Consider the following 57,671-nt stretch of genomic DNA (forward strand, 5'->3'; position numbering starts at 1 on the left):
ATCGCTGGTCAAACCGCGCTTCACACCGCCCAACTGGGTGTTTCCCGTTGCCTGGACAACGATCTACCTCTTGCTCGCGTGGGTCGGCTATCGCCTGACCCTGACACCCGGCAGCGAAACGGTCCTCGCCTTATGGGCAGCGCAAATTGCACTGAACACCTTGTGGACACCGGTGTTTTTCGGCGCCCATCGTCTCTTCGCCGGCATGCTGATCATCACGCTGCTGTGGCTGGTGGTCGCCGCGATGGTGGTGTTGGCATTGCGCCTGGATGTGATTACCGGATTGATCCTGTTCCCTTACCTGGCATGGCTGTGTGTCGCGGCGGCGTTGAACTTCTCCATACTGCGCAACAACCGCGAATAAAAAGGACGCAATGAAGACATCAATTGACTGGCCCGCCGACGAATACGAGTTGGCGCAATTACGCGCCTTCAACAAGAAACTCGCCCGGCTGCCGCGCTTTCGCATCCGCAATCGCATCACGCCGCGAGTGATTCAGTTGCTACTGCGCCTCAGCCAACTGGGCGGCGCGAGAAAGTTGCTCAAGCACGGGCTCGAGGCCGAACGCAAAGTAGTGAGCGTCGACGGCTCATCGGTGCCGGTGCGGATCATTCGGCCAAAGACAAAAGCCAAAGGCGTGGTGCTGGATTTTCATGGCGGCGGCTGGGTCATCGGCAATGCGCAAATGAACGATCATCTCAACATCGGCATGGTGAAAGCCTGCGACGTGGCGGTTGTCTCGGTCGATTATCGGCTGGTGGTCTCCACACCGATTGAAGGCGTCATGCAGGACTGCCTCACGGCGGCTCGTTGGCTGCTGAGCGATGACTGCCACGAGTTTGCGAACCTGCCCGTCATCGTCGTGGGCGAATCCGCCGGCGGCCACCTCGCCGCCGCAACCCTGCTGCAACTCAAACAGTGGCCGAAGCTGCTCGAACGGGTGAGCGGGGCGCTGCTGTACTACGGCGTCTACGACCTGACCGGAACCCCCAGCGTACGCAACGCCGGGCCCGATACCTTGCTGCTGGATGGGCCGGGGATGGTCGAGGCGCTGCAGATGCTCACGCCGGGATTGAGCGATGAAGAACGCCGGCAGGCGCCGTTGTCTCCGTTGTACGGCGACTTCACCGGGTTCCCGCCAGCGTTGATGTTTGCGGCGGAGCTGGATCCGCTCAGGGATGACACGCTTGAACTGGCCGAGCGTTGGGGCAGGGCGGCTGAGGTTGAAGTGCATTTGTTGCCGGAAACGGCGCATGGGGTGATTCATTTTCCGCTGGGGTTGGCGGGGAGGGTGGTTGGGTATGGTCGGGCGTGGGTTGCGGGGCGGGTTGCTTAGGGGGGAATGTTGGAGGGCCGTTTTCGGCCATCTGCCCGTCACGAAACGGAAGAAAGCGACCCCATACAGCCGCTCGGCACTGCCAGAAGTGGGCCAAAAGCGGGGTTTATCTGCTATGACATCAATGACGAGTTGCTCTGTGAGAGAGACTGTAAAAATATGATTACTACAGTGAGCCAAGACGATTACTTAAGCTATTTCGTCGTCGTGCATGGGGTTGACATTGAGACCTACGAACGGCTGGCCGTTCACTTCGAATGTCGTCGTGGCGGCATACGAGTGACGGACGAAAGTCGATATATCTCTATTCCCGTCACGATGGCCACCTTAGGGGACGCCCTTGCTTGGGTCACAACCGAACTGGGCGGGCGTTATCATGAGCTGTATTTAATAGCGTGCGTCGCAACCAAATTGTCTTGGAACGAAGTTGTCATTGACCCTGAGATAGCTTTGCTCGCTGGTAAAGCTGGTGCGGCGATTAAGGTTGCTTTTAAGCGAGCGTGATTTTATCTCTGCAATATTCGCAATGGATCGATTGCGGCCCATCGTGACACGCGACAATCGGCCAGAAGAGGTAGTCTTAGGTCGAATGGCTGCTCCAGATCCCAAGAGCAACTCCATCGCAATTAACAGTCGAAGGGAAATGATGAGCAACGAATTCAGCTATGTTTGGTTATTTCCACTGCTTGAAAAGCCTTTCGAAGCCGCGGCAATCGAATTGCCTGACGCGGTGAGAATCTTGCAGAAAAAGTACACGCTGCCTGCCGAGATATCCCTGCAACCATTAGTGCTCACGGCATTGGTTTCACATTCCGAGTACTGGGCAGGATTAGCGCTTCAATGGCTAGAAGATGGCTTTCCTTTGGATTTCGAACTTACTGAAACGTTGGCTTTTTGCGCCGAAAATAAAGCCATCCCTCAATCTCTTCGCCACAAAGCACGCAGACTTGCCCACCGAAAGTAAATGACAGCTATAGTCGGGTGGCGACGGTCTAGAATCAACCGTCGCGGCGGTGGTCAAACCTCGGTCTGTTCTGCCATTTCCAAAGCGTCATCGACTTCGATTCCCAAGTATCTGACGGTGCTTTCAAGCTTCGTATGACCAAGCAAGAGCTGAATAGCTCTAAGATTCTTTGTCCTGCGATAAATCAGAGTGACCTTGGTTCGCCTTAGCGTGTGAGTACCGTACATGGTTGGGTCAAGGCCAATAGTCGTCACCCAAGCTTTGACTATCCGAGCATATTGCCTGGTAGATAGATGCTCTGATCCGCGCAGTCGAATGGTAAACAGGACGTCCTCGCTGCAAAGGCACGCCCGATGCATCCAAGCCTCCAGAACCGTTCGAGTTTGTTCAGTAATTTCAAATTGCACGGGATGACGGGTTTTCTGCTGCATCACGATAGCGCGTGATGACACGTGCTCCCCAGGAGCTATGTCTCGTACTCGCAGCTTGTTAATTCACAGGCACGCAGCTTGCTGTCGATAACCAAATTGAACAGCGCCAAATCCCTCGTCTTCTCTGCAAGCTGAAGCCTCACTCGGATCGCCCAGATATCCCTGACTCGGAGCGGAGTTTTCTGCCCGACAAGCTTTCCCTTATTCCATGGTTGATGCCGATATTTAGCAATGGTGGCCATGGCGGTGTCCTCCACGATGGTGGAGGACTAGGGTGGATCAGTCGATCGGTACTATTGTCGCTATTCGGCCAGAAACGGGCGTTCAACGCTAAAGCCCAGCCGTCCATTTGGATGAATGATTAGGGCGCATTCCAGTCAATGGTTATATCACCTGTGTTAACGAAGAGGGCGATCTCCGCGAACAATAACAAGCTGCCACCCCATGAGGCCACTGCATGCCAGTAGCTGTATTGCCAAGTTTCTGGCGATACTTGGACACAGCTTCCATGAGCACAAACAAAATATTTTCCCGCTTGGATATATCCGTTGAGCGCATCGCCACCAATGTATTTGCTGATCGCTACGAAGATAAAAAAATTGAGCATGCCAAGCACTAGCGTTGGGTACAAAACCCACCGTGCTCGATTCGACAAACTCTTGAAAGTGAGACGTGATTTCATGACCCCTCACTAATGAATATACAAAGCCCTGGGGCCGGTTATACATCCTTGGTCGCGTCCAAAAATCTAAACGCGCCCCCTGTACTGATTGGAGCTTATCTTCGCGGAGGCCGGCTAACAACCAGATGCATAATCGGACGGAGGAAGCGGGTTAGGAAGTGGCTGTTTTGGATCGAGAAACGCCAGTTGCGAGAGTCGACTTTCCCCCCAAACCTGCGATTCGTAACAGGTAAAAGACGACCAAAGGCGGACGTTCACAAGCGACCGCTATCGGCCAGAAGCGGACGTTCGACCCTTGGCCACTTCTGGCCAAAAGCATACGTTTATCTAGCACAGGGCCGGCATAGGCGCTGTCTTTGAGCCCATATCATCAACTGGTGTGAAGGAATCCCCAAAGAGTGTTTCGGTATCTGCCTAGCCTGGACTGGTACATTATGTAATCTTCTGCTATAGACAAATGACCGCTTTTTCAGTGAAGCGATTTTGGAGCTGTAAAAATAATTACTAAAAATTGAAGGGAAATCAGATTATGAAAATTGGAGTAAGGGCCTCACCGACTGAAGTGATTTATTGCGTATTCGACCCTAGTAATGACGCGATAGTGAATATAGGAAAAATAAACATCCCTAAATCACTTGGAGTTCCTGAGCAGCTTAAGCATATCAGACTAAATTTACTCGACGTGCTTCGGGAATATGATGTTCTGGAAGCTGGTATAAGGATTTTAGAGCCTACAGCGCAGAGTATTTCCATTGAGCGAGTCCAAATCGAAGGCGTTATACAAGAAGCGTTCGCCAGTAGCAATGTGAAAAGTTACTATGTCGGCCAAATTTCAAGTATCTCTTCCAGAGTCGGAATCGATCGAACTCAATTCAAACCATTAGTTGAAGGTGAGACTAGTCTAGACGGCTTTGAAAACTGGCGTGACCTGTCTAAAACAGAGCGCGAAGCGGCGCTTTGTGCTATAGGAGCCTGATATGTACGGCGTATACAGTCGCGCAGAAGTCGAATTTGAGTATAAAAAAGAGATCGGTCAAGACGGGAGAAACTCTAGAGCCTACCTTGCACACGATAAATATCTTGATGCCGAACTAGTTATTAAAGAAATGGCTCAAAGCAGCTTTGAAAACAGCGATGCCTTTTTTGCGGAGTCCAGATTGCTATACAAGGCTGCCCATGCGCACGTTGTTCAAATTCAATATGCTTGCGCGTGTGAGAGCAACATTTACCTGGCATTGCCGTTTTACAGGAATGGCTCTTTAAAAGATTTTTCAAAGAACAACAACCTCACCGTGCGAGAAATAGTCAGGTTTTCGATTCAGATATGCTCCGGCCTTCATAATATACATTCAAAAGGTCTTATACATTTTGATGTCAAGCCCGATAATATCTTACTTTCAGACAGGCTAGAGGCATTAGTTTCAGATTTTGGGCTAGCAAAAGCAATGGGACTAAATTACATGGCCACGCCTGCTCAGATGTATACGAAGCACATGGCACCTGAGTATTTTACCGAAACTGAATTTACCAGCCAGTATGATATTTACCAATTGGGATTGACCATTTATAGACTCATTGTCGGAGAAGCAGAATTTAATGCCCAAATAGCAGCCTTTGGCTCCTTTGATGAGTTAAAAGATGGGATTCTCACTGAAGCATTCCCCCGCCGTTTGTCGCTTGAACACATACCCTCACGCCTGAAATCGATAGTGGAAAACTGTCTGAAGGTCGAACGCAATGAAAGGTATAAATCGGCACTTGAAGTTGCGAATGAGTTGGCTCAGATAGACGACAAAACACTCGATTGGGTATATGAGAACGACGATGGCATACGTCGATGGCACAAAGTGACGCCTACCCACGAATACTTGCTGGAGATCGACCGAACTGGCACGTCCGTCGCCCAAAAGAAGACTACAGCAGGGAAATGGTCTAGGATAAAGGAGTCATGTGGTGGATTGACCACCGCTGCAATCAAGAGATTTCTAAGGAAATTCTGATGCGTATTATACGCAATGACAGGAAAACATATAAAACTCGAGAGTCACTCTCGTCGCCGCCTAAAATTAAAGATTTCGAATCGAAACCAAAAAATATGGAGTTTGAATTTGAGATCTGCGGTCACTTTGTAAAACGCCGAGTAAAGTCCGATCAATAGAAAAAGCCCGGTTAATGCCGGGTTTTTAGCCTCTTCACTTCCAGCCTATACACTTAGCCGGATGGATAACATACTGGAGTCACGATAACCTGTGTATCCGCTAAGCTCCTTCATTGCGTGAGTTGGCCGCCACTATTCTAATCAAAGTCCTCGATCGAGACCTTAATCATATGTTAGTAGACATTCCCGATTCGAACGATTTTTATATATCCGCCGAGAACTTAATAAACGGCGCTTGGAACTGCCTGGTAAAACTTCTTGAAAACCATGAGGTCTTTGAGAATTTAGGATCTGAGCAGAAAACCATAGATCAGTATTGGACATTTGCAAAACCTGATCTAACATCAGCCTTAGCCATGGTGCAAAATGCTGTAGAATTTTACCTAAAGGCTAAAATATTGTCGATATCTCCATATTTGCTAATATCCTTAGATGCTCGACTCCTACCCAAAAAAAGCGAAATAAATGATATAAGCTTTAGTGATTTTAGAACGCTGGATGCCCAAGATTTATTAAAGGTGCATAACACTTTCTCAGCTGAAAGGCTAACGGATGAGTTCAAGCAATGGTTTGACGGCATGCGTTCAATGAGAAACAAAATTATGCATACGGTTGACAAGACGCTTTCAGTAGAACCTTCAGAGCTTGCTCGCTCAATATTGATGTGTCACGAATACCTCGTGGGTGGTAATTGCTGGATAAAATCCAGAGTAAGTTACTTGAATCGCTCGCCTGAACATGGCGTTAAGCTTTCCGAAGATCAGAGCAATGACTCATATATCCGCCTGGCAATTCATCGAGAATTTTCGTGGATTATCAATAAGCTGAAACCGTCAGATACAAAAAGATTTTTCAAGTACGACAAAAGACTAAGCGCCGAGCCGTGCTCTGCATGCTACAAAGTATTCTCTAAGTGCGAGTTTTTTGATGGGAAGTGGACGGACTCGTTTGTTGATACTCTGCAAGAAAAAATTAATACTAATAACGAGATGGAGTGCGTGGTATGTGGTCATCTGGCAAAATTCTCCGAAATCCAGTGTAAAGAATGCGAAGGTTATGTGGTAGATGAATCAACAGGAAAGTGCTCGCACTGTGCAACTTACGGGAATTAGGATTTCGGATTGAAGATTTCGGCTGAGTCCAGTTTATGGTTTTTTTCGCGTGCAATGCCAACCACTGGCTCGGTATTGTACTGAAAACCCTAAGCAGCTCGAATGTGCCAAATGCCACACAACCTTCGCAGGAATTTTGCCGAGGGCGGACTTGGTTTGAGCGTCCGCTTTTGGCCGAAAGCAGCCGGTCAAAAAAAAGGATGAGGGCCGCTCCAGATCCACCCGTTTAACTCTCCAAAAAAAACCGTTTAAAAGACACCTACCGTTACTTCCTTAAGGCTACACAACCTTGCGTCATTGCCTACGACTACGCCAGAATCCGCCGGCTTGTGCGTCTAGGGCGCGGGTTTTATCGTTTCCGGGTCACTGAAAAACAGTGATCGGGTTTGGTAGCCCGGTTTACCTGTCGCATCGCAACACCAGTTTGCAGGGACTCTTTCGTCCTCTGTTTTATGGTGGCCATGCGTAGGGCGTCTTCGGGCGCGCCGGGTATCCAGGTGACCGGTCTACCAACCTCCGTATGGCCACCACCCTCGTTTGGTAGCGAGGTTGATGGCTCCACTTTCTCACCCTGGAGTTACATCAATGATCAAACCAACACCCAACCCACCCGAAACCGACCCGGTTTCCCCCTACCAATTCCCCGATTCCCGAACCCTCAACGAAGCCGCCGAGCGCGCACTCGACCATTACCTCACCCCGCAACAACGCATCATGGGCAGTCACTCAAAGCACGATCCCATGTTCCTGGCCAACCCCGCCTACAACAGCGAATCCCTCCTGGCCAACGCCAGCGAATCCCTCGATTCCGCCAGCGAAATGCTCAGCAACTTCGCCGCGATCCTGGAACCCGGCCACCGCAAAACGGCGCTGGGCATTGCGCAAGTGGTGATGGTCGCGGGGCTGGCGGTGAATCAGGCGCTGGATCATGTCGAGGTGAAGACGTGATCGGTTGATGGCTGTCGCTCAATAGCCGGAAAGAAAATGGCCGAGGTTGTCAGGTGTAACTGACGACCTCGGCCATATTTTTTTCTGCACCTCTCAACGTTCGAACAAAGGGGAGGCCTCGTCAGTCTGCGATGTCTACGCTTTCCGTCCGCTTGACCACCACTTGGCGCGCATCCCGCCGCACTGCCTGCGGAGGCACGCCGAATCCTCGAATGAACGCTTCACGCATATGGCGCCGATCACGAAAACCGGATTCGCTGGCCACCACATCGAGAGAGTGTCGGCTCTGTTCGATCATCAATCGAGCGGCCTCCAGACGCAGGCCTTCGATGGCTTTTGCGGGAGATTGTCCGGTTTCCGCACTGAATATGCGGGTGAACTGGCGAGGGCTCAGGTGCGCCACGCCGGCCAGTTCTTCGACGCTGAGCGGTCGGCTCAAATGCTGCCGTGCATAGTTCAGCGCGCTTTGGATGCGGTCGGACTTGGGTGCGAGGTCGAGCATTTCCGAATGCTGCGACTGGCCGCCGGAGCGGTGCTGGTGCATCACCAGTTTGTGCGCCACCGAGCGGGCGATATCGACGCCCAGATCCTTCTCCACCATGCCGACCGCGAGGTCGAGGCCGGCGGTCATGCCTGCCGAAGTCCAGAAGGGGCCGTCGACGATATAGATGCGGTCGACGTCGACGCTGATTTCAGGATGGCGCTTCTGCAAGGCCTGCGCGTAGGCCCAGTGGGTCGTGGCGCGGCGTCCGGTCAGCAGGCCGGCTTCGGCGAGGATGAAACCGCCGGTGCAGATGCCGACGGTGCGCCGCGCCTGGTTGCCGGCCTGGCGCACGAAGTCGAGCACAGCAGAGGCAGTGTCGGTTTTTTCCGGATCATTGACCCCGACAACGATCCAGGTGTCGGCCAGTCCGGGCGCCTCGAGCGGGCGGGTTTCCATGGCCAGCCCCAGCGAGGAGCGCACCATGCCGCCGTCCGGCGAGAAGTTTTCGATGCTGTAGAAGGGCGCTTCGGCGATCTGATTGGCGAACTCGAAAACGGCTTGAGTCGCCAGGGAGAGCACCTGAAAACCGTCGGTGAGCAAGTAGCCGATACGATGCATGATGATTTCTCGGATGTCCTGAATCCATACCATATACGTCATTTGAGATATGGCCAAGCCGTCGCATTCTGTTCTCCAGTACTTCCCACAACCCTGGAGATTCGACATGACTCAATCCCGCCTCGGCACCGTCCTGATCACCGGCGCTTCGTCCGGCATCGGTGCCATCTACGCTGAACGCCTGGCCCGCCGTGGCCATGACCTGATTCTGGTCGCGCGCAATCGCGATCGTCTGAATGTCCTGGCCAAGCGCCTGAGTGAAGAAACCGGCCGCCACATTGAAGTCCTGGCTGCCGACCTGTCCGACCGGGCCGATCTGGCAAAGGTCGAAGATCGCCTCAAAACGGACGCCAACATTTCTCTGCTGGTGAACAATGCCGGAGTCGGTGCGACTCAGCCCTTGCTGGAGTCGGACGTCGACAAGCTCGACGACTTGCTCACGCTCAACGTGAACGTGCTGATGCGCCTGACTTACGCGGCGGTCCCGGGCTTCGTCGCCCGTGGCGGCGGCACGCTGATCAACATCGCCTCGATCGTGGCCATTGCCCCGGAGGTGTTGAACGGCGTTTACGGCGGCTCCAAGGCTTTCGTCCTGGCGTTCAGCCAATCCTTGCGTCACGAACTGGCGGACAAAAATGTCCGGATCCAGGTGGTGCTGCCCGGCGCGACGGCCACCGAATTCTGGAGCGTGGCCGGCACACCGCTGGAGCACCTGCCGGAGGCCATTGTGATGCGGGCGGACGACATGGTGGACGCTGCGCTGTCCGGCCTTGACCAAGGCGAGTTCGTCACCATTCCGGCACTTCCCGAGATCGCCGACTGGGATGCCTACGAGGCGGCGCGCCAGAAGCTGATGCCTGATCTGTCGCGCAGTGAGTCGGCTGCTCGCTATCGCGACTGAAGTTCGACGCAGGCATCGATTTGCGAACGAAGGGGGCTACGAACATAGGGGCCGAAATTACCGGCAGAAGTTCTCACTCCGCACGCGTCAGGCTTGAACGACCGTGCAAAACTCCTATGATGCAAAGGGCCTGCGCCTGTGGCTTGCAACCGGCGACGCCCCCTTCGTTTCCCAGTGAGATCGCCCCTCGTGGAGTCTATTCCAGACGCTTTGCATGAATCACTCATGACCCGGTTCGTGTTCGGGCCGTTTTGCGTCGTTCCAGGTAAAAGGCTGCTGACCAGAAACGGGGTGCCGGTGGAAATCGGCGGTCGGGCGCTGGATCTGCTGATTGCCTTGCTCGAGCAGCCGGGGCGGGTGCTGTCCAAGTACGATCTGATCGAAAAGGTGTGGCCCGACAGCGTGGTCGCCGAAGGCAGTCTGCGCTTTCACATGACGGGCCTGCGGCGGATTCTCGGGGATGGCGAGGAGCACGCGCGTTATATCGCGACCCAGGTGGGCGTGGGTTATGCCTTCGTGGCGCCGCTGGAAAGGCAACTGTCCGGGGTTCAGCCGACGCCTACGGAGACCGGGCATCTCAGGGCCGCCTGCAGCCTGCCGCCGCGGGCGAAGCTGATCGGTCGCGAAACCGACCTGCAACTGGTCGTCGATCATCTGCAGCAACCCAGGTTGTTCACCCTCGTCGGTCCCGGCGGTGTCGGCAAGACCAGCCTCGCCATCGAAGTGGCGCATCGCATCGCGGCCCAGGGTTACGAACGCGTCTGCTTCGTCGACCTGGCCCAGGTGGAAGACAGCACGCTGGTGCCTTCAGCACTGGCCAGGTCGCTGGACATCGCCGTGCAGGCCGAAGATCCGATGTTCGTGTTGCTGGCGCATTTGCGCGAGCAGCGGCTGATGCTGGTCATCGACAATTGCGAACACCTGATCGACGCCGTTTCGACCCTTCTGGAACAGATCAGCGACAGCGCGCCCGACGTGGGCATTCTGGCAACCAGTCGCGAGCCGTTGCGGGTGCGTGGCGAGTACGTGCATTGGCTCAATCCGCTGGAGTTTCCTCGCGAGTCCCGGCACCTGTCCACTCAGGAGCTGCTGGCATTCGCCGCGATCAAACTGTTTGTCGAACGCGCGTCGTCGAGCAATGCGGCGTTGCTGCTGGAGGCGGATGGCGGGCAAATGATCGCGGACATCTGCCAGCGCCTGGAGGGCATGGCACTGCCGATCGAGCTGGCGGCGATGCGGGTTGCCAGCCACGGGCTGAAGGCCACGCACGCCTTGCTCGGCGAGCGGTTTTCACTGGGCTGGTCGGGGCGCCGGACGGCAGTACCGCGGCATCAGACGCTGCGTTCCATGCTCGACTGGAGTTACGACTTGTTGTCGGCGCCGGAGCGTCTGGCGCTGGAGCGGTTGTCGGTGTTTGTCGGGCCGTTCTCTCAAGAGGCGGCGTCCCAGGTGGTTGCCGAGTCCCAGTCCGAAGGCCCTGCGGTGGCGGCGATCCTCGATGATCTGGTGTGCAAGGGGCTGGTCACGGTCGATCACAGTGATTCGACGGATTCCTATCGGCTGCTCGAGATGACACGCGCCTACGCCCGGGAAAAACTGGCGGCCCGGGGCGACACAGAAGTGAACTCGCTGGCCTTCAGGCATGCGGCGTATTACATGGATCTGCTGGGCCATCCCGGCAACTCGCCCGATGAGTTTTTCCGCAACTTTGCACGCCTTGCCAGTCAGTTGGGCAACGTACGCAGTGCGCTGGAATGGAGCTTCGGGCCCCATGGCGACCCGGGCCTGGCGTTGCCCCTGGCAGCGGCGAGTGCACCTCTGTTCCTGCATTTTTCCTTGCTGGTCGAGTGCCGGACCTGGTGTGCCCGGGCCGTGGAGCTGCTCGAATTGGGGTACTACGGCACGTCGACCGAAATGGAGCTGCAGGCGGCGCTCGGGCTGGTGCTGATGTTCACTCAGGGCAACAGCGAAGCTGCCGAGAAAGCCTTGCTCCGGGCGCTGGACATCGCTGTTGCGCTGGCTGACCACGGCTCGCAGTTGAGGCTGCTTGGCCGCTTGCAGATTTTCTACGAACGCATTGGTGATTTCCCTTCTTCGCTGGCGTGGGCGGAGCAGGCAGCCGTTGTCGGCAACCTCCTGAATCAGCCGGCAGCCATTGCGATTGCTTCATCGCTGACCGGCATTTCCCATCATCTGCTGGGCGATCAGCGTCTGGCGCGGCAGGAGCTGGAACGCTCGCTGCGCAACAGTTTGCCGTCCCATCCCAGCCACACCATCTACTACGGCTTCGATCACCGCAATCGCACCGGGCTGGCACTGGCCCGTTCGCTGTGGTTGCAGGGCTTTCCCGATCAGGCCCGGCACTGGGCCGAGCTGATAGAAGCCGAAGCGTCGGCGCTGCAGCATCCGGTCACCTACTGCATCGCCATGGTCTGGATTCTGTGCATCTACATCTGGACCGGCGATCTGGAGAAAGCGGCCGCCAGCCTTGAACGGTTCAGTGCCGTGGCCGAGACCAATGCCCTGGGCCCCTACATCGCCGCCGCCCATGGCTTGCGGGCGGCGATTGCGATCCGCGCCGAACAGCCTGGGGATGCGGTGCCGCTGCTGGAGGAAAGCCTGGCGCGGCTGCATGGCATGCGCTACGAACTGCTCACGACATCGTTTGAAATCGCGCTGGCCGAGGGCCTGATTCTGGGTGGGCAATACTCGAAGGCGCTGGTGCTGGTCGACGGCACCATCGATCACTGTCGTCAGAGCGGCGACGCCTTTGCGTTACCGGAACTGCTGCGGATCAAGGCCGGAATTCTCAAGGAAACCGATGGCGAAAATGTCCAGGCCATCAAGACCCTGCTTGAGGCGTCCATCGCGCTGAGCCGCGATCAGGGGGCCTGGGCGTGGGAGCTGAGGACTTCGATGGATCTGGCCAGGCTCTGGCTGGAACAGGGCAGGGCGGAGCAGGCCAAGGCGTTGCTCGGCGCGTGTCGCGAGCAGGTTTCGGAGGGCTTCGACACCCTTGATCTGCGCCGGCTGGAAACCCTCTGGCAAAGCCTTCGCGTCACGCGGGGGTGATCAGCGCCGCCATTTTTACCAGATCTGCCAGCGAGCGGGCTTTCATTTTGCGCATGACCTTGCCCCGGTGGGCCTTCACCGTGATCTCGCTGATCTCGAGGTCTGCGGCGATCAGCTTGTTCAGACGACCGCTGACCACTGCGGCCATGATTTCCTGTTCGCGGGGCGTCAGGGTCTTGTAGGCCTCCAGCACGGAACGCAGGGCTTTTTCCCCCTCCAGAGCCGCACGGCTGCCTTCGAGCGCATCGCCCATGGCGGTCAGGAGCTCATCTTCGTTGAACGGTTTGGTCAGGAACTCCACCGCACCGGCTTTCAAGGCCCGCACCGTGCGCGGAATGTCTCCGTACCCGGTGATGAAGATGATCGGCATGTTGTAGCGCTCGTCAGCCAGTGACGTCTGCAGATCCAGACCGTTCAAGTCAGGCAGGTTGATATCCAGTACCAGGCAGCTGGGTACCCGCGCGCGGGGCTCGGCGAGAAAGTCCTGCGCGGATTCGAAGAGTCGTGGCTGCCAGCCGGCGCATCGGATCATCAGCTCCAGCGACTCGCGCACGGAGATGTCGTCATCCACAACGAACACCACAGGCGTGACATCACTCATCGGCAATGCTCCGTGGCCGGAGGACACTGTGTGATTCGAGTTCAACATGTCGATTCCTTTTCTTTACCGCTTCGCGTTCAGTCGAGGGGCAGGGCAGCGCTCAGGGCCTTGATCAGTTGCGCTTCACTGAAGGGCTTGAACAGGCACTCCACCGCACCGGTGTTCAACAGCTTTGCCTGTTGGCTGGCGTCGGCGTGAGCGGTGATGAAAATCACCGGGATGCGATAGCCGCGCCGCAGCAGTTCCTTGTGCAGATCCGGCCCGGACATGCCCGGCATGGCCACATCGAGAATCAGGCAATCGGTCAGGCCGAGATAAGGCGAGGCCAGAAACCCCTGCGCCGAGGCGAATGCCTGGACAGCGAATCCGAACTCCCTGATCAGGTCAGGCAGCGACTCACGAACCGACTCGTCATCATCGACAACCGATACGAGCAAGTACTTACCCATCAGTGATTCTCCATGACGCGATCACAGGCCTCGCGGTTGTCGGCATTCGGGATTGAAAAGGCAAACGTCGCACCCGGGCCGTCGTGGGCAGAGGCCCGGAGTTGCCCGTCGTGGTGTTCGATGATGGAGCGACTGATCGACAGACCGACCCCCATGCCCGAGCTTTTGGTGGTGTAGAAGGCATTGAAAATCCGTTCCATGTCCTGTGGATCGACCCCGGTGCCGCTGTCTTTCACCGCCAGATAAACGCTCCGGTCTTGCTCCTGGCCGGTGCTGACGATCAATTCTCTGGAGCGACCGGTGATGCTGCTCATGGCCTCGACGGCGTTCATGATCAGGTTGAGGATCACCTGTTGAAGCTGGACCCGGTCGCCCCTGACCGGCGGCAGGGCCTCGGCGAATCGAGGATGAAGCACCACGCCGTTGCGTTGCAGTTCGCCCAGCAGCATGGCGATGACTTCCCGTGCGGCGTCATTGAGGTCGACGTTTTCAATGGTGATGCTTTTTTTCGAGAACAACGCTCGCAAGCGGTTGATCACATCGGCGGCCCGATTACCGTCGCGAATGGTGCGGCGTGCGGTTTCCAGGGCTCCGTCGACATTCGGCGGATCGGCTCCGAGCATGCGCAGGCAGGTGCTGGCGTTGGTGATGATGCCGGCCAGCGGCTGATTGACTTCATGGGCAATGGACGCGGTGACCGCCCCGAGGCTGGCGACTCTGGCCAGATGCGTCAGTTCGGAACGGGCCTTGGCCAGAAAGGCTTCCGCCTGTTTGCGGTCTTCGATGTCGGTGTTTTCGCCATACCAGCGCACGATCCGGCCCGCCTCATCGCGCTGGGGCACGGCGCGGATCAGAAACCAGCGATAAATGCCGTCGAAGCGTTTCAGGCGAGCCTCGTACTCACCGGCATTGCCCGAGTGCAGAAGCGCCTGCCAGTAACCGCCCAGTCCGGGAGCGTCGTCGGGATGGATCGATGCCACCCAGCCATCGCCGCACGCCTCTTCAAGCGACATGCCGGTGTAATCGCACCACCGCCGGTTGACGAATCCGACGCTGCCTTCGGGCGAAGCGCTCCAGACGAATCCGGGAACAGCATCGATGATGCCGCGCAGGCGTTCCTCCGAGCTGCTGACCTCCGCGAGGGCTTTGGCGATCAAGACCTTGTCCCGTCGGCGCTCGTCGATATCGACCTGCAACACGCACCAGCGAGTGATGTTGCCTTCGCTGTTCCTGACCGGCAGGCCGCGCACATGAAACCAGCGATAGACACCGTCGGCGCGCCGAATCCGATGCTCGATATCGTAGGGTGTGCCGGTGCCGACCGAATGCATCCACGCCGCGCTGACCGATGGCAGATCGTCCGGGTGCAGGGTGTCGCTGGCCTGCCAGTTTTTCAGCTCATCGAGCGGGATGCCGATGTAGTCCAGGATTTGCCGGTTGACCTGCTCCAGCTCACCGGACGGTGTCATGAAGGCGACCATGGCCGGAATGCTGTCGATGATCGAGTCGGCCTCAGGCATTGGCAGGCCCCTGTCATTGACGTGGCCTGGACCGTCTTCGATGACGCGCTCCCGCTCGTTCGCCATGTCGATTCTCATTGTGCAGTCACCGTTGAACAAAGATGCGCCTTCTGATGGCACTCGCCCATCATACTTTGGTGTCGCTTTACGCGAATATCGGCCGCCCTCACGCATTGCGATGCGCGTCACAGACCGCCCGGGGCTTTTGTAAGCCACTGTATCTACGGCCCCTCAAGCCACACAAGCATGCAAATGAGCCTGTTCGCGAAACTGCGCGGATACACCACCCGGCCACCCTTGGCGCTGGTTTCAACGTCTTCCGACGATTGAATGAAGACAACGTGACGTCCGCGCTCCTGCCACCCGAACGGCAGCAGGACAGGTCGTCCCTGTAGCAGGGCAAAACACAATGAAAGCAGTCGTGATCCAGGCCTTTGGCGGGCCCGAAGTCTTGACGGTGCAAGACATTCAACTGGCTGAACCGGGACCCGGACAAGTCCTGGTCAGCGTCATGGCGGCGGGCATCAATTTCATGGACACCGGTGTCCGTCGCGGCCTCGGCGCTGCCTGGGAGCTGCCGCTGACGCCGGGTGCCGAAGGCGCCGGTGTCGTTCTGGCCACCGGTCCGCAGGTGACGGAGTTCGGTGTCGGTGACCGCGTGGCCTGGCATTACGTGCCGGGCAGCTACGCCGAACAGGTGATCGCCCCGGTCAGTCAGTTGGTGCCGTTGCCGGACGAGATCGACTTCAGCACCGCCGCCAGCCTGATGATGCAGGGCCTGACCGCCAGCAATCTGGTGGACAAGGTGCATGCGATCCAGCCGGGTGACGTGGCCTTCGTGCATGCGGCGGCCGGTGGTGTGGGGCTGATGCTGACCCAGTTGATCAAACTGCGGGGCGGCAAGGTCATTGGCCGGGTGTCCCAGGCCGACAAGGTGGAGGCGGTGCTCGCGGCCGGGGCTGACTACGCAGTGATCGGGCGTTCGCACAACATTGCCGGACAGGTCATGCGCCTGACGGAGGGGCAGCGAGTGAATGTGGTGTACGACGGCACGGGCGCGGAGGGCTTCGCCGAATCGTTGAGCCTGCTGGACCATTTCGGCACCCTGGCCTTGTACGGGCCGTTCATGGACCCGGTCCCGCCGATCGATATCTTCAGCGTGCCGCGCAGTATCAAGCTGACGTATCCCTCGGTCATGCACTACGTGCGCAGCCGCGAGCTCCTGCTGGACAAGTCCCGGCAACTGTTCGCGTGGGTCAGCACCGGCAAACTGAAAACCTTCATCGGCCAGCGTTATTCTCTGGACGGCGCGCAGCAGGCCCATCGCGATATCGAGTCGCGCAATACGACGGGCAAGCTGATCATTGTTCCTTAGTGCCACGCCAGATCAGCAGCGCTGCCAACAGCTGGCTGCCGGCGAAGAACGTGAACAGCTCTTGCGCGGTCCATCGGGCATCCAGCAGAAAACCGGCGACTATCGGCGAAATGATCGCCCCCAGGCGCCCCATGGCCAGCACCACGCCGACGCCGGTCGTACGGACTGACGTGCAGAACGCTTGAGGGGCCAGGACATACAGGGCGGCGACCGCACCGTTGAGCATCAGGCCAAGCGTGACGGCCACGAGCGCGGCCAGACCGGGCACGTGCGAGGCTGGCACCATCAGTGGCAACAGGACGGCGTTGAGCAGCAGGAAACCCGACGACAATCGCCGGCAGCCATACCGATTGGCCGCCAGTCCCAGCAACAGGGCGCCGAGCATGCCCCCCGACGCCAACAGAACGCCGATCCGCGCGCCTTGCCGATCGGTAAAACCGTTGTGCACCAGAAGACTCGGGGTCCAGCTCATCACGAAGTAAAAGCAGAACATCAACAGAAAGAGTGCCAGCGCCAGCGACGTGGTCTGTTGCCACTGACCCGGCGAAAACGGTCGGCGGGCATTGTCTGGCGACGCTGGCGTGACAGGCCCACGGCGTTCAAGTGCCAGAAATGACGGCGACTCTCGCAGCCAGAAGACGCCCGCCAACGCCGCCGCCAGCGTGATACAGCCACCCGCGAGAAAGACATACCGCCAGCCCATGAAATCATTCAATACGTGAGCCAGCACTCCGCCCAGGCTGGCGCCCATGGCGAAGGCGAGGGATTGCAACGCGATGGCCAGGTTGCGCCGCTGCGCGCTGGCGTGCTCGAACGTCAGCACGTTCGCCCCCACCAGCACCGCCCCCGTGCCTATGCCGGTCAACAGTCGCAAAAGCATCAATACGTGATGATCCTGGCTCCAGAACGACAGCAACATGCTCAGTCCGCCGAGCAGCAGGCCGGCGAGCAATAACGGCCTGCGCCCGAAGCGGTCGGCCCTGGGCGCGGCCAGCAGCGATCCGAGCGCCATCCCGACCAGGCTGGCGCTCAACAACAGGCCCGTTTGCGCGCCGTTCAACGTCCACTCCGCTGACACCCGGCTGGCGGTGAAGGCCATGGCCATTACGTCCAGGCCGTCGATCACGTTGAACAGCATGCACAGCCCGATCACCCACCACTGCGAAGTGGTCGATGACGTGCCGCACGGGCGTTCGAGCGCTGTTTCCCCACGCATCCGCAATCCTTGTTCTGCCAGGTCATTCGAATGGGCCGGCTCGCCGAGCCGTATCCCCGCCGCATTTTGCCCGTTAACCGCTGCTGAATTCGAGCGCGATTTTGCGCGTCATACCAAGGTATCGACCGACACCATCGTGTAATCGCTGCGAGGGTGGCGGGGTGGTCTGATCCGATTGGCGATGCCTTTCGAATAATGACTACAAGGAGATCCAACATGGTTGCGGTTACGTGCGGTTCCACATGGCGCCATTGCCTGGCGTCAGCCATCAGAAGAGGGGCCCTGGGCCTTGCCGTGCTGGCAGGCAGCAGCGGCGCCTGGGCCACCAGCCCGACAACCGATCAGTCGCAAGCCATTCGCCCGTACCACGTTCATGTGGATGAAGCGAAATTGACTGATCTGCGCAAACGCATCGCCGACACCCGTTGGCCCGACAAGGAAACGGTCAACGACGTGTCCCAGGGTGTGCAACTGGCGCAGGTCGAGGCCCTGGTGAAGTACTGGGGCAGCGGTTATGACTGGCGCAAGGCAGAGGCGAAACTCAATGCCTTGCCGGAGTTCGTGACCACGATCGATGGCGTCGACATTCAGTTCATCCACGTGCGCTCGCGCAACCCCAACGCGATGCCGCTGATCCTCACCCATGGCTGGCCGGGTTCGCAATTCGAGTTCCTCAAGACCATCGGCCCGCTGACCGATCCCGTGGCCTATGGCGGCAAAGTAGAGGACTCGTTCGACGTGGTGATTCCGTCGATTCCCGGTCACGGCTTTTCCGGCAAGCCGACCGAGCTTGGCTGGGGCCCGGACCGGGTGGCGAAGGCCTGGGATGTGCTGATGAAACGCCTGGGTTACGCCGACTACGTGTCTCAGGGGGGCGACCACGGTTCGGTGATCTCTGATGCGCTGGGCCGTCTGGCACCGCCCGGTTTGCTGGGCATTCACTTGAACATGCCCGCCACCGTGCCACCGGAACTGGTCAAGCCGATCAATGGCGGAGACCCCGCTCCGGCAGGGCTGAGCGGCCCGGAACTGACGGCGTTCAACTCGCTCAGCAAGTTCTTCGGGCGCAACGCGGCCTATGGCGCAATGATGGTGACCCGACCACAGACCATCGGTTATCTGCTGGCGGATTCGCCTGCCGGTACGGCGGCGTGGATGTATGAAAAATTCGCCGCCTGGACCGACAGCGACGGTCAGCCCGAGAAGGTGCTGAGCCGCGATGAAATGCTTGATGACATCAGCCTGTACTGGCTGACCGACAGCGGCGCCTCGTCCTCCCGTTTTTACTGGGAGAACAACAACAATAACTTCAGTGCCGCCGCGCAAAAGACCGCGGACATCAAGGTTCCTGTCGCGATCACCGTGTTCCCCCACGAAATCTACCGTGCGCCGAAAGTCTGGTCGCAGCGGGCCTATCCATCGTTGGCCTACTTCAGTGAAGTCGGCAAGGGCGGTCACTTCGCGGCATGGGAGCAACCGCAATTGTTCAGCGAAGAACTGCGCGAAGCCTTCCGGCCACTGCGCGCGGCTGCGCAGAAAACTGCGGCTCAGGCCGCGCGCTAGCCCTTCAACCGGCAATTCCTTCAACGCTAAGCCCTTCAACGCAAGCCCTTCAACCAAAGCCCGGAACCGCCGTCTGGCGGTTCTCGAGGGAGACTCGGCATGACTGACCATAACGCTGTAACTCAATCCCGGCGCGTGCTCGCCGTTTCGATGCTGGCGATTGCGCTGGGCATCGCCTCGGCACACGCCAGCGCCGCCGAAGTACCCGGCGGCAAGATCGACGCGATCACCGCCGGCAGCACCGTTTCATTCGGCGCACTGAAACACGTCAAGGCCGGACTGCTGGACGTGTCGTACGCCGAAGTCGGCCCCGCCGACGGGCCGGTGGTGATCCTGCTGCACGGCTGGCCTTACGACATTCACAGCTACACCGACGTGGCCCCGGCACTGGCGCAGAAAGGCTATCGGGTACTGATTCCCTATGCGCGCGGTTATGGCGATACGCGCTTTCTGTCGGCCAAAACCGTGCGCAACGGCCAGCCGGCGGCGCTGGCGAAAGACCTGATCGACTTCATGGATGCCCTGAAAATCAAGCAGGCCGTGCTCGGCGGCTATGACTGGGGTGCTCGCACCGCCGATATCGTCGCCGCGCTCTGGCCGGAACGGGTGAAAGCGCTGGTGGCGGTGAGCGGTTACCTGATCGGCAGCCAGGACGCCGGCAAGACCCCGTTGCCGCCGGCTGCCGAGTTGCAGTGGTGGTATCAGTTCTATTTTGCGACCGAGCGCGGTCGTCTGGGTTACGAGAAAAACACCCATGACTTCGCGAAACTGATCTGGCAATTGGCGTCGCCGAAATGGAACTTCGACGACGCGACCTACGACCGCAGCGCCGCCGCGTTGCAGAACCCGGATCACGTCGCCGTGTCGATCTTCAACTACCGCTGGCGTCTGGGGCTGATCAAAGGGGAAGCGCAATACGATCCGCTGGAGAAAAAACTGGCGGCGTTCCCGTCCATCAGCGTGCCGACCATCACCCTGGAAGGCGACGCCAATGGCGCACCGCATCCACCGGCCGAGGCCTACGCCAAGCGCTTCACCGGCAAGTACGAATACCGCTTGGTCAGCGGTGGCATCGGCCACAACCTGCCGCAAGAAGCGCCGCAGGCGTTCGCTCAGGCGGTGATCGATGCCGATCATCTCTGATTGCCGGCCTGAGGGGATTCGACGATGAAACTCAACCATTGGGCGGTGTTGCCGTCGGCCATTGCATTTGCCGCGCTGGCCGCCACCGGTGTCGCGTTGGGCGAGGCCGATGACGGCGACGCCTCCCCGATCTACGGCGTGAAGCTGCCGAAAAACTATCGCCAGTGGGCGCTGATTGCCCCGGCCCAGGAAGCCGCGCCGCTGGATGAATTGCGCGCGGTGTTGGGCAATGACCGGGCGATCAAGGCTTACCAGAGCAAGACGCTGCCGTTTCCCGACGGCACGGTGCTGGTCAAGCTGGCGTGGAAACACGTGCAGTCCCCGGAGTTCGAGCCCGCCTCGATTCCGGGGGCGGCCACCACCGTTCAGGTGATGGTCAAGGACTCGCGCAAATACGCCGCGACCGGTGGCTGGGGATTCGGCCGCTTCATCAACGGCAAACCCGCCGATGAAGCCCAGCACCAGACCTGTTTCGCCTGCCATCAGGCGCGGGTGCAGAACCACGATTTTGTCTTTACCCGATACGCCCCCTGATCCGTCATACAAGGAGTTGTCACATGAAAAGAACATTGACTGCGTTGACCCTCGCTGCCGGGCTGTGCCTGGGCGTGAGTGCCTTCGGCCAATCCGCCAAACCGACCGTGGTACTCGTGCACGGCGCCTTTGCCGATGCATCGAGCTGGAACGGCGTGGCGAAAATTCTCGAGAAGGATGGCTACACGGTGGTCGCTGCCGCCAATCCATTGCGTAGCGTCAAGAGCGATGGCGCGGCGGTATCGGCGTTGCTGAGCAGCATCCAGACGCCGGTGGTGCTGGTCGGTCACTCCTATGGCGGTAACGTCATCAGTGAGGCGGCCAACGATCATGCCAATGTCAAAGCGCTGGTTTATGTCAGCGCCTTTGCGCCCGAGGCCGGCGAAACCGTTGCCGGACTCGCCGGCAAGTTTCCCGGCAGTACCCTCGGCCCGACACTGGCGGCGCCCGTCGCGCTGGCCGATGGCGGCAAGGACTTGTACATCCAGCAGAGCAGGTTTCACGATCAGTTCGCCGCCGATGTCCCGGCTGCACAAGCGGCACTGATGGCCGCGACCCAACGCCCGGTCACCGAAGCGGCGCTGAACGAGCAGGCCGGCACGCCTGCCTGGAAGCACATTCCGTCGTGGTACATCTACGGCGACAAGGACAAGAACATCCCGCCCCAGGCGATGGCGTTCATGGCCCAGCGTGCGGATGCCAAGGCAGTGGAGGTGGTCAAGGGCGGCTCTCACGTGGTGATGGTGTCGAACCCGGCACCGGTGGCCCGATTGATTGAGAAAGCCGCTGCGGCCAACTGAAACCCTGCGACGTGCCGAGGCGCGTCGCAGGTCTGTCACTTCCCGCTCAGGCAGCGGACACCTGTGGCGATGCTGCCGGTGCCACTCTGAGCAGCGGGGTGATGCCGAGCATCAACAGCAGAACCGCGAACAGCAAGGTGTACGCTGGGCCATAGTGTCCGGCGTATTCGCGCAAAGCACCGAACAGCAACGGCCCGAGCGCGGCGATCAGGTAACCGATAAACAGCATGAACACCGTCCACAATCCGGCCTGCTCGCTGGTGCTGGCGTGATCCAGCGGCAAGGTCATGGCCACGGTGAAGCCCATGCCCAGCCCGATGGCTGCGAGCACCACATACAGCATCGGCCAGTACCCCGGCAGGAACGCCATGCCACCCAGCCCCAGCAGGGCCAGCAACGCCGACAACCCGAGCAGGCCGCGCCGGTCGTGGGCCTTGCCTGGAATCAGCCCCGCACCCACGCTGGCAACGGCGAACACCGCCGTAAAAATACCCAGCAGAATGCCCGGGGACACACTCGACGTGGCCGCTTCCACCGACGCTGGCGCCATCCAGGCGAAGAGGGCGTAGACCACGAATTGACCGGCACCGAAATTCAACGCGATCAGCCACGCCTGCGGATTGCCCCACGGCAGGCGCTTGCTCTGGTGCGACGGCGATTTCACTGCTGGCGCCGGGGTCGCAAAAAGCCGCGCCATCCACACCCAACTGGCGATGGCGGTGAGGCACAGCACGCTCCAGAACCCGGCGCCGACCCGCCAGTCCTGCGCCAGCTCGGCAATCGGCGCGCTGCACACTGCCGCGAGGGTCGCGCCCAGGCTCAGTCCGCCGGCATAGATGCCCATGAACAGTGCCGGTCGTTGTGCAAAGTGAGTCTTGATCCACGCGCCGGTCATTGCACCAGCGACCGCAATGCCGACGCTGGCAGAAAATGTACTGGCGAGCAGGAAAAATGCATTCGGCGAGAGCGCCCGCAACAAGGTCGAGGCCCCCAGCAACGTCAGTGCGACAACCACGCTGCGATCGATCCCGAAGCGTCTGGCCAGGCTCGGAACCACCAGCGCGAACACGCCCATGCAGACGTCGGGGATCGAGGTCAGCAGCGCGGCCTGGGTGTAACTCAACTGGAAGTGTTGCTGAATCAACAGCAGGATCGGCCCCACCGAAATGATCGGCGGCCGCAGGGCGATGGACAGGATCAACAGGCCGATCACCGCCGTGATGCCCTGCTGGCTGCTGGAGAGATTGCGGGTGATTGCCATGGGAAAAGCCTCATTGATGAACAATGAGCGCAAGGCTAACAATGGGCCGGCCATGGCAAATGCCAGGATTTGTCGCCAAAGTGACAATCGTCGCCTTACGACGATCAAGGGCTGATTTCAGGAGACTCCACGCGATGAAACAAGAGGTGCGCAAGGTCGTCGCCAGGCGTGAGTCCGCGCCGCGCAGCGAACGTTATCCCGACTATCAGGATGTGCCGCGGGTGATGACCGTGCTGGTGCGCGATCAGGCCACCGGCGAATACAACGAGCCGCACGTGCATCGGCACGGGCAGTTGCTGTATGCCTCGAACGGCGTGATGCGGGTGGCTACCGAGCGCGGGTTGTGGATCCTGCCGCCGAAGCGGGCGTTATGGATTCCGCCCGGGGTGATCCACGACCAGTTGATGCTGAGCGCGGTCAGGATGCGCTCGATCTACATCGAGCCGCAGGTCTGCGCCGGGCTGGGCGATCACTGCAAAGTGCTGGAGATCCCCGGACTGCTGCGCGAGTTGATTCTGGCCCTGGCCGACCAGCCGATCGAATACCCGCAGGAAGGGCGCAACGCGCACATTGTGGCGTTGATACTCAGTGAACTGCAGGCGGCGCGGACGTTGCCGATCGAAGTGCCGTGGCCGGTCGACAGGCGACTGGTCACGGTGTGCGAGGCGATTCTGCAGGACCCCGGACAAGACCATTCGATCGACTATTGGGCAGACCGGGTTGGCGCCAGTTCGCGCACGCTGATTCGCCTGTTCGTCAATGAAACCGGCCTGAATTTCCGCCACTGGCTGCAGCAGGTGCGGCTGGCGACCGCCATCGACCGGCTCGACAAAGGGCAATCCGTCGGGGTGATTGCCCGGGACTTGGGCTATGCCAGCCAAAGCGCCTTCAGCGCAATGTTCAGACGGGTGATGGGCGAATCGCCCCGTGAGTTTCTCGTCCGCGACTAGGACGTTTTGGCGATTCCGATACCTTTGTATTCTGTCGTCGAAGGGAGGCGGGTGTTATCAATGACGCTGCTGTTGCAGGTGCATTGAACGCCAACCCTCGTTCCGCGAGGAACCTTCGAAGAGTGAGAATCCTGATGCTTTTATACCTATCGACCTGGTCCGAAATCGCCCAATTCCTCGAACGCAGCCGCACCATCGTCATCCCGATCGGCTCCAACGAACAGCACGGGCCGACCGGCCTGCTGGGCACCGACTGGATGTGCCCGGAGATCATCGCCCATGAAGCGCAGAAAAGTGCAGACATCCTGATCGCCCCGACCTTCAATATCGGCATGGCGCAACATCACCTCGGTTTCCCTGGCACCATTTCGCTCAGGCCCTCGACCTTCATCGCCGCCATCGCGGACTGGACCCGTTCGCTGGCCGCCCACGGCTTTGAAAAGATCTTTTTCCTCAATGGCCACGGCGGCAACATCGCCTCGATCGAAGCGGCGTTTTCGGAGCTGTACGCCGAGGCGAGTTTTGCCCGGCGCAAGGCCGGGTTCGCCCTGAAACTCTGCAACTGGTGGGATCTGGAAGGCGTGAACGAGCTGGCGCGTGACCAGTTCCCGACCGGCCACGGCATTCATGCGACGCCTTCGGAAATCGCCGTGACCCAGTGGGCCTATCCCGATTCCATCAAGTCGGCCGACTACTCGCCGCAGATCGCCAACTGGGGCCCGATCCGCGAAGCCGCAGACTTCCGCGCCCGTCACCCCGATGGCCGCATGGGCTCGGATCCGGCCCAGGCTTCGCCGGAAAAGGGCCGGCAACTGGTGGAAATGGCGGCTCGCGGTCTGGTGCAGGAGGTGCAGGCCTTCAGCCGCGAATCATTGCCTGACTGACCCATACAAACAACAACGCCCGGATGATCCGGGCGTTGTTGTTTCGGCTCCCTGCCAGCGTCTTTGCAGATCAGCCCAGTGCCTCAATGGCGTGCGCAACCCCTGCGCCATACGCCGGATCTGCCCGGGTGCAATGGTCGATGTGTCGTTGTTTCGACTCAGCGCTGGCGCCATGAATCGAGCGCGCGGTGTTATCGAACAGGGCCTGTTTCTGGGCCATGGTCATGGCCCGGAACAGCGCGCCGGGTTGCGAAAAACAGTCGCCGTCCTCCCGGTGATCCCAGTGCCCCGCGCTGCCTTTGAGGGCCAGCGGTGGCTCGCTGAAATCCGGTTGTTCGGCCCATTGGCCATGGCTGTTGGGTTCGTAGCCGGGGGTGCTGCCTGCGTTGGAATCGGTGCGCATCTGGCCGTCCCGGTGATAGCTGTTGAGCGGGCAGCGTGGGGCGTTCACCGGGATCTGATGATGATTGACGCCCACGCGATAACGCTGTGCATCGCCGTAGGAGAACAGGCGGGCCTGGAGCATCTTGTCCGGTGAGAAACTGATGCCGGGCACGACGTTGGCCGGGTTGAAGGCTGCCTGCTCGACGTCGGCGAAATAGTTGTCGGGGTTGCGGTTGAGTTCGAGTACACCGACTTCGATCAACGGGTAATCCTTGTGGGGCCAGACCTTGGTCAGGTCGAAGGGATTGATCGGGTACGTCTCGGCGTCCAGCTCCGGCATCACTTGCACGTAGAGATTCCATTGCGGGAAGCGGCCTTCCTCGATGCTGGTGTACAGGTCGCGCTGGGCACTTTCGCGATCATCGCCGATCAGTGTCGCGGCTTGCTGATCAGTCAGGTTCTCGATGCCTTGCTGGGTCTTCCAGGTAAATTTCACCCAGAATCGCTCGTTCGCCGGGCTGATGAAACTGAACGTATGGCTGCCGAAACCATGCATGTGGCGGTAGGTGCGCGGCAACCCGCGATCACTCATGACAATCGTCACCTGATGCAGCGCCTCGGGCAGCAGCGTCCAGAAATCCCAGTTGTTGCGGGCGCTGCGCAGGTTGGTGCGCGGGTCGCGTTTGACCGCATGGTTGAGGTCGGGGAATTTCAGCGGATCGCGCAGAAAGAACACTGGCGTATTGTTGCCCACCAGATCCCAGTTGCCTTGCTCGGTATAGAACTTGATCGCAAACCCGCGAATGTCACGTTCGGCATCGGCGGCACCACGCTCGCCGGCCACGGTGGAAAACCGGACGAAGATATCGGTGGTTTTGCCCACGCTCGAAAACAGTCTGGCCTTGGTATAACGGCTTATGTCACGGGTGACGGTGAAGGTACCGAATGCCCCCGAACCCTTGGCGTGCATGCGCCGTTCGGGAATGACCTCACGATCGAAATGCGCCAGCTTTTCCAGCAGCCATACGTCTTGCAGCAGCACCGGGCCTCGCGGGCCGGCGGTCTGCGAGTTGTTGTTGTCCACCACTGGTGCGCCGGCGGCGGTCGTCAGCTTTTTCATGCGCTACTCCTGGCTTTTGTCGGTTTGCCGCCATCACATCAAAAGCCCTGGGAGCCCTCTATTGCACCATGGTGTCGCTGCATGGCCACCGGGCAGGGCAGGCGTGTCTGGCGTGTCGGCGTTTGACCGCTCGGGAGCGGCAGATGGGGGATCAAGCGAGGGTGATGCTGACGTTGATGTTGCTGCGCGTGGCTTTGGAGTAGGGGCAATTCTGGTGCGCGGCGTCGATCAGCTGGAGCGCCACTTCCGGTTCGATCTCCGGCAATGACACGGCCAGGCGGGCCTGCAGGAAGAACCCGTGCTCTGCGTGTACGAGGTCGACTTGAGCTTCCACCCCGGCGTTTGCCGGGAAACCGATCCTGCGAGCGTTGCAGGCGTGGCGCAGAGAACCGAGAAAACAAGCCGACCAGCACACCGCGAACAACTGCTCGGGATTGGTTCCAGTCCCCGGTGCGCCCGGTGGAGAGAGCCTGAGATCAAGTCGACCATCGTGACTGCGTGCGGTCCCCTCACGGCCTCCTGTGGTGCAGGTCTGTGCGGTGTAGAGCGTTTTTTCGATGTTGATCATGGGTATTCCCTGGTGAAGATTTTCACTGCGTCGAAAGATCGATGCAGGCTGAGCGCGGGGTGTCGATGCGTTCTGTTGGCGACACGCACTGCAGCGGTGGGGGAGCGGCTGTCGTGGCCATGTCCCGTTTGCCCAGGTTGATGAGCAACGTGGATCGTGCAATCTCGATCAGCCAGGCCCGAAACGGAAAATCGGGGTCGTGCCGGGCCTGTTCCAGATAAAGCATCTTGAAGGCTTGCTGAACGAGGCTGCCGGTGTCCTCGCGATTGATCCTTCCGGCCTGAACCTGGCCTTCGAAATAGGCGATGAGCAACGGTGTCACCGTCGCGAACAGTTGCTGGGATTCAGCCCTGTCATGCCTGACGGCGCCCGTGACCAAGGCATACAGTTCGTCGTTGCCGAGTCGGTCAGCCTCGCACAGGCAATGTTGGCGATAACCTTCAGCCATGATCGGATCCCTCGCAAAACCATCGTTCGACCGACCGCGACAACCCATGATGTCTGCAGGTTGCCTGACGTTCAGCGGTGAGCCTCAATCCTGCCCCCGGGACCTGAGCGACTGCCAGTTATGCGTTGTTAGCGCTTGTTAGCGATGCCTGAAGGCTGTGTTTGAAGTGATGACTGCCTGGCTGTCAGGCCGGGGTCTTGGCGTGGTTTTCAGGCGGCGGATGCCTGAAGGACGGACAGGTTTGCGCGGGCGCATTTATGACAACCCGATCGCTTGGCCATCATTCCAATGGCGTAGGAAACACCCGATATTTATTTCGCACTTTTCCTACATTTTGTTTGCCTCTCCAGCAAAAAACGTGGTTATTATCCGGCGGCGCTACGGGTCACAAACCCGGCGCCAGAAGATTGCCGTGTGTCTACAGACCCGGCAGTCGCAGCCGATCGGGACCACCCTGGCGCTGTCACCCACCGCGCAGGTTGTTCCTCGTCGTTGACCCTCAAATGGAAGTCGAGGTTTCAATTGATCACGCGGTTTGCAATCGACGATGCAATGAGCAGGGCGACGGATGTCGTCAACGATTCTGTCATCTCCCCAGCTGCCTGCGCGGACCGCGCCGCGGTGTTCTTCGCCAGCCTTTCTCCCCCCGGTTTCCTGTGTGTGCCTGCGTGCGACGCGAGTCTGCATGCGCGTGCCGCGCCATCTTCCTGAATTCGAATGACCGAACCGGTACCTGATACCGGGGCCTGACTGGCGAGGCGCGTGCTGTCTCTGCCTGATCACAAAAATAATGCAGTCATGGACGGTAGCCTCCGATGCTCGACAACACTTCCTTGCGTGGGACGAATCCCGCGCAGCCCGACGTTTCATCCTCGATTCCGTTCGACACCGATCTGTGCGTGCACGGTCTATTCGAAGCGCAGGTGCTGCGCAACCCCGAGGCCATTGCCGTCCGTTGGCAAGCAGAGGCGCTCAGCTACCGCGAACTCAATATTCGCGCCAATCGCCTGGCCCATCATCTGCGCAGCCTTGGCGTCGGGCCGGACGTGCGGGTGGGGATCTGTCTTGAGCGTTCGCTGGAGATGCTGGTGGGTGTGCTCGCGGTGCTCAAGGCCGGAGGCGCCTACGTGCCGCTGGACCCGGCGTATCCGCAGGCGCGGCTGGCGCACATGCTGGCCGACAGCGCGCCGCCGGTGGTGCTGACCCACGGTCAGGCGCGGCATGTCCTGATGACTGCGCTCGAACAATCGACCACGGTGCTCGATCTGAGCGATTCAACACATTGGGCTTCGCAATCTCCGGAGAACCCCGATCCTTCCGCGACAGGCCTGACACCCCGACACCTCGCCTACGTGATCTACACCTCCGGCTCGACCGGCACCCCGAAAGGCGTGATGGTCGAGCATCGCGGGCTGGTCGCCGTGAGCGCTGCCTGGGCGCAACTCTATGCCTTGGGCGAGCCGGGCAATCACCTGCAAATGGCCGGTTTTTCCTTCGACGTGTTCAGCGCCGATCTGATTCGTGCGCTGGGGTTCGGCGGCACGCTGGTGCTGTGCCCTCGGAACACCTTGATGGATCCGCCGGCCCTGTATCGCTTGATGCGTGATGCGCAGATCGGTTTTGCCGACTTCGTCCCGGCGCTGCTCAATCCCTTGCTGGCCTGGGTCGAAGAGACCGGCCAGGACTTGTCATTCCTGCGCACCGTGGTCTGCGGCTCGGACATCTGGACCGCCCACAGCGCACGGCAATTGCGCAGGCTGTGCGGTGAGCGGGTGCAGATCGTCCAGGCCTATGGCGTGACCGAAGCGAGCATCGACAGCACCTGTTTCGAATTCACCGAAGGCAGCCAGACCGACGCGGTGTTGCCTATTGGCCGGGCACTGCCCAATACCCGGATTTACCTGCTCGACGAACAAGGCTTGCCCGTTGCCGAGGGTGTCGCGGGCGAGTTGTACATCGGTGGCGTCGGCGTGGCGCGGGGGTATCTGAACCTGCCGCAATTGACTGCCGAGCGTTTCATCGACAACCCGTTCGTGGCGGGCGAACGCTTGTACCGAACCGGAGATCTGGCCCGTTATCGGGCCGAAGGCCAACTGGAGTTCCTCGGCCGCAACGACTCCCAGGCCAAGTTGCGCGGCCTGCGCCTGGAACTGGGGGAAATCGAAACCCGCCTGACTGACATTGCAGGCGTGCGTGAATGCGTGGTGTTGCTGCGTCAGGACGGCCTCGGTGAACCTCGACTGGTCGCTTATTACTGCGAGAAACCGGGTACAACACTGAGTCCGCGCTCCCTGCGTGAACAGCTGAAAATCAGCCTGCCGGACTACATGGTGCCGACGGCATTTGTGCGTCTCGATGCGCTGCCGTTGACCGCCAACGGCAAGGTCGATCGGCCCGGTTTGCCGGCGCCGGACGTCGAGGCATTTGATCAGCAGGAATACCAGGCGCCGCAGGGAACGCTGGAAACTGCGCTCGCCGCAATCTGGGCCGAAGTGCTCGGCGTCGAGCGAGTGGGGCGTGAAGATCAGTTCTTCGCCCTCGGCGGTCACTCGCTGCTGGTGATGCGTGTGCTGGCGCAGGTTCGCCATACGCTGGGTCTGGAAGTCGCGCCTTCGACGCTGTTTGCCGCACCCGTTCTGAAACAGTTCGCCGAACGGCTGCAAGCCAGTCAGGCGGCGGCTCGTCCAGCCATCACGGCCCTTGAACGCCCGGGCGCGCAAACGTTGTCGTCTGCCCAGCAGCGCCTGTGGTTTCTGGCGCAAATGGAGGGCGGCAACGCGGCGTATCACATGCCGCTGAACCTGCGTTTGCGTGGTTTGCTGGACGTTCCGGCGCTCGAACGCAGCTTCAATCAACTGGTGGCGCGGCATGAGGCACTGCGTACAACTTTCATCGCGGTTGAAGGGGAAGGGCGGCAGCAAGTTTCACCGCCTGCGCACAGCCTTCGACTGACCGTCACCGATCTGCAAGGGCCCGATGCTCAAGAGCGTCTCACCCGGTTGATCGACGAAGAGGTCGCCCGGCCGTTCGACCTGAGCCGTGGCCCGCTGATGCGCGTAAGTCTGGTGCGACTGGCGGCGGATGACCATGTGTTGCTGCTGACCCAGCACCACATCATCTCCGATGGCTGGTCGATGGGCGTGCTTACTCGTGAGCTGGGGCAACTCTACGAAGCGGCGTTGCAGGATCGCGACGATCCGCTGCCGCCATTGCCCGTGCAGTACGTGGACTACGCCGTGTGGCAGAAGCAATGGCTGACCGGCGACGTGCTGGAACAGCAAAACCGCTATTGGCGCGAGACCCTCAACGGCGCGCCGGTGCTGCTGGAATTGCCGACGGATCACAAGCGGCCGCCCGTGCAGGACTACCTCGGCGGTTTTGTCCCGTTGGTCTTCGACGAGGCTTTGACCACGCGCCTGAAAGCCCTGGGCATGCAACAAGGCACCACGCTGTTCATGAATTTGCTGGCCGGCTTTTCGCTGCTGTTGTCGCGCCTGTCGGGGCAGGACGATGTGGTGATCGGCGTGCCATCGGCCAACCGTCCGCAACAGGAACTGGAAGGTCTGATTGGCTTCTTCGTCAACACCCTGGCCCTGCGCATGACCCGATCGGGCTCGCCGTCAGTAGCGCAATGGCTGCAACAGGCGCGACGGGTCGCGCTGGGGGCTCAGGAGCATCAGGACCTGCCGTTCGAGCAAGTGGTGGAGTTGCTCAACCCGCCGCGCAGTCTGGCCCACAGCCCGCTGTTCCAGGTGCTGTTTGCCTGGGAGCAGGATCAGGATTCCGATCTGCTGCTGACCGGGCTCGACGTCACCCCGGTCGAGAGCAGTCATCACGTGGCCAAGTTCGATCTGCAACTGGCACTCCATGAGCGCGACGGGCAGGTTGTCGGTGGTCTGGAATACGCCTCGGGCCTGTTCGAACGCGGCACCGTCGAGCAGTTTGGTGAGTACCTGCGCCGGGTGCTGACGCAGATGGTCGAGGACAGCGAGCAGTCGCTGGCGGGGATCAAGCTGCTGAGCGCCGAACAACACCAGCAGATCGTTCACGACTGGAACCGCACTGCGCGGGACACCGCGTCGCTGCCCGGTTGCGTGGTGCGTTTCGAAACCCTGGCCCGGCAAACACCCGAAGCCGTGGCACTGCTCGCCGACCGTGAGCAACTGGGCTACGGCGAACTGAATCGCGCGGCCAACCGACTCGCGCATTACCTGATCGAGCAGGGCGTCGGCCCCGAACATCGCGTCGGCCTGTGCCTGGAACGCTCGCCGCAAATGGTCACTGGCCTGCTGGCAATCCTCAAGGCCGGTGCGGCGTACGTGCCGTTCGACCCGGCTTACCCTAGCGAACGTCTGGCGTTCATGTTCAGCGATGCCGCGCCGACCATGCTGCTGACGCAATCGAGCCTGATGGCCGGGCTGCCGGCGAACGAGGCGCAGATCTGCTGCCTGGACACTGACGCATCGCAATGGGCGCAACACCGAACGGATGATCCGCAAGTCACGGTGACCCCGGAACACCTCGGTTACGTGCTCTACACCTCTGGCTCCACCGGCCGCCCGAAAGGCGTGGCCCACAACCGTCGTGCGCTGGACAACCTGATTAACTGGCAACTCGATCAAGCCACAGCACCGCAGCGCGTGCTGCAATTCGCCTCGCTGAACTTCGACGTTTCGTTCCAGGAAATCTGCAGCACGCTCTGCCAGGGCGGCAGCCTGCTGCTGATGACCGAGGACAGTCGCAAGGACCTCGCCGCGCTGCGCCCGACCCTGGTGGCCGAAGGTGTGCAACGGGCGTTCCTGCCATTCGCCGTGTTGCAGCAACTTGCCGGCCTGACCGAGGCCGATGCACCGATGCCGGCCGGCGGTTGCGAAATCATCACCGCCGGTGAGGCCCTGCAGATCAATGACGAGCTGCGCGGTTTTGTCCGTGGGCTCGGCGGCGCGCAGTTGCACAACCAGTACGGGCCGACGGAAACCCATGTGGTCAGCCAGTTCAGCCTTGACTGCAACGAGACCGATTCCTGGCCGGACACGCCACCCATTGGCCGTCCCATCGCCAACGCGCGGTTGTACGTGCTGGACGAACATCTGAATCCGGTGCCGGTCGGCGTGGCGGGCGAGTTGTACATCGCCGGCGCGTGCCTGGCCCGGGGTTACCTGAACCGTCCGGACCTGACCGCTGAACGCTTCCTGCCGGACCCGTTCAGCGACGAGCCGGGCGCGCGGATGTACCGCAGCGGCGACCTCGCGAAATTCCAGGCCGACGGCAACGTGCAGTACCTGGGACGCATCGACCAACAGGTGAAACTGCGCGGCTTCCGCATCGAGCTCGGCGAGATCGACAGCCTGTTGCAGCAGCAACCCGGTGTGCAGGAAGCCGCCGTGTTGCTGCGTGAAGACGTGGCCGGGGACAAGCGTCTGGTGGCCTATGTGGTCGGCTCCGCGACCAGTGAATTCCTGCGTGCCGAACTGCAACGCCAGTTGCCCGAACACATGATCCCGAGTGCCTGGGTCCGGTTTTCGCAACTGCCGCTGACCCGCAACGGCAAGCTCGACCGACAGGCGTTGCCGGCACCGGAACGCAGCGCCGGGGCGACCTACGAGGCGCCGCGCAACGACATCGAACGGCAGATGGCCGAAATCTGGGCCGAAGTGCTCAAGTGCGAGCGGGTCGGCATCCACGACAACTTCTTCGACCTCGGCGGCCACTCGCTGCTGGCGACGCGGATGATCTACGCGATCAACCAGCGCATGGGCGCGCAACTGTCCCTGAGCAGCCTGTTCCAGACCCCGGTGTTGATGGATCTGGCGGCGCAGGTTTCGCGTGAAGAGCAGAGCGTTGAACCGGCGTTCATCCAGATCGAGCCGGATCGCGGCAATCGACATGAGCCTTTCCCGCTGACCGATATCCAGCAGGCCTACTGGTTCGGTCGCGAGGCCACGGTCAGCCTCGGCGGTGTCAGCGCCCATGGTTACGAAGAACTGCGCATTCCTGAATTCGACGCGGAGCGTTTCGAGCAAGCACTTAACCGCATGATCCTGCGCCACGACATGCTGCGCGTGATCTTCCTCAGCGACGGTACACAACAGGTGCTGGCGCAGGTGCCGACCTACCGCATGCCTCGCAGCGACCTGCGCGGTTTGCCCGCAGAAGTGGCGCAGCGCACGCTGGAAGCGACCCGCGAACGCCAGTCCCATCAGGTGCTGGACGCCAGTCGCTGGCCGCTGTTCGAGTTCAGCCTGTCGTTGCTCGATGACGGCATCACTCATTTGCACATCAGCCTCGACGCGCTGATCGTCGACGCGGCGAGTACGCAGATTCTCGCGCGCGAATTGATGGCGTTCTACGTCGATCCGGTGCTGGAACTGGCCGAACCGGGCCTGACCTTCCGCGACTACGTGCTGGCCGAACAGCAACTGCGCAACGGCCGTCGCTACGAGCAGGCGCTGGGCTACTGGCGCGAGCGGGTGACCACTCTGGCCCCGGCGCCGGACCTGCCGCTGGTGCGCCAACCCGAAAGCATTGCCAACCCGCACTTCACCCGCCGTGATCGCGACATGTCGGCGGCGCAGTGGACGCAACTCAAAGCCGTGGCCAAGCAGTTTGCGGTGACGCCATCGGTGATGCTACTGACCGCGTTCAGCGAAGTGCTGGCGCTGTGGAGCCGCACCCCGCGTTTCACCCTGAGCCTGCCGCTGTTCAACCGCATGCCGCTGCACCCGGATGTCGATGAAATCATCGGCGACTTCACCTCGCTGGTGCTGCTGGAAGTCGGCATCGACGGGGCGCTGAGCTTCACCGACAAGGCCCGCGCCGTGCAGGCGCAGCTTTGGCGTGATATCGACCATTCGGTGGTCAGCGGTGTGCGGGTGCTGCGCGAGTTGTCCCAGGCCCGGGGCGTGCAGCAGACGGCGATGCCGATCGTGTTCAACAGCACGCTGTCGGAAGCGGCGCCGGAACTGGCCGAGTTCAACCTCGCGGACGCATTGAACGCCAAACACATGCACAGCATCACCCAGACCCCGCAGGTGTGGCTCGACCACACCTTGCTGGAGCTGGAAGGACGCCTGTTGTTCAACTGGGACAGCATCGACGAACTGTTCCCGCAAGGCATGATCGAGCAGATGTTCGTCGCCTATAACACGTTGCTCGACAGCCTCTGCGAGCCGGCGGCCTGGGGCGCCAACACGCCACAACTGCTGCCGCAGGCGCGGTTGCCGGCACCGGTCGACATTCAGCAAACGCTGCCATTGATGCACGAACTGTTCGAGCGTCAGGCCCTCGTCACGCCGGATGCACTGGCGGTGATCGGCGCGCGGCAGCTGACTTACGCTCAGTTGCGCTTTGAGGCCCGGCAACTCGGCGCCCGCCTGCAAACGCAGGGTGTGCTGCCGAACCGATTGGTCGCGGTGGTGATGGAGCGCGGCTGGGAACAAGTGGTGGCAACGTTGGCGATTCTGTATGCCGGCGGCGCTTATCTGCCCATCGAGCCAACCCAGCCAGCGGAACGGCTGCGGCATATTCTGGAACGGGCCGAGGCGAGTCTGGCGCTGACCCAACCGGCGTTGCTCGACAAAGTCGAATGGCCGGCGCAGGTCACGACCATTGCCGTGACCGATGCAGTCTCAATAGACGCATTGCCATTGCAACCGGTGCAGGTGAACGAAAGCGACCTCGCTTACGTGATCTACACCTCCGGCTCCACCGGCCAGCCGAAAGGCGTAGTGATCGACCATCGCGGTGCGGTCAACACCTTGCTCGACATCAACCGCCGTTTTGCCGTCGGCCCGAACGACCGCGTATTGGCCATCTCCTCGCTGAGTTTCGACCTGTCGGTCTATGACTTCTTCGGCACCCTGGCCGTGGGCGCGGCGGTGGTCATCCTCGACCCGCAACTGACCCTCGATCCGGCGCACTGGCTTGCATTGATCAAGCGTCATCAGGTCAGCCTGTGGAACTCGGTGCCGGCGCTGCTTGGCATGCTGGTCGAGTACGTGGAGGGCGAGGGCGGCGCGTTGCCCGCGAGCCTGCGGATGGCGATGTTGTCCGGCGACTGGATTCCGTTGACCCTGCCCGAGCGGGCCTGGGCGTTGCAGCCGGATTTGCAATTGATCAGCCTGGGCGGCGCCACCGAAGCGTCGATCTGGTCGATCTATTATCCGGTGAAGCACGTCGATCCGGACTGGCGCAGCATTCCCTACGGCAAGGCTCTCGACCATCAGCGCTTCTATGTGCTGGACGAAGCGCTGCAGGTCCGTCCGACCTGGGTTGCGGGTCAGCTGTACATCGGCGGCATAGGTCTGGCCAAGGGTTACTGGCGCGATGAAAAACTCAGCGCGGGCAGTTTTTTCGACCATCCACTGACTGGCGAACGGCTGTATCGCACCGGCGACCTGGGGCGCTTGCTGCCGGACGGCAACATCGAATTCCTCGGTCGGGAAGACAATCAGGTCAAGGTCCAGGGCTATCGCATCGAGCTGGGCGAGATCGAAGCCGCGCTCAATCGCCACCCCGGCGTGCAGAGCGCGGTGGTGCGGATTCTCGGCAGCACGCTGGGCGAGAAACGCTTGGCGGGTTATGTGCTCAAGGCCGATCCGGCGTTGCAGGCCAGCGACTTCACCGACTACCTGACGGACAAGCTGCCGGCGTACATGATTCCGACGTCGTTCACCTTCGTCGAGGCGTGGCCGTTGTCGTCCAACGGCAAGGTCGACAAGAAGCGCCTGCCGGAACCAGAGCAAATCGAGGAACAAGGCCCGGCGCTGGAAGTCGATGGCCCGCAGGAACAGCGGCTGGTGGAAATCGTACAGGGCGTGCTCAAGCGTGAATCCATAGCTGCCAATGCCAACCTGCTGAACCTCGGCGCAACGTCAATCGATATCGTCAGGATCAGCAACGCCTTGTCCGGCGCCTTGCAGTTCCGCCCGCATGTGGCGCAATTGCTGGCCCAGCCGACGTTGCTGCATCTGCTCGGCATGTACCGCCAGAACCGGGCCCGTCAGGAATTGCTCGGCAACGTCCAGCCGACACCGGAGACCCCGCAGGACATCATCGAAGATCCGCAGCAACGGGCACAGTTCAAGGCTGAGCAACGCGGTCGCCGAGCCTTCGCTCAAACCTTGCCGGAGGTGGCACTGGACTTGCCGCAAGACCCGGCCTTCGCAAGGCGTTTGAGTGATTACCGCTCGGTGCGCCAGTTCGGCGCGCAGCCGATTGCGACTCATGCCTTCGCGCATGTTTTGGCGGCACTGGCCCAGGGGCAACTCGACGGCGAGGTGAAATACCAGTTCCCGTCGGCGGGCGGGCTGTACCCGATTCAGGCCTACCTCTACGTCAAGCCGGATCGCGTGCTCGGCGTACCCGGTGGCGCGTATTACTACGATCCTCGCCAGCATCGCTTGCTGGCGCTCCAGAGCGGACTGCTCGACCCGGACACCTACGACTATTTCGTCAATCGCCCGGTGTACGAAAACGCCGCGTTCTCGCTGTTCTTCATCGCCGACATGGCCGCGATTCGCCCGCTGTATGGCGAGCGCAGCCGTGACTTCTGCCATATCGAAAGCGGCGCCATGGCCCAGTTGCTGAGCATGACCGCCGTCGAACACGGCCTGGGCCTCTGCGGCATCGGCTCGGTCGAGGAGCAGCAACTGACGGCGCTGTTCGACCTCGGGCCGAGTCATGAATTGATCTACTCGATGATCGGCGGCCTGCGCACGGCCGATGAACAACACCGCGCGCCGGTCGAGGCGTTTGCCATCGAGCCTGTGACCGCAAGCCTGGACGACGAAGACATGGAGGAGTTCGAAGTATGAATGCCGATCAATTGCTGGCGTTGTTCGCTCGCCATGGCGTGGGGCTCGAGGTGGACGGTGACAGGCTGCGCTGCAAGGCGCCGCGCGGGTTTCTCACTGAAGAACTGACCGCGGCGCTCAAGCTCCACAAGCAGGAGTTGATTGCCTTGCTCGGTGGCGGTGATGACGCAGTGATTCCCCGCCGTGCCGGCGGGCACACGTCCTGGCCGTTGTCGTTCTCGCAGCGGCAGCTGTGGTTTCTCGATCAACTGGAACCCGGCAACCCGTTCTACAACGTGCCCACGGCGGTTACGCTGAAGGGGCGGCTGGACGTGGCGCTGCTGGAGCGGGCACTGAACGAGCTAGTTGCCCGCCACGAAGCCCTGCGCACGACGTTTTGCAGTGTGGATGGCGAGCCGCGTCAGGTGGTGCATCCGTCGATGCCACTGTCGTTGTCGGTGACGGATTTGCGCCAGTTGCCGGCCGCAGAGCGCGAGCAGCAAGTGCGATTTGCCGTCGAGCAGGACGCCCGGGCACCGTTCGATCTGGCCACCGGCCCATTGCTGCGGGCGTCGTTACTGCGCGTGGCTGAAGACGAATACCTCTGGCTGTACAGCGTGCATCACATCATCGCCGACGGCTGGTCGATGGGCGTGATCCTGCAGGAAGTCGCCACGCTGTACGGCGATTATCTGCGTGGTGAGACCTCAAGCCTGGCGCCGCTGCCGGTGCAATACGCCGACTACGCCTGCTGGCAGCAACAGCGTGTCGGCGGCGCGGCGCTGGATGCTCAGCTCGATTACTGGCGCCGCACTCTGGACGACGCGCCACTGTTGTCGACCTTGCCCGCCGACCGGCCGCGACCGTTGGTGCAGCGTTATGTCGGTGCCACGTTCAGTTCCTCCGTCGATGGCGGCACCTTGCGCGAGCTCACGGCGCTGGCCCGGCAGACCCAGGGCACGCTGTTCAACGTATTGCTGGGGGCGCTGGCAGTGCTCTTGTGGCGCCACAGTGGTCAGCAGGATCTGTGTATCGGCACACCGTTCGCCAACCGCAATCGCCCGGAAGTCGAGCCGCTGATCGGCCATTTCGTCAACACGCTGGTGTTGCGTCAGCGTCTGAGTCCGCAGCAGACCTTCGCCGAACTGCTGCGCGACGTGCGTGGCCAGATGCTCGACGTCCACGCCCACCAAGACGTGCCGTTCGACCGCGTGGTCGAGACCGTCAACCCGCAGCGCGATCCCGGGCATTCGCCGCTGTTCCAGGTGATGCTGGTGTTGCAGAACACCCCCGGCAGCGGCGTGCAGATGCCCGAACTGGAACTGACGCCGTACGGCACCAGCAGCGCCACGGCCAAGTTTGACCTGGCGTTTGAATGGGTCGAGCGGGAAGGGCGGCTGGACCTGTTGGTCGAATACAACACCGACCTCTACAACGTCGCGACCATCGAGCGCCTGAGCGGGCATTACCGTCACCTGCTCGAACAGATCGCCGCTGACGCCAAGCAACCGATCAATGCGTTGCCGTTGATGAACGAGGCTGAACGTCAGCGGGTACTGATCGACTTCAACCGCACAATGCCGCTGACGCAACCCGCGCAATGCGTACATCAGTTGGTCGAAGCGCAGGCCGCGAGCAACCCTCAGGCCTGCGCGGTGGTGTTTGAAGGCGAGTCACTGAGTTACGTCGAACTTAATGCGCAGGCCAACCGACTGGCGCGGCACTTGCGCACGTTGGGCGTCGGCCCGGATGTGCGCGTGGCGGTGTGCATCGAGCGTTCGCTGGAACTGCCGGTGGCGTTGCTGGCAGTGCTCAAGGCTGGTGGCGCCTATGTGCCGCTGGATCCGGATTATCCGCTGGGGCGCCTGAGCCATATGCTCGGCGACAGCACGCCGGCGGTGCTGCTGACCCTCGGCTCGGCACACGGGATTTTGCGCCAGGCTGTACAAGGTTCGACCTGGGAAGCGCCGATTCTCGATCTCGAAAAAGATGCCGCGAGCTGGGCGTCGCTGCCAGCGGACAACCTCGACCCACGCAGTGTCGGCGTCACCCCTGACCATCTCGCCTACGTGATCTACACCTCGGGCACCACCGGATTGCCCAAGGGCGCGATGGTCGCGCACCGTGGCCTGAGCAATCTGTTGCTGTGGTGTTTGCAGGTCTGTGGCGAAGCGGGAGCGATGCTGCACAAGATCCCGTTCGGTTTCGATGCCTCGGCGTGGGAGACATTCTGGCCGCTGGCAACCGGCGGACGTCTGATCATTGCAAAGCCCGGCGGGCATTACGAACCGGCGTATCTGGCGCGTGAGGTGCGGGAACAGCAGGTCACGGCGCTGGTGTTCGTGCCAGCGATGTTGCAGCTGTTTCTGGAAGTCGAAGAAGTCAGCCTGTGTACGTCGCTGACTGATGTGTTCAGCGGCGGCGGTGAATTGCCGCCAGCCCTGGCCCGGCGTTTTCAGGAGCGCCTGCCCCATGCGCGGCTGCACAACGTCTACGGCCCGACCGAAACCACGGTGATCAACAGCATCTGGACCCTTGAGCCCGGTGCCGACGTACCGGCCCGGCAACTGCCGATCGGCCGGCCGATTTCCAACAACCGTTTTTACGTACTCGATGACCGCGACGAGCCGGTACCGGTGGGTGTCACCGGGCAACTGCACATTGGTGGCGTCGGGGTTGCCCGGGGGTATCTGGGGCTGGCGCAGCTCAGTGCCGAGCGCTTTATCGACAATCCGTTCGTGGCAGGCGATCGCCTCTATCGCAGCGGCGATCTGGCGCGCTATCGCCCGGACGGCCAACTGGAGTTTCTCGGGCGCAACGATTTTCAGGTCAAGTTGCGCGGCGTGCGTCTGGAACTGGGCGAGATCGAAGTCCGGCTCGAAGCGTTTCCCGGCATTCGCAGCGCCGTGGTGCTGATGGTCGGCGAGGCGGCACAGGACCAGCGACTGGTGGCCTGTTGTGTGGTCGTCGAGTCGATGGATGAAGCGGCGGTGCAAGCCCATCTGGCGACGACACTGCCCCGAGCGGTCGTCCCCGGCAGTTATCTGTGGCTCGACGCCTTGCCGCTGACCGCCAATGGCAAGGTCGATCGCGCTGCGTTGACGGCTTTGGCGGACGAGGAAATGGTCAATCGTCAGGTCAACCTGAGCAGCCCCCGCGACCACATTGAACTGACGCTGTACCAGATCTGGAAACGCCTGCTGCTGGTGCCGCAGATCGGTATCCGCGACAACTTCTTCAACGTCGGCGGCACTTCCATCGCCGCAATCAAGATGGCCCATGAAATCAGCCAGGTGTTCGCGGTTGAGATGCCGGTGCGCGTGGTACTCAGTTATCCGACCATCGAAGCCCTTGGCGGCTGGCTGCGGGTCGGGGCGAACCCGGCAGTGGCGCAGGGCAATCTGATCGAATTCCGCCGTGGCGCGGGGCAGAGCAATGTGGTGTGCATTCATCCGGCCGGGGGAACGGCGTTCTGTTACCTGTCGCTGGCCAAGGTGTTGCCGGATGAGGCCGGTGTTTACGGGGTGCAATCGCCGGGCCTGAATCCGGGCGAGAGCACCGAGCCGACGGTTGAAGCGATGGCCGAAGCTTACTTGCGCCTGATCGAACCACTGACGACGCAACCGCTGATTCTCACCGGGCTGTCGTTCGGTGGCCTGGTGGCTTATGAAATGGCTCGGTTGCTGACGGCGGCCGGGCATCGTCAGGTGACGGTGGTGCTGCTCGATACCCAAGGCAGCGATGATCCGGGTTTCCGCGAGCAGATCAGCACCGTGGACATGGCCGAGTTCCGCGACAAACTGGTGCGCTTCAACGGCATGTACCCCGGCATCGAAGATGCCCAGGTTGAGCGCTATTTCCACATTTACAACCACAACCGACTGGCCATGGCCGCCTATGAATGTGCGCCGCGGGCGGGTCGCGTGGTGTTGATTCAGGCAAGGGAAGATTTCAGCCGCCATCAGTTGCATGAACTGCGCGGCTTCTGGCGTCGCCGCGCGGGAAGCGGCTATCTGTCGAAACTGGTCAGCGGCGGGCACTGGGACATGCTCGAAAGTGCGGAAATCCATCGGGTCTCGCAGGTCATCCGGCAGGAGCTGCAACGCTTCGCCGCGCAGGAGGCGAAATGATGAGTGCGTCCAATGACCTGACATTGCTCGCGCGTTTTGCCGGGCAAGTGCAGCGCAATCCACAAGCTCCGGCCGTCATCGACGGCCCGGTAACCCTGACTTACGCCGAACTGGCCAGCGCCAGCGAGCGTATCGCCCGAGGGCTGTTGGCACGCGGAGTCGAGCCCGGCCAGTCGCTGGCGTTGTGCATGCCACGTAGCTGGCAGTGGCTGGCGGCGATTCTCGGCGCGTTGAAAGTTGGCGCCGTGGTCGTGCCGCTGGACCGTGCCAGTCCGCTCAAGCGTCGGGAGTTGATGCTGGCGGACGCGGCGTGCGTGGGGCTGATTACCCTGAACGAAGAACCTCAGTGGTCGCCTTCATTGTGGCAGTCCAGCGTCGAGGCCTTGCTCGACCAGCCGGACACTTCGCCGCAAGCGCTGACCGCAGAGTTCGCCGAAGTGATGTTCCTGTTTTACACCTCGGGCACCACCGGCATTCCGAAAGCCGTGGAAGTCGGCGAGCGTGGTCTGTTGCGACTGGCGCACACCGACGGCTATATCGAGATTCGTCCGGCGGACCGCTTCGCCTGCCTGTCCAACCCTGCGTTCGACGCCTGCAGTTTTGAACTGTGGGCGCCGTTGCTCAACGGTGGTTGCTGCGTGATGATCGCCGACGAGGATGTGCTGGATGCCCGGCGGCTGGCCGAGGTGCTGGAGCGGACGCAGGTCGACAACCTGTTCATGACGGTGTCGCTGTTCAACACCTTGATTGCCGAGTGGCCGTCGTGCTTTTCCAGCGTGCGGCAGGTGCTGATTGGCGGTGAGCAGATCAGCGCTGCCGCCGTCCGTGGCTGGTATCGGGCCAATCCTGAAAGCCAGTGCCGGATTCATAACGTCTATGGCCCCACCGAATGCACCACGTTTGCCCTGTGCTGGCCGATCAACCGCGACTTTACCGGTGACCTGGCGCCCATTGGCCGAGCGCTGCCGGATACCAGCGTGCAGGTGCTGGACGAGCAGCAACGGCCGGTGCCCGTGGGAGAGGTGGGCGAGCTGTATCTGAGTGGCAGCGGCGTCGCCCGTGGCTACCGCAACCGGCCCGAAGAAACGGCACGCCAGTTCGTCCGTTTGCCCGACCTCGACGGTGGCGCGCGCGTTCATTACCGCACCGGCGATCTGGTGCGCTGCAATGCCGAAGGTTTGATCGAGTGTCTGGGACGGGTCGACCGCCAGGTGAAGGTTCGTGGTTTTCGCATCGAGCCGGGGGAGGTGGAGCAACGGATCCTGGAGCATCCGGGCGTGGCGCAGGTGTACGTCTGCACCCGGCGTCAGGCGGCGGAAGATCATCAACTGCTGGCGTTCATCGTGCCGCGCGGGGAGCTGGACTATCACGCCTTCGAAGCCCATTTGCGGGCGCAACTGGCGCCATACATGCGACCGCATCAGTTGTTCCTGCTGGAGCGCCTGCCGCTGACGGCCAATGGCAAGATCGATCGCGACAGCTTGCTGGGGCAGCCGCTGAGTCCATGGCATCCAGCTTCCGTGGCCATGGAAAACGACAATGCTTCGCCGACGCTGGACTGGTTGCTGAGTCAGGCCCGTTCGCTGCTCGGCCAACGGGACCTGAGCGCGCAAGACGACTGGCTGGGCAGTGGCGGCGATTCGCTCAAGGCCATGCGTCTGCGTTCGGCGATTCGTAACCGTTGGCAGTGCGAGATCCCCCTCGACACTCTGCTCAACGAGTCTTTCTCATCATTGGCCGGACAACTGATTAGTGAGCGCGGCGATTCAATCTATCCCCCTGCGCCCGGGATCACTCGCGCTGCACGCTTGCCGGCCACTGCCGAACAGCGCCGTTTGTGGCTATTGCAGCAGCGCACGCCGACCTCGACCGCTTACAGCGTGCCGCTGATTCTGCATCTGGCGGCCGGTGTCGAGGTCGCAGCATTGGGCGAGGCCGTGAACCGTCTGGTGAAGCGCCATCCCGGTTTGCGCACGGCATTCGCATCGGGTGCCGAGGGTCTTGATCAGGTGATTGCCGAGCAAGGTTCGGCCTGCCGCGCCTTTGCCGTCGGGCATTTCACCGAAGGCAACTGGCAGGCCTTTGCGGAGCTGGTGTTCGGCACGCCGTTCGACCTGAGCACGCCGAACCTGTTTCAGGCGTGGCTGTTGCCGTTCGCCGATGGCAGCTGCCGGCTGCTGCTGAACCTGCATCACATCATCGTCGACGGCTGGTCGGTGAACCTGCTGTTCGACGACCTGAAGCAGCTCTACACCGACGCTGTGCAAGGGCGCGAAATCCCGGAATCGGCAGCCCGTCTGACGACGCTGGAGTTTGGCCAGTGGCAGCGGCAGTGGGGCGTCGATCCGCATTACCGCAACCAGCGGCGAGCCCTGGCCGAGCTGCATCGTCGGCAGGAAGAACCGTCGCCCGCGTTGATGCCGATGCGCCCGGTCAGCCCGGACGCGAGGTTGCACCGCGAACCCCTGGGCGCGGTGCGCAGTGCAGCCCTTGAACGGTTCTGCACGCAGCAGCGGTTGACCCGTTTCGAAGTGCTGTTCAGTGTCTTCGCCTGGAGTCTCTACGCCCTGACCGGATGCGAGCGGCCCCGGATCGCCAGTCCAGTGGCCAACCGGCCCCTGGCTGAGTTCGAGGACAGCGTCGGCATGTTCGCCAACACCGTGCTGATTCCCACCGCCGTAAACCACACATTGCCCCTGAGCGAACAGCTGCATCAACAGAGCGCCACCGTGCGCGAGGTGCTGGCGCTGCAAGATGTGGCCTTGGCGGATCTGGTCGAAGACCTGCGGCTGTCGTCGAATACTGCGCTGTTCGACTTCATGTTCGTGCTGGAAAACACTGATTACACGGCACTGGCTGACTCCAGCCTGCGCGCGACCCTTGAGTTCAACGAACACCTGCACGCCAAGTGTCCGCTGACCCTGTTGATGGTGGGCAGCGGCTCGCAGCTGGAGTGCTGGTGGGAATATCAGTGCAGCTATTTCGATGCCGGACAGATGAGCACGGTGAATGCGTTGTTCCGCCGTGGTCTGGACCTGTTGCTGGAAAGCCCGGCGGCAACGCTCGAGAGTTTGCTGGGCCCTTATCGACACGGTCTGGCCCCGGCCAGTGAAGGGCCGAAGGGTGAACCGCCGTTCAAGACCCTAGCGGACTGGTTCGAGCATCAGGTGCATTGCACGCCGGATGCGGTTGCGTTGGTTCAAGGTCAGCGCCAACTCATTTATAGCGAGCTGAATGGATTGGCCGACGCTCTGGCCGCTGACTTGATCGAGCATCATCCATTGCCTCTCGGTAGCGCGCCGCTGCATGTCGTGCTGTTCCTCGACGCGTCGGTCGAGCACATCGTCGCGCTACTGGCCCTGGCCAAACTCAACCTGACCGCCGTGCCGCTGGATCCTGCTTATCCGGTGGCGATCCAGCGTCAGGTGCTGGATCAGGCGCAACCTCATTGTGTGCTGTTCAGCGGCACGACGGCGGCCGCGCTCGATGATCTCAATTCCGGACGATTCGCCACGCATCGGGTCGATCTGCACGTCGATGCCGAAGCGTTCGAGCGCCCACGCCACGCCGGCGAGCGACCGCTGTACACGCTGTTCACCTCCGGCTCGACCGGCACGCCCAAAGGTGTGCAAGTGTCGGAACGCACCCTGTGCAACCTGCTGCAATGGCAACGCACTCAGGGGCTGTTGCCGGCGAAAGCGGTGACCTTGCAGTTCTCGATGCTGTCGTTCGACGTGTCGTTTCAGGAGATTTTCAGCACCCTGTGCGGGGGCGGCTGCTATCACCTGATCACGCCGCGCTGGCGGCAGGATGCCGAGGCATTGCTGGGTTACATGGTCGAGGCGCGGATCGAACGGCTGTTCCTGCCGTACGTGGCGTTGCAGCATCTGGCGCAAACCGCTGTGGCTCGCGGAATCTACCCGTCGGCCTTGCGCGAAGTGATCACCGCCGGGGAGCAATTGCTCTGCACGGACGCGCTGCGCAACTGGTTCGGCGGCATGCCGCAGGCTTCGTTGTTCAATCACTACGGCCCGACCGAAACCCATGTGGTCAGTGCCTTGCGATTGCCTGCGGTGCCCCGTGACTGGCCGTTGCGTGCGCCGATCGGTCACGCCGTCGGCAATGCCCGGTTGCTGCTGGTGGATGAACACGACCGCCCGGTTCCGAACGGTTGTCGTGGCTACCTGTTGGTGGCGGGGCCGATGGTTGCCCGTTGTTATCTGGCTGATGCTGATCTGAATGCCGCGCGGTTTGTAGAGCTGCCAGAGGGCCGCTTGTTCTACCGCACCGGCGATCTGGCGTGGGCCGATGCCCAGGGCTGCCTGCATTATCTGGGACGTGACGACCAGCAGATCAAACTCAGTGGCCATCGTCTGGAGCTGGGGCAGATCGAAGCGGCGTTGATGCGGGTGCCGGAAGTGGTCAACGCGGTGGTGGCGGTTCAGGCTGATCCGCCGCGCCTGATCGCCTGGCTGCAACTCGACGGCGAGCCTGCGACGTCGCAACAACTGGATCGTCAGGTCGCGCAACGCCTGCCGGCCCATGTGCGGATCGATGAATATCGCCGGATCGACGTCTGGCCACGCACCCCCAGCGGCAAGATCGACCGCAAGGCCTTGCCAAATGTGGGCGAGGCGCTGGAGCGTCGCAGTACGCCACAACCCGTTGTGCAATTGACCGCACTGGAGCGGCAGTTGAGCGAGCTGTTCCGGGATGTGATCGGCCGCGAAATCGAACCGGAACAGACCTTCTTCGAGGCCGGCGCCACCAGTCTCGGGCTGATGCGTTTGCATGGCCGTTACGCAGAAAAGCTGCCGCACAAAGTGACGATGGCCGACCTGTTCGAACATGTCACGATACGGCGTCTGGCGGCGCATCTGTCGACGGCTTCGGTGGCAGCAGTGGAGCGTGTCCGGCAAACCGATGCAGGTCACCAGCCGATGGCGATCATCGGCATGTCGGTCAATGTGGCCGGAGCGCGGAACCTGGGCGAGTTCTGGGCGATGGTGCAGGGTAACGAGCTGGGCATCGAACGCTTTGAGGCGAGCGAAGGTCTGGTCGGGGCCCGCAGCCAACTGGCCGGCATGCTCGACTTCGATCCCGAGTACTTCGGCATCAGCCGCCAGGAAGCGCGCCTGATGGACCCGCAACAGCGGCATCTGCTGATGGGCTGTGTGCAGGCCCTGCAACACGCGGCCATCGTTCCATCGGCGGACGGTCCGCGCATCGGCCTGATCGCCAGTTGCGGCGAAACCACGTACTTCCAGCAGATGCTGCGCGAGACCGCTGAAGGTGACCTGCCGGACGGCTTCCAGATGGCGCTGCATCACGACAAGGACTTTCTGGCGACCAAAACCGCGTATCACCTGGACCTCAACGGCCCGGCCCTGAGCGTGCAGGCGGCGTGCGGCAGCTCGCTGATCGCCGTGCACCTGGCCAGCTCGATGCTGCGTCAGGGCGACAGTGACGTGATGCTCGCTGCTGGTGTGCTGATCGACCCGACCCTGACCGATGGCTATCGTCATCGCTCGCAACACATCTTTTCCGCCGATGGCCTGTGCCGCCCGTTCAGCGACAACGCCAGCGGCACCATCGGCGCCAGCGGTTATGGCGTGGTGGTGCTCAAGCCATTGGCCAGGGCGCGGGCGGATGGTGACCGGATCTACGCGTTGCTCGAAGGCTCCGCACTGAACAACGATGGCCGAGCCAAGATGAGCTACACCGCGCCGTCGGTGGCCGGGCAGAGCGCGGTCATCAGCGACGCCTTGAATCGCGCCGGACTGACGGGCGCTGACATCGGCTACATCGAAGCCCATGGCACCGGCACTTTGCTGGGGGATCCGATCGAGGTTGCGGCATTGACCAAGGCCTTCGGCGAGGCGCCGGCCGGCAGTTGCGCGCTGGCTTCGGTGAAGAGCCAGATCGGTCATCTGGGGGCGGCAGCGGGGGTGGTGGGGCTGATTCGCGCCAGTCTCGCGGTGTTCCATGGCGTGCTGCCGCCGAACCTCGGGTTTGGCCGGATCAATCCGCAGATTGATCTGGAGCATTCGCCGTTCTACGTGCCGACCACATCGCGACCATGGCCGGAAGGGCGGCGGCGTCTGGCGGGTGTCAGCAGTTTCGGGATTGGTGGGACCAACGCTCATGTGATTGTCGGCGCCGCACCCAAGGCGCAGGAAGTGGTCGAGGAAACGCTGCCACTGCTGATGCTCTCGGCCCACAGTCGCTCCGAATTACTGCACGATATCGCGGTGATCCGCGAACACATGCAAACGCATCCGGAACAGCAGACTGAGTTGCTGAGGCATTTGCAGTCAGGTCGCCGGCAACTGCGCTGGCGCTTCGGGATGGTCTGCCAACCGGGTGATGAAATTCCTTTGCAGCCGGCAACGATCAAGGAAATCACCGCGTCGTGTGCACAACTGATCGCCCGTGATCATTCAGCGCAGGTATTGCTTGAGGCTTGGTACGAAGGCGCCCATATCCAGTGGCCGCAGCGCTCGGCACCGCCACCATGGGATTTGCAGCCGTCGTCTTTTGATCTCCAGACCTATCGGTTTCAACCCGCTGGCGAAATCGTTGCCCCCGTTTCCGCAGGCATCGAGCGGCAACCTCTGGCGCAGTGGTTTCATCAGCGGCAGTGGATGCGTGTCCAACGCCTGGGCTTGAAGGCACCGGAGGCCGTACGAGAAACGCTGATCCTTTGCAGTCATGAAGCACCCGGCGCGACGTTGCTTGAGCACCTGAGAGCGGTTTATCGACGCGTGGTTCAAGTCCGCACCGGCAATGGTTTCAAGCATCTCGGCGCCGATCGTTTCGAACTGGATCCGCTGGACACCGAAGCCCTGAATCGTCTGCTCACCGAGGTCACAGAACCTGACACCGGCGAACTCGACTGGCTGCACACCTTGCCGCTGGCGGTGTCAGGGGCGGTCAACGAGCAATCGCTGGATTTGGCGCAGTGGGCCTGTCTGGACACGGTCAGCGCGCTGATGCAGGCCTGGGGGCAAGCCGCACGCACGACGCGTCTGCGCCTGTGGCTGATGTCGTGGCAGGCGTGCCCGGTGGACGGCGAGGTTCGGCGTCCCGAGTTGGCGGCACTGGCCGGGATCAGCGAAGTGGTGCCCCAGGAATACCCGGTGCGTTGCCACTGGCTGGACTGGCCGTCGTCGCACCTTGATGCGCAGGCCGCAGAGCTGGCGGCGCTGCTCGGCGATCCGGCCGCGTTGCCTCGGCGGATGGCGGTGCGCGACGGTTACCTGTGGCAGCCACGGTTGATCGCTCAGCCATTGCCGGGTTCGACTACAACTTCCAGTCTGCTGCCGGGGGACGGCACGTTTCTGGTGCTGGGCGGCACTGGCGGGATCGGTCGAACCCTTTGCGAACATCTGCTGCAAGCGTCCGGGCGGCGTGTGGTGTTGCTCTCGCGTCAGGGGCAGTTGCCTGCAAATCTCGCGGCTTATTCGCCGCGAATCGACTGCCTTCAGGCGGACATCGCCGATCTATCACGCTGGCCGCAGGTACTCGAGCAACTGGCCCGGCGCTACGGTCAACTGACCGGGGTGATTCATGCGGCGGGTGTCGGCGCGGGCAGCCTGATTCGCCATCGCGATGCCCGGCAGATGGCCGAGACGATGGCCGCCAAGACTCGCGGCATGCTCGCGGTCGAAAGCCTGATCGATCAACTTTCGCCGGGTTTCGTCCTGTACTGCTCGTCGATGTCGGCACTGTTCGGCGGCGCGGGGCATCTGGATTATTCGGCAGCCAGCGGTGTGCTCGACGGTTTCGCGCATTACCGTCCGGACACGACCAATGCTTGCCTGCGCCTGGGGATCAACTGGGATATCTGGCGCGACATCGGCATGGCCACGACCAGTAATGGCGGGGACGCTGCGCATCAGGAGCATCTGACGGTCGGCTTGTCGACCGAAGAAGGGTGTCGGGTGTTCGATCTGACGATGGCGGTCCAGCTGCCGCAATTGCTGGTTTCCACCACTGGCATCGACACGGCGCGGCGCTTTTATCCGGTTCGTCACGGCGCTGTTGTCGCGCAGGTCGAAGTGCCGAAGGGCGTGGATCTTTCCGTGCGCCTGCGTGAATGCCTGTGCAAATGGCTCGGCGTGGCTGAGCTGGAGGACGACGATTCGCTGTACGACCTGGGCGCGGATTCGCTGACCTTGCTGGACCTGATCGATGAACTGCAAGCGGCCACCGGCGAGGTGTTCCAGCTGTCGCAGTTCAGCCACAAGGTCAGCCTGAGCGAGGTGTTGGGGCTGGTGGCAGATTCCACGGCAGAGGCTTCAGATGACGCGCCGAACAGCTGGAACGACGCGGTGCGGATCGATCAATGGCATTCCGGCGCCGGTCGCGAATGGTTGTATCTGATCCATCCGGTGGGCGGCGATGTTCAGGCCTACCGGGAACTGGTTTCAACGCTGCCGGCGGATCTGGGTGTCTGCGTGATCGCAGATCCTGCGTTGCGTGTGCCGGCGCTGCCGAACATCAGCATTGTCGAGCGGGCCCGGTGGTATCTGCAGGCGATCAAGGCCCACCTCCCGGTCGGTTGCGCCTGGCGTCTGGCGGGGTGGTCGTTCGGGGCCTGGGTGGCGCAGGCGCTGTGTCAGCAGGCCCAGGCTGACGGGTTCAGGCAACCGCTGCTGTACCTGATCGACCCACCCGCACCGGATGCCGGTGCGGAACTGGCCGGCATCGACGAGCGGACCATCGAACAGGTGTTCCAGCGTGAGTTCGCCCAGCGTTGGCCCGACGTCGAAGGGCAGGCGCTGTCCGAGGAACGTCAGGCTTATCTGCAACGGCTGACGGTGTGCTGCCGCAATAACATGGCCAGCATGGTCGACTTCCGGCCTCCAGCGCTGTGCAACACACGGGTGCAGATGTTCATCGCCGGGCACGCCAACCCTTATGGGCTGGGCAACGCCTGGAACATGAATGACCTGCAACGCAACTGGCAGGCCTTGCTCCCTCAGTTGCAGAGCTGGCAGCGACTGGAGACCGACCACTACGGCATCGTGGCGGGCCGTTGGGCGCGGATGCTGGCCGAGGTCATTGGCACGGAGGGACCGTCGATATGAATGAGCCGATCTTGATGCCCCGGTGGTTGCCGACCTTGGCGCAGGTGCTGTGTGAAGAACAGCCCGAAGTCCAGCGTCAGCGGATGTACAGGTTCGAGGACACGCAGTCGCTTCGTCCGATTCATCGTTGGCAAGCCGACGTGGTGCTGCCGATGCTATGCGAGGCATTGCCGAAACATCGGCCAGCGCTGCTCGCCTTGCAAAGCCTGCATCAACGGGCGGCGCTCGGTTTGTCCGGGCGTCAGGGCGAGTGGCGGGCCACCCTCAAACCGGTGTTGCTGGCGCTGTATCGACGGGCCTATGCCTATGACGCGGCGTACGCTCAGGCCCATGCCAGTGCGATGACTTACGGTCTCGCGCCAACCAATACCGCGATGATCGCCGAGCACTTCGGCGATGCCGAAGCGTTCGCGGTGTATTACGCACAACTGAATACCGAAGCCAGCGCCTCGGCGTTCGCTCAGGCCCATGCCACCGCCAATGTTGAAATCTCGTCCCGGGCCTTCGCGACTGACGACGCGGAGGCGTATGCGCAGGTTTGCGCAGCGTCGGCGCGGGTTTACGTCTGGGCTTGTGCGAAGACTGACGAGGAGCGGCGTGTGCTGTTCAACCATCTTGCAGAAGGGCTGGTCCGGCACCTGCAATCCCGTTCAACAGGAGAAACGACATGAACGATGCACAGCAGCAATTCGATGTGGTGATCAACGCTCAGGGTCAGTATTCCCTGTGGCCGGCGGGCAAGCCGATGGCCAGCGGCTGGAATGCGGCCGGGATGCGCGGCGAACGTCAGGTCTGTCTGGATTACATCAATGAGCACTGGATCGACATGCGCCCGCGTTCTCTGCGCGAGCAGTCATCGGTGTCGTTCCAATAAAAAAGGTGAGGAAACATGGATCAGTTGGCACTCAAGGCAATCGAGCGCATCGCCGCAGAAAAGCGCGCACCGTATCAGCGCATCACGGTCGACCGGATCACACCGATCATCGGGGCCGAAATCGGCGGCGTCGATCTTTCGCAACCGCTGGAGGACGCTCAGCTCGCGGAAATCCGCCGGGCTTTTCTGGAGAACCACGTGCTGGTGTTCCGCGATCAGCATCTGTCGGTGGAAGAGCACAAGGCGTTTGGCCGGCTGTTCGGCGAACTGCGGGCGTTGCCGGTGGAGGATATCGACGGCGATGACCCGGAACTGGTGGTGATCCGCGCCAATGCGCAATCGCGTTACGTCGCCGGGGAAACCTGGCACACCGACGGCACGGCTGACCTGGCGCCGTCCATGGGGTCGATGCTGTACGTCAAGGAAACCCCGGCCATCGGCACGGGCGGCGATACGCTGTTCGCCAACATGCACCTGGCGATCGAAATGCTCTCGCCGACGATGCAGCAGTTCCTCGGCGAACTGACCGCGATTCACGACGGTGCGATCCCATGGAAGGGGTACGAAGCACCGGCCAACCTGCCCAAGACTGAACACCCGGTGGTGGTGCGTCATCCGGAAACCGGGCGCAAGTCATTGTTCGTCAATTCCGGGTTCACGTCGCACATCGTGCAGTTGTCCGGGGGCGAAAGTCAGGTGCTGTTGAACATGCTGTTCGACCTGGTGGCCCGGGAGCCGTCCCTCAGTTGCCGCGTTCGCTGGGCACCGAACACGCTGGTGTTCTGGGACAACCGCTGCACCCAGCACCACGCGATCTGGGATTACTTCCCGCATTCGCGTTATGGCGAGCGGGTGACGATTCTCGGCACGCAGCCCAAGGCTTGAAAACATCAGAGGGAGCCATGCGCTCCCTCTTTTTCTAGACGCCGCGCCGAATCAGTTGCTCGACGATCAACTCACCGAACGCCAGATTGCCGTGCAGCGGGTCATCCACTTCGCAGAACGCCTCACGCTGAAAACCCTGTTCATCGTTCGCCGCCTCGCGCACGTCGATCAGCTCGACGCCAAGCCCTTGCAGGCGTTCGATCAGCAATGACTGCGCCGCCATGAACACGCGCGGGTCGGACAGCTCCGGCACCCGTTGCGGCGGCAGCACGGCGAACACCTTGAGGTTCAGCGCCAGGGCCTGTTCATAGAAGGCCAGGGCGGGGCGGGACAGGGTGTCGATGACCGTCTCGAACAACGGCCCGGCGAGAAAACCGTCATCGAACTCACCTTGCGCATTCTGGTAGCAGGTCCAGTTCGGCGCGGTGGCCAGATAGTGCAGGCTCAGGCCGATCGTGCTCACCAGCGGCACGCCGACCTTCGCCAGTTGCGGCACTTCGAGCGTGGCGAGGGCCTGACGGTACAGCCGATCCATTTCCGCATCCCGAAAGGCCACGTCATGGCGGCTCAACTGGAAGAAGTCGACGGCGAAGTCCCGACCGGTTCCCAGCGGACCACCGCCGAAAGGCAACTCACGGGCCTGCGCCGCCTTGCCGATGACGCCTGCATGGGAGTCGCCCAGCAGCAGAAACCTAGGCGTAGTAATCGAGTACGGCGTCTTCACAGACAAGATCCTCGCTGGACACACTAGTGGAGGTGGTCGGCGCCTGCACCGACTGGACGGCTTCAAGTCCGGCAAAGAATTGCTGCATCACGAATGCCACGCCCTCTGGCGTCACTTCCCGCTGGTTGGGCTGGTAGAACGCGCCCTTGAACGGGGTGCCGGTGATGATTTCGTAGGACGGGAAATAGTCGACGTCGGGCAGGTCTTCACACAATTGCCCGGCGACGGCGCGCAGCACCGATTTGGAGTAGGTCGTGGCGCTCAGTACATGTTGCCCGGTGGCGGTTGCCGTCAGGGGCACCGGTGAAACGGTGAGCAGCAGGCGCAGCTGCGGGTTGATCGAACGCATCAGTTCCAGCGCCCTGACCATGTCGCCATAAGTGTCCATGAAGCCGAAATTGCAGAACCGGTGGAACAACGGATCGAAAGTGCCGCGCACGGTGCCGGGGCACACGGGATAGACCAGACCGGTCTCGCGATGTTGCCAGGCTTCGGTCAGGCCGAGGGTGAACACGAACACTTTGGCGCGACGCAGCGCTTCGCGGATGGCGTCCAGGGTGGCCTCACGCGACTCGAACAGCGCCTGCTCGCTGGCAAATCCGTCAGGTTCCACGGCGGGGCGGAACGGATCGAAGAAACGCCCGTCATGCACCCAGGCCTCATCCGGCGGAGCGCTCACGCCCAGCGCCCATTCAAGCCATTGGCACAACATCGCCGGGGTATACAGATTGCCGGTGCGGAACGAAAACACCCCGTAGTTGTGGGCTTTCCAGTCGGCCTCGGGCAATGCGTCCGGGGCGGGTTCCGCGTCCAGCCAGTGCATGCCGCGCGCAACCAACGCGCGGCCGATGTGCTGGGCGAAACAGGAGCCGGCGGTGACGATGGCATCCTTGTTGCCGATCTCGAATTGCGGGGTCCACAGCTCACCGATGTCCGGTGCGGACTTGTCGGCGACAGCCGTACGCCAGAAAGCGCGGGGTGGCAGGCATTGATAGGGATTCACGACGAGAGGCCTCCTTGGCGAGTCGTTGAGCGCAAGGCTCAGCGGATTTGATAGTGGTAGATCAGATCGTCGAACCACCGATCACCGATCTGGTAGGCCTGCGGCACACGACGTGCGAACACAAAGCCGCATTTTTCCAACACCTTGCAGGACGCGATATTGCCATCGGTCACGGTCGATTCCAGCGAGTTCAGCCCGATGGCCGCGGCGTAGTCGATGATCGCCTTTCGCGACTCGGTGCCAAAGCCTTTGCCCTGATGCTCCGGCAACAGCAGGCATCCCACTTCGGCATGCCCCGGCGACAGAATGCGAAAACCGGTCACGCCCAGTTCGTGCCTGCTGGCCCTGTCGGTCACCACCAGGCACAGCCAGTGCTCCGACTGCGGTCCCCACGCCGGAAGCCGGTGCTCGAAGCCTTGGCGAACCTGCTCCTCGGCAATCTCACCGAACACGTACTGCATGGTCTGCGGCTCGGAATGCAGCCTGAGAAACAACGGCCAGTCGGATTCGACCATCGTGCGCAGGTCCAGTCGATCCGTGGATAGCTCGAGCATCCGCTGCTCCTTGCAAGGAGGAAAAGGGAGAGGGTTTTTTACTTGGTGGAGGGGGAAAGATCAATGAGCTGATGGGGAATGCTGAAGGTAGTGGCGGATGCCGGCCATCGATGGGCACAGGCACGCAGGTTGGAGGGCTCGTTAATGAAGGGAAGTTCCGGTTGGCCGGGCGTAGTGGAGAAAGGCGTTCGTGTCCGAACGGGCAGGCGCAACGCCTCTCTCCAGAGGTGCCTGTCAGCCCGCCAACGTCGCGTTATCAATCACGAACCGATACTTCACATCGCCCTTGAGCATCCGCTCATACGACTCGTTGATCTGGTCCGCGCGAATCAGTTCGATGTCCGAAACAATGCTGTGCTCGGCGCAGAAATCCAGCATCTCCTGGGTCTCTGGAATGCCGCCGATCATCGAGCCGGCGATGGTGCGGCGTTTCATGATCAGGTTGAACACGTTCGGCGATGGATGCGGCGAGGCGGGCGCGCCTACGAGAGTCAGTGCGCCGTCACGCTTGAGCAGCACCAGGAACGCGTCGAGATCGTGAGGGGCGGCGACGGTGTTGAGGATGAAGTCGAAGCTCTTGGTGTGCGCGGCCATTTCTTCGGCATTGCGCGACACCACGACCTCATCGGCACCCAGTGCTTTCGCTGCTTCGCGCTTGGATTCAGACGTGGTGAACGCCACCACGTGCGCGCCCATCGCATGGGCCAGTTTGATGCCCATGTGGCCCAGGCCACCGATGCCGACCACGCCGATTTTTTTGCCCGGCCCGGCGTTCCACTGACGTAGCGGCGAGTAAGTGGTGATGCCCGCACACAGCAGCGGTGCGACGGCGGCCAGTTGCGCTTCGGGGTGGCGGATGCGCAGCACGTAACGCTCATGCACCACGATGTTTTGCGAGTAGCCGCCGAGGGTCCAGCCGGGGGCGTCCGGGGTCGGGAAGTTGTAGGTGCCGATCATGCCGTCGCAGTAGTTCTCCAGGCCGGTTTCGCAGTCCTCGCAGTGTTTGCAGCTGTCGACGATGCAACCGACGCCGACCAGATCGCCGACCTTGTATTCGGACACATGGGCACCGACCGCCGAAACGCGGCCGACGATTTCGTGTCCCGGGACGCAAGGGAATTGTGTGCCGGCCCACTCGGAGCGCACCTGGTGCAGGTCGGAATGGCAGATGCCGCAGAAGGCGATGTCGATCTGGACGTCATGGGCCGCAGGGGCGCGGCGATTGATCTGGATGGGCTCAAGGGGTTTGTCGCCCGCGTGGGCACCGTAGGCTTGTACAAGCATGGGAACGTCCTCGATGGATCTGTCGGACAGTCATCTTCTCGCTCTGAAGTTGCATTCCGTTAGTGCATTCCTATCGAATACTTGCCTGATCCTGTGCGTCAGCGCCGTGCAGAAAGTTGCTGCGGGGCCAGGAACGCATCGTGGAAGTAATTGCGCAAGGCCTGCATCGCCGGGCTGAATTCGCGCTCGCGGTGCCAGGCCAGGCCAACGCTCATCGGGGTCACCTTGTCGGTGATGGTCAGGGTCTCGATGCGCTTGCCTTCCAGCGACCAGGGGCGGTGCACCAGGTCCGAGAGAATCGCCACGCCGCTGCCATTGGCGACCATGCTGCGCACGGCTTCTACAGAACTGGTACGCACCCGCACGTTGGGTTGCTGGCGGGCGTTTTCCCAATAGCGCATGGCGCTTTGTTCCGCTTCATCCACGGTCAGCAGGATGTAGGGTTCCAGCGCGACATCCGCGAGGCTGACGGCCGAACGTTCACAGAGTGGATGGTGGCTGGGCAGCCACAGACGGCGTTCGGAGTTGAACAGGGTTTCCGAAACGATGTCGGGGTGCGTGAGGTTCGCGGTAAGCACCACCGCCATATCGAATTTGCCTTCCAGCAATCCCTGTTCGATGGCCTGCCGTTCCTGCTCGTGGACTTCGATGGCGACGTCCGGGTGCCAGTGTTCCAGCCGTTGCAGATGATGCGGCAGAAAATAGCCGATCACCGTGTAGCTCGCGGCCAGGCGAATCAGGCCGCTGGCGCGGATGTCGGGTAACGGGCTGTTCAGCGCGTCGTCGACGCTGCGCAAAATCACGTAGGCGCGGTTCAGGAAGTGCCGACCGGCATCCGTCAGACTCATGCCTTGAGCCGAGCGCTGGAACAGCAACGTGCCGAGCATGCCTTCCAGTTCCTTGATCGCCGTGGTCACCGCCGACTGGGAAATATTCAAATGAATCGCTGCCTGAGATATCTGCCCGATCTCTGCGGTGGCAACGAAGTAGCGAACCTGACGCAAGGTCAACGACATGGGTGTTCCTGTTTTTCAGGTATCTGTTTTTCAGAAGATACCCTATCTGTTAATAGATCTTCCCAAGGGGTTGGCGGGAATTTAACGTGGCCTGCATGAAGTCACAAGGGTCAGGAGCAAGGGTTATGCAGGCAGTAGATTTCAACTCGGACATGGGCGAAGGCTTCGGTCCGTGGACCATCGGTGATGGCGTCGACAACGAACTGATGACGTTCATCAGTTCCGCCAACATCGCCACCGGTTTCCATGCCGGCGATCCCGGCACCATGCGTCGCACCGTCGAGCTGGCCAAGCGTCTGAAGGTCGGTATCGGTGCGCATCCGGGGTTTCGTGATCTGGTGGGTTTCGGTCGCCGACACATCAATGCACCGGCTCAGGAACTGGTCGACGACATCCTTTATCAACTGGGTGCACTGCGCGAACTGGCACGGGTGCAGGGCGTGACGCTGCAACACATCAAGCCTCACGGCGCGCTGTACATGCATCTGGCCCGGGACGAAGAAGCCGCGCGTCTGCTGGTGGAAAACCTGCAACGGCTGGAACCCGACCTGTTGCTGTATTGCATGCCCGATTCGGTTATCTGGCGTGTCGCCAAAGAGCTCGGCCAACCGGTCGTTCGCGAATTCTATGCAGACCGCGAATACGACCTGAGCGGCTCCATCGTCTTCACCCGCAATGTTCGCGCCTACGATCCGGGATTTGTCGCCGCCCGTGTGCTGCGCGCTTGCCAGGAGGGCGTGGTGCGCACCGTCGAGGGTGAGGATCTGCCGATCGAGTTCGACTCCATCTGCC

At 61.3% G+C, this 57,671-nt stretch carries 39 protein-coding genes and 1 pseudogene (2 of these 40 only partly in view); 24 read left to right on the forward strand and 16 right to left on the reverse strand.

The window, feature by feature from the left end:
• The 4 genes from tspO to M5B98_RS18185 form a co-directional block, all read left to right on the forward strand.
• A protein-coding gene (gene tspO, locus M5B98_RS18170) for a tryptophan-rich sensory protein TspO (RefSeq protein WP_207865964.1) crosses the window boundary here: on the forward strand, positions 1 to 364 show its 3' portion. It extends 80 nt beyond the left edge of the window; the window shows 364 of its 444 coding nt (coding positions 81-444); the start codon falls outside the window, past its left edge; it ends in the stop codon at positions 362 to 364.
• 10 nt (positions 365 to 374) lie between these two features.
• Positions 375 to 1,337 (forward strand): alpha/beta hydrolase, encoded by a 963-nt coding sequence (locus tag M5B98_RS18175; RefSeq protein ID WP_248743518.1) that lies wholly within the window; start codon positions 375 to 377, stop codon positions 1,335 to 1,337.
• A gap of 171 nt (positions 1,338 to 1,508) precedes the next feature.
• Positions 1,509 to 1,841, forward strand: coding sequence for a hypothetical protein (locus tag M5B98_RS18180; protein WP_248743519.1), 333 nt, complete (start codon positions 1,509 to 1,511; stop codon positions 1,839 to 1,841).
• 142 nt (positions 1,842 to 1,983) lie between these two features.
• A complete protein-coding gene (locus M5B98_RS18185) occupies positions 1,984 to 2,301 on the forward strand; it encodes a hypothetical protein (RefSeq protein ID WP_248743520.1) in 318 nt (105 codons plus the stop codon).
• A gap of 53 nt (positions 2,302 to 2,354) precedes the next feature.
• On the opposite strand, the pseudogene M5B98_RS18190 reads toward M5B98_RS18185, so the two are convergent.
• Positions 2,355 to 2,974 (reverse strand): annotated as a pseudogene (locus M5B98_RS18190) (tyrosine-type recombinase/integrase).
• 119 nt (positions 2,975 to 3,093) lie between these two features.
• Positions 3,094 to 3,414 (reverse strand): hypothetical protein, encoded by a 321-nt coding sequence (locus M5B98_RS18195; RefSeq protein WP_248743521.1) that lies wholly within the window; start codon positions 3,412 to 3,414, stop codon positions 3,094 to 3,096.
• Between the two features lie 529 nt (positions 3,415 to 3,943).
• On the opposite strand from M5B98_RS18195, the gene M5B98_RS18200 reads away from it, so the two are divergent.
• From M5B98_RS18200 to M5B98_RS18215, 4 genes are all read left to right on the forward strand, one after another.
• A complete protein-coding gene (locus M5B98_RS18200; protein ID WP_248743522.1) occupies positions 3,944 to 4,390 on the forward strand; it encodes a hypothetical protein in 447 nt (148 codons plus the stop codon).
• Position 4,391: 1 nt separating this feature from the next.
• Positions 4,392 to 5,414, forward strand: coding sequence for a serine/threonine-protein kinase (locus M5B98_RS18205; RefSeq protein ID WP_248743523.1), 1,023 nt, complete (start codon positions 4,392 to 4,394; stop codon positions 5,412 to 5,414).
• A gap of 328 nt (positions 5,415 to 5,742) precedes the next feature.
• Positions 5,743 to 6,684 carry a hypothetical protein gene (locus M5B98_RS18210; RefSeq protein ID WP_248743524.1) on the forward strand — a complete coding sequence of 314 codons (942 nt, stop codon included), beginning with the start codon at positions 5,743 to 5,745 and terminating at the stop codon, positions 6,682 to 6,684.
• Between the two features lie 585 nt (positions 6,685 to 7,269).
• Positions 7,270 to 7,632, forward strand: a complete 363-nt coding sequence (locus M5B98_RS18215; RefSeq protein ID WP_192553329.1) for a DUF6124 family protein — start codon at positions 7,270 to 7,272, stop codon at positions 7,630 to 7,632.
• Positions 7,633 to 7,753: 121 nt separating this feature from the next.
• Here M5B98_RS18215 and M5B98_RS18220 read toward each other — a convergent pair whose 3' ends face one another.
• Positions 7,754 to 8,734: a GlxA family transcriptional regulator gene (locus tag M5B98_RS18220; protein WP_248743525.1), complete on the reverse strand. Its 981-nt coding sequence runs from the start codon at positions 8,732 to 8,734 to the stop codon at positions 7,754 to 7,756.
• A 106-nt stretch (positions 8,735 to 8,840) separates the two neighbouring features.
• Between M5B98_RS18220 and M5B98_RS18225 the strand changes: the two genes are divergently transcribed.
• Together M5B98_RS18225 and M5B98_RS18230 are read left to right on the forward strand one after the other, a co-directional pair.
• The gene (locus M5B98_RS18225) at positions 8,841 to 9,635 is read left to right on the forward strand and encodes an SDR family NAD(P)-dependent oxidoreductase (RefSeq protein WP_248743526.1); all 795 of its coding nucleotides are present in this window, start codon (positions 8,841 to 8,843) and stop codon (positions 9,633 to 9,635) included.
• 189 nt (positions 9,636 to 9,824) lie between these two features.
• On the forward strand, positions 9,825 to 12,707 hold the full coding sequence (locus M5B98_RS18230; protein WP_248743527.1) for an ATP-binding protein: 2,883 nt from the start codon (positions 9,825 to 9,827) through the stop codon (positions 12,705 to 12,707).
• On the opposite strand, the gene M5B98_RS18235 is transcribed toward M5B98_RS18230, so the two are convergent.
• The 3 genes from M5B98_RS18235 to M5B98_RS18245 all read right to left on the reverse strand — a co-directional run bounded on the left by M5B98_RS18235 (position 12,694) and on the right by M5B98_RS18245 (position 15,343).
• Positions 12,694 to 13,308 carry a response regulator transcription factor gene (locus tag M5B98_RS18235; protein ID WP_248743609.1) on the reverse strand — a complete coding sequence of 205 codons (615 nt, stop codon included), beginning with the start codon at positions 13,306 to 13,308 and terminating at the stop codon, positions 12,694 to 12,696. The two genes, M5B98_RS18230 and M5B98_RS18235, sit on opposite strands and share 14 nt — an antisense overlap.
• A 77-nt stretch (positions 13,309 to 13,385) precedes the next feature.
• Entirely contained in the window at positions 13,386 to 13,757 is a 372-nt protein-coding gene (locus M5B98_RS18240; RefSeq protein WP_114882339.1) for a response regulator, read from the reverse strand.
• Positions 13,757 to 15,343: a PAS domain-containing sensor histidine kinase gene (locus tag M5B98_RS18245; RefSeq protein WP_248743528.1), complete on the reverse strand. Its 1,587-nt coding sequence runs from the start codon at positions 15,341 to 15,343 to the stop codon at positions 13,757 to 13,759. Before M5B98_RS18245 ends, M5B98_RS18240 begins: the two co-directional genes overlap by 1 nt.
• A gap of 343 nt (positions 15,344 to 15,686) precedes the next feature.
• Between M5B98_RS18245 and M5B98_RS18250 the strand changes: the two genes are divergently transcribed.
• Positions 15,687 to 16,652, forward strand: coding sequence for a quinone oxidoreductase family protein (locus M5B98_RS18250; protein ID WP_248743529.1), 966 nt, complete (start codon positions 15,687 to 15,689; stop codon positions 16,650 to 16,652).
• Here M5B98_RS18250 and M5B98_RS18255 read toward each other — a convergent pair.
• On the reverse strand, positions 16,639 to 17,868 hold the full coding sequence (locus M5B98_RS18255; protein ID WP_248743530.1) for an MFS transporter: 1,230 nt from the start codon (positions 17,866 to 17,868) through the stop codon (positions 16,639 to 16,641). The two genes, M5B98_RS18250 and M5B98_RS18255, sit on opposite strands and share 14 nt — an antisense overlap.
• A gap of 216 nt (positions 17,869 to 18,084) precedes the next feature.
• Between M5B98_RS18255 and M5B98_RS18260 the strand changes: the two genes are divergently transcribed.
• The 4 genes from M5B98_RS18260 (at position 18,085) to M5B98_RS18275 (ending at position 21,908) form a co-directional block, all read left to right on the forward strand.
• Positions 18,085 to 19,431, forward strand: coding sequence for an epoxide hydrolase family protein (locus M5B98_RS18260; protein WP_248743531.1), 1,347 nt, complete (start codon positions 18,085 to 18,087; stop codon positions 19,429 to 19,431).
• A 150-nt stretch (positions 19,432 to 19,581) separates the two neighbouring features.
• Positions 19,582 to 20,574 carry an alpha/beta fold hydrolase gene (locus M5B98_RS18265; RefSeq protein ID WP_412548543.1) on the forward strand — a complete coding sequence of 331 codons (993 nt, stop codon included), beginning with the start codon at positions 19,582 to 19,584 and terminating at the stop codon, positions 20,572 to 20,574.
• 24 nt (positions 20,575 to 20,598) lie between these two features.
• Positions 20,599 to 21,108: a cytochrome P460 family protein gene (locus M5B98_RS18270; protein WP_248743533.1), complete on the forward strand. Its 510-nt coding sequence runs from the start codon at positions 20,599 to 20,601 to the stop codon at positions 21,106 to 21,108.
• 23 nt (positions 21,109 to 21,131) lie between these two features.
• Positions 21,132 to 21,908, forward strand: a complete 777-nt coding sequence (locus M5B98_RS18275; protein WP_248743534.1) for an alpha/beta fold hydrolase — start codon at positions 21,132 to 21,134, stop codon at positions 21,906 to 21,908.
• Between the two features lie 46 nt (positions 21,909 to 21,954).
• Here M5B98_RS18275 and M5B98_RS18280 read toward each other — a convergent pair whose 3' ends face one another.
• Positions 21,955 to 23,169: a CynX/NimT family MFS transporter gene (locus tag M5B98_RS18280; protein WP_248743535.1), complete on the reverse strand. Its 1,215-nt coding sequence runs from the start codon at positions 23,167 to 23,169 to the stop codon at positions 21,955 to 21,957.
• A 134-nt stretch (positions 23,170 to 23,303) separates the two neighbouring features.
• On the opposite strand from M5B98_RS18280, the gene M5B98_RS18285 reads away from it, so the two are divergent.
• Together M5B98_RS18285 and M5B98_RS18290 are read left to right on the forward strand one after the other, a co-directional pair.
• Entirely contained in the window at positions 23,304 to 24,119 is an 816-nt protein-coding gene (locus M5B98_RS18285; protein WP_248743536.1) for an AraC family transcriptional regulator, read from the forward strand.
• A 134-nt stretch (positions 24,120 to 24,253) separates the two neighbouring features.
• Positions 24,254 to 25,003 (forward strand): creatininase family protein, encoded by a 750-nt coding sequence (locus tag M5B98_RS18290; RefSeq protein ID WP_115077463.1) that lies wholly within the window; start codon positions 24,254 to 24,256, stop codon positions 25,001 to 25,003.
• Positions 25,004 to 25,073: 70 nt separating this feature from the next.
• Here M5B98_RS18290 and M5B98_RS18295 read toward each other — a convergent pair whose 3' ends face one another.
• The 3 genes from M5B98_RS18295 to M5B98_RS18305 form a co-directional block, all read right to left on the reverse strand.
• Positions 25,074 to 26,507, reverse strand: coding sequence for a catalase (locus tag M5B98_RS18295; protein WP_248743537.1), 1,434 nt, complete (start codon positions 26,505 to 26,507; stop codon positions 25,074 to 25,076).
• A 151-nt stretch (positions 26,508 to 26,658) separates the two neighbouring features.
• On the reverse strand, positions 26,659 to 27,075 hold the full coding sequence (locus tag M5B98_RS18300) for an organic hydroperoxide resistance protein (protein ID WP_248743538.1): 417 nt from the start codon (positions 27,073 to 27,075) through the stop codon (positions 26,659 to 26,661).
• Between the two features lie 22 nt (positions 27,076 to 27,097).
• On the reverse strand, positions 27,098 to 27,523 hold the full coding sequence (locus M5B98_RS18305; RefSeq protein ID WP_248743539.1) for a hypothetical protein: 426 nt from the start codon (positions 27,521 to 27,523) through the stop codon (positions 27,098 to 27,100).
• 815 nt (positions 27,524 to 28,338) lie between these two features.
• Between M5B98_RS18305 and M5B98_RS18310 the strand changes: the two genes are divergently transcribed.
• From M5B98_RS18310 to M5B98_RS18335, 6 genes are read left to right on the forward strand one after another with little or no spacing between them, the layout of a single operon-like run.
• On the forward strand, positions 28,339 to 37,338 hold the full coding sequence (locus M5B98_RS18310) for a non-ribosomal peptide synthetase (RefSeq protein WP_248743540.1): 9,000 nt from the start codon (positions 28,339 to 28,341) through the stop codon (positions 37,336 to 37,338).
• The gene (locus tag M5B98_RS18315) at positions 37,335 to 41,447 is read left to right on the forward strand and encodes an amino acid adenylation domain-containing protein (protein ID WP_248743541.1); all 4,113 of its coding nucleotides are present in this window, start codon (positions 37,335 to 37,337) and stop codon (positions 41,445 to 41,447) included. Before M5B98_RS18310 ends, M5B98_RS18315 begins: the two co-directional genes overlap by 4 nt.
• Positions 41,444 to 50,539: a non-ribosomal peptide synthetase gene (locus tag M5B98_RS18320; RefSeq protein WP_248743542.1), complete on the forward strand. Its 9,096-nt coding sequence runs from the start codon at positions 41,444 to 41,446 to the stop codon at positions 50,537 to 50,539. The genes M5B98_RS18315 and M5B98_RS18320 overlap by 4 nt, the downstream gene beginning before the upstream one ends.
• Positions 50,540 to 50,553: 14 nt before the next feature.
• Complete coding sequence (locus M5B98_RS18325; RefSeq protein ID WP_248743543.1) at positions 50,554 to 51,210, forward strand: hypothetical protein; 657 nt, start codon at positions 50,554 to 50,556, stop codon at positions 51,208 to 51,210.
• Positions 51,207 to 51,413, forward strand: coding sequence for an MbtH family protein (locus tag M5B98_RS18330; protein ID WP_119429213.1), 207 nt, complete (start codon positions 51,207 to 51,209; stop codon positions 51,411 to 51,413). Before M5B98_RS18325 ends, M5B98_RS18330 begins: the two co-directional genes overlap by 4 nt.
• 15 nt (positions 51,414 to 51,428) lie before the next feature.
• On the forward strand, positions 51,429 to 52,298 hold the full coding sequence (locus M5B98_RS18335) for a TauD/TfdA dioxygenase family protein (RefSeq protein WP_248743544.1): 870 nt from the start codon (positions 51,429 to 51,431) through the stop codon (positions 52,296 to 52,298).
• Between the two features lie 34 nt (positions 52,299 to 52,332).
• Here M5B98_RS18335 and M5B98_RS18340 read toward each other — a convergent pair whose 3' ends face one another.
• From M5B98_RS18340 to M5B98_RS18360, 5 genes are all read right to left on the reverse strand, one after another.
• The gene (locus tag M5B98_RS18340) at positions 52,333 to 53,022 is read right to left on the reverse strand and encodes a hypothetical protein (protein ID WP_248743545.1); all 690 of its coding nucleotides are present in this window, start codon (positions 53,020 to 53,022) and stop codon (positions 52,333 to 52,335) included.
• A complete protein-coding gene (locus M5B98_RS18345) occupies positions 52,991 to 54,025 on the reverse strand; it encodes a GSCFA domain-containing protein (RefSeq protein ID WP_248743546.1) in 1,035 nt (344 codons plus the stop codon). The genes M5B98_RS18340 and M5B98_RS18345 overlap by 32 nt, the downstream gene beginning before the upstream one ends.
• A gap of 38 nt (positions 54,026 to 54,063) precedes the next feature.
• On the reverse strand, positions 54,064 to 54,579 hold the full coding sequence (locus tag M5B98_RS18350; protein WP_248743547.1) for a GNAT family N-acetyltransferase: 516 nt from the start codon (positions 54,577 to 54,579) through the stop codon (positions 54,064 to 54,066).
• 234 nt (positions 54,580 to 54,813) lie between these two features.
• Positions 54,814 to 55,863: an NAD(P)-dependent alcohol dehydrogenase gene (locus M5B98_RS18355; RefSeq protein WP_248743548.1), complete on the reverse strand. Its 1,050-nt coding sequence runs from the start codon at positions 55,861 to 55,863 to the stop codon at positions 54,814 to 54,816.
• A 98-nt stretch (positions 55,864 to 55,961) separates the two neighbouring features.
• Entirely contained in the window at positions 55,962 to 56,879 is a 918-nt protein-coding gene (locus tag M5B98_RS18360) for a LysR family transcriptional regulator (RefSeq protein WP_085708517.1), read from the reverse strand.
• Positions 56,880 to 57,004: 125 nt separating this feature from the next.
• On the opposite strand from M5B98_RS18360, the gene M5B98_RS18365 reads away from it, so the two are divergent.
• On the forward strand, positions 57,005 to 57,671 hold the 5' portion of the coding sequence (locus M5B98_RS18365) for a 5-oxoprolinase subunit PxpA (RefSeq protein ID WP_248743549.1). It continues 92 nt past the right edge of the window; 667 of the gene's 759 nt are visible here — the first part of the coding sequence; it begins with the start codon at positions 57,005 to 57,007; its stop codon lies beyond the right edge, outside the window.

It is taken from the genome of Pseudomonas sp. MWU12-3088 (assembly GCF_023242405.1).
GTDB classification, from domain to species: domain Bacteria; phylum Pseudomonadota; class Gammaproteobacteria; order Pseudomonadales; family Pseudomonadaceae; genus Aquipseudomonas; species Aquipseudomonas kribbensis.

What these genes read in the sequence shown, in the direction of transcription:
- M5B98_RS18195 (WP_248743521.1), bottom strand. Translation starts at nt 3,414, where the DNA reads ATGAAATCACGTCTCACTTTCAAGAGTTTGTCGAATCGAGCACGGTGG.
- M5B98_RS18310 (WP_248743540.1), top strand. Translation starts at nt 28,339, where the DNA reads ATGCTCGACAACACTTCCTTGCGTGGGACGAATCCCGCGCAGCCCGAC.
- M5B98_RS18325 (WP_248743543.1), top strand. Translation starts at nt 50,554, where the DNA reads ATGCCCCGGTGGTTGCCGACCTTGGCGCAGGTGCTGTGTGAAGAACAG.
- M5B98_RS18360 (WP_085708517.1), bottom strand. Translation starts at nt 56,879, where the DNA reads ATGTCGTTGACCTTGCGTCAGGTTCGCTACTTCGTTGCCACCGCAGAG.
- M5B98_RS18280 (WP_248743535.1), bottom strand. Translation starts at nt 23,169, where the DNA reads ATGGCAATCACCCGCAATCTCTCCAGCAGCCAGCAGGGCATCACGGCG.
- M5B98_RS18215 (WP_192553329.1), top strand. Translation starts at nt 7,270, where the DNA reads ATGATCAAACCAACACCCAACCCACCCGAAACCGACCCGGTTTCCCCC.
- M5B98_RS18210 (WP_248743524.1), top strand. Translation starts at nt 5,743, where the DNA reads ATGTTAGTAGACATTCCCGATTCGAACGATTTTTATATATCCGCCGAG.
- M5B98_RS18205 (WP_248743523.1), top strand. Translation starts at nt 4,392, where the DNA reads ATGTACGGCGTATACAGTCGCGCAGAAGTCGAATTTGAGTATAAAAAA.
- M5B98_RS18315 (WP_248743541.1), top strand. Translation starts at nt 37,335, where the DNA reads ATGAATGCCGATCAATTGCTGGCGTTGTTCGCTCGCCATGGCGTGGGG.
- M5B98_RS18295 (WP_248743537.1), bottom strand. Translation starts at nt 26,507, where the DNA reads ATGAAAAAGCTGACGACCGCCGCCGGCGCACCAGTGGTGGACAACAAC.
- M5B98_RS18320 (WP_248743542.1), top strand. Translation starts at nt 41,444, where the DNA reads ATGATGAGTGCGTCCAATGACCTGACATTGCTCGCGCGTTTTGCCGGG.
- M5B98_RS18290 (WP_115077463.1), top strand. Translation starts at nt 24,254, where the DNA reads ATGCTTTTATACCTATCGACCTGGTCCGAAATCGCCCAATTCCTCGAA.
- M5B98_RS18335 (WP_248743544.1), top strand. Translation starts at nt 51,429, where the DNA reads ATGGATCAGTTGGCACTCAAGGCAATCGAGCGCATCGCCGCAGAAAAG.
- M5B98_RS18175 (WP_248743518.1), top strand. Translation starts at nt 375, where the DNA reads ATGAAGACATCAATTGACTGGCCCGCCGACGAATACGAGTTGGCGCAA.
- M5B98_RS18285 (WP_248743536.1), top strand. Translation starts at nt 23,304, where the DNA reads ATGAAACAAGAGGTGCGCAAGGTCGTCGCCAGGCGTGAGTCCGCGCCG.
- M5B98_RS18220 (WP_248743525.1), bottom strand. Translation starts at nt 8,734, where the DNA reads ATGCATCGTATCGGCTACTTGCTCACCGACGGTTTTCAGGTGCTCTCC.
- M5B98_RS18250 (WP_248743529.1), top strand. Translation starts at nt 15,687, where the DNA reads ATGAAAGCAGTCGTGATCCAGGCCTTTGGCGGGCCCGAAGTCTTGACG.
- M5B98_RS18255 (WP_248743530.1), bottom strand. Translation starts at nt 17,868, where the DNA reads ATGCGTGGGGAAACAGCGCTCGAACGCCCGTGCGGCACGTCATCGACC.
- M5B98_RS18260 (WP_248743531.1), top strand. Translation starts at nt 18,085, where the DNA reads ATGGTTGCGGTTACGTGCGGTTCCACATGGCGCCATTGCCTGGCGTCA.
- M5B98_RS18350 (WP_248743547.1), bottom strand. Translation starts at nt 54,579, where the DNA reads ATGCTCGAGCTATCCACGGATCGACTGGACCTGCGCACGATGGTCGAA.
- M5B98_RS18355 (WP_248743548.1), bottom strand. Translation starts at nt 55,863, where the DNA reads ATGCTTGTACAAGCCTACGGTGCCCACGCGGGCGACAAACCCCTTGAG.
- M5B98_RS18185 (WP_248743520.1), top strand. Translation starts at nt 1,984, where the DNA reads ATGAGCAACGAATTCAGCTATGTTTGGTTATTTCCACTGCTTGAAAAG.
- M5B98_RS18305 (WP_248743539.1), bottom strand. Translation starts at nt 27,523, where the DNA reads ATGGCTGAAGGTTATCGCCAACATTGCCTGTGCGAGGCTGACCGACTC.
- M5B98_RS18270 (WP_248743533.1), top strand. Translation starts at nt 20,599, where the DNA reads ATGAAACTCAACCATTGGGCGGTGTTGCCGTCGGCCATTGCATTTGCC.
- M5B98_RS18330 (WP_119429213.1), top strand. Translation starts at nt 51,207, where the DNA reads ATGAACGATGCACAGCAGCAATTCGATGTGGTGATCAACGCTCAGGGT.
- M5B98_RS18275 (WP_248743534.1), top strand. Translation starts at nt 21,132, where the DNA reads ATGAAAAGAACATTGACTGCGTTGACCCTCGCTGCCGGGCTGTGCCTG.
- M5B98_RS18235 (WP_248743609.1), bottom strand. Translation starts at nt 13,308, where the DNA reads ATGAGTGATGTCACGCCTGTGGTGTTCGTTGTGGATGACGACATCTCC.
- M5B98_RS18200 (WP_248743522.1), top strand. Translation starts at nt 3,944, where the DNA reads ATGAAAATTGGAGTAAGGGCCTCACCGACTGAAGTGATTTATTGCGTA.
- M5B98_RS18225 (WP_248743526.1), top strand. Translation starts at nt 8,841, where the DNA reads ATGACTCAATCCCGCCTCGGCACCGTCCTGATCACCGGCGCTTCGTCC.
- M5B98_RS18245 (WP_248743528.1), bottom strand. Translation starts at nt 15,343, where the DNA reads ATGGCGAACGAGCGGGAGCGCGTCATCGAAGACGGTCCAGGCCACGTC.
- M5B98_RS18300 (WP_248743538.1), bottom strand. Translation starts at nt 27,075, where the DNA reads ATGATCAACATCGAAAAAACGCTCTACACCGCACAGACCTGCACCACA.
- M5B98_RS18240 (WP_114882339.1), bottom strand. Translation starts at nt 13,757, where the DNA reads ATGGGTAAGTACTTGCTCGTATCGGTTGTCGATGATGACGAGTCGGTT.
- M5B98_RS18265 (WP_412548543.1), top strand. Translation starts at nt 19,582, where the DNA reads ATGCTGGCGATTGCGCTGGGCATCGCCTCGGCACACGCCAGCGCCGCC.